The sequence below is a fragment of the Pseudomonas sp. UBA5568 genome (assembly GCF_002425525.1).
Lineage (GTDB): Bacteria > Pseudomonadota > Gammaproteobacteria > Pseudomonadales > Pseudomonadaceae > Aquipseudomonas > Aquipseudomonas fulva.
In genome coordinates this window covers 1-56,837 of sequence record NZ_DIMK01000023.1, presented here as the reverse complement: position 1 = coordinate 56,837, position 56,837 = coordinate 1, and the positions used below count along the sequence as shown (strand labels likewise).

50 protein-coding genes, 4 tRNA genes and 3 pseudogenes (1 of these 57 running past the window's edge) are annotated in these 56,837 nt (G+C 61.3%); 38 read left to right on the top strand and 19 right to left on the bottom strand.

Features of this window, described 5'->3' with window-relative positions:
* The 4 genes in view from ileS to ispH are tightly spaced (at most 14 nt apart) and all read left to right on the top strand, a layout consistent with a single transcriptional unit that may run on beyond the window.
* A protein-coding gene (ileS, locus tag B2S33_RS07590; protein ID WP_280077031.1) for an isoleucine--tRNA ligase crosses the window boundary here: on the top strand, positions 1-22 show its 3' end. 2,810 nt of this gene lie to the left of the window's left edge; only the last 22 of its 2,832 coding nucleotides appear in the window; the start codon falls outside the window, past its left edge; it ends in the stop codon at positions 20-22.
* Positions 15-530, top strand: coding sequence for a signal peptidase II (lspA, locus tag B2S33_RS07585; protein WP_027915691.1), 516 nt, complete (start codon positions 15-17; stop codon positions 528-530). The genes ileS and lspA overlap by 8 nt, the downstream gene beginning before the upstream one ends.
* Complete coding sequence (gene fkpB / locus B2S33_RS07580) at positions 523-960, top strand: FKBP-type peptidyl-prolyl cis-trans isomerase (protein ID WP_027915692.1); 438 nt, start codon at positions 523-525, stop codon at positions 958-960. The genes lspA and fkpB overlap by 8 nt, the downstream gene beginning before the upstream one ends.
* Positions 961-974: 14 nt before the next feature.
* Positions 975-1,922, top strand: a complete 948-nt coding sequence (gene ispH, locus B2S33_RS07575; RefSeq protein WP_288650116.1) for a 4-hydroxy-3-methylbut-2-enyl diphosphate reductase — start codon at positions 975-977, stop codon at positions 1,920-1,922.
* Positions 1,923-1,958: 36 nt separating this feature from the next.
* On the opposite strand, the gene B2S33_RS07570 is transcribed toward ispH, so the two are convergent.
* Positions 1,959-2,456, bottom strand: a complete 498-nt coding sequence (locus B2S33_RS07570; RefSeq protein ID WP_254287243.1) for a GspH/FimT family pseudopilin — start codon at positions 2,454-2,456, stop codon at positions 1,959-1,961.
* 109 nt (positions 2,457-2,565) lie between these two features.
* Here B2S33_RS07570 and B2S33_RS07565 point away from each other — a divergent pair, with 109 nt between their 5' ends.
* Genes B2S33_RS07565 through thiO form a run of 5 tightly spaced genes read left to right on the top strand, consistent with a single transcriptional unit; the run spans position 2,566 to position 5,386 of the window.
* A complete protein-coding gene (locus B2S33_RS07565) occupies positions 2,566-2,748 on the top strand; it encodes a type IV pilus modification PilV family protein (protein WP_110606901.1) in 183 nt (60 codons plus the stop codon).
* Complete coding sequence (locus B2S33_RS07560; RefSeq protein ID WP_254287242.1) at positions 2,745-3,383, top strand: PilW family protein; 639 nt, start codon at positions 2,745-2,747, stop codon at positions 3,381-3,383. The genes B2S33_RS07565 and B2S33_RS07560 overlap by 4 nt, the downstream gene beginning before the upstream one ends.
* Positions 3,380-3,844 (top strand): hypothetical protein, encoded by a 465-nt coding sequence (locus B2S33_RS07555; RefSeq protein WP_027915697.1) that lies wholly within the window; start codon positions 3,380-3,382, stop codon positions 3,842-3,844. Before B2S33_RS07560 ends, B2S33_RS07555 begins: the two co-directional genes overlap by 4 nt.
* A gap of 1 nt (position 3,845) precedes the next feature.
* Complete coding sequence (locus tag B2S33_RS07550) at positions 3,846-4,232, top strand: type IV pilin protein (protein ID WP_027915698.1); 387 nt, start codon at positions 3,846-3,848, stop codon at positions 4,230-4,232.
* 56 nt (positions 4,233-4,288) lie between these two features.
* Positions 4,289-5,386, top strand: a complete 1,098-nt coding sequence (thiO, locus tag B2S33_RS07545; protein ID WP_254287241.1) for a glycine oxidase ThiO — start codon at positions 4,289-4,291, stop codon at positions 5,384-5,386.
* 8 nt (positions 5,387-5,394) lie between these two features.
* Here the strand turns inward: thiO and B2S33_RS07540 are convergent, their stop codons facing one another.
* Together B2S33_RS07540 and B2S33_RS07535 are read right to left on the bottom strand one after the other, a co-directional pair.
* The gene (locus B2S33_RS07540) at positions 5,395-5,625 is read right to left on the bottom strand and encodes a PP0621 family protein (protein ID WP_023533255.1); all 231 of its coding nucleotides are present in this window, start codon (positions 5,623-5,625) and stop codon (positions 5,395-5,397) included.
* Positions 5,626-5,719: 94 nt separating this feature from the next.
* A complete protein-coding gene (locus B2S33_RS07535; RefSeq protein ID WP_027915700.1) occupies positions 5,720-6,739 on the bottom strand; it encodes an outer membrane protein assembly factor BamD in 1,020 nt (339 codons plus the stop codon).
* A 147-nt stretch (positions 6,740-6,886) separates the two neighbouring features.
* On the opposite strand from B2S33_RS07535, the gene rluD reads away from it, so the two are divergent.
* The 7 genes from rluD (at position 6,887) to B2S33_RS07500 (ending at position 13,203) form a co-directional block, all read left to right on the top strand.
* Positions 6,887-7,849, top strand: a complete 963-nt coding sequence (gene rluD, locus B2S33_RS07530; protein ID WP_023533229.1) for a 23S rRNA pseudouridine(1911/1915/1917) synthase RluD — start codon at positions 6,887-6,889, stop codon at positions 7,847-7,849.
* Positions 7,846-8,586: a peptidoglycan editing factor PgeF gene (pgeF, locus tag B2S33_RS07525; protein WP_027915701.1), complete on the top strand. Its 741-nt coding sequence runs from the start codon at positions 7,846-7,848 to the stop codon at positions 8,584-8,586. The genes rluD and pgeF overlap by 4 nt, the downstream gene beginning before the upstream one ends.
* 177 nt (positions 8,587-8,763) lie before the next feature.
* Positions 8,764-11,328 (top strand): ATP-dependent chaperone ClpB, encoded by a 2,565-nt coding sequence (gene clpB / locus B2S33_RS07520; RefSeq protein ID WP_288650115.1) that lies wholly within the window; start codon positions 8,764-8,766, stop codon positions 11,326-11,328.
* 466 nt (positions 11,329-11,794) lie between these two features.
* A tRNA-Asn gene (locus B2S33_RS07515) sits at positions 11,795-11,870 on the top strand.
* Between the two features lie 4 nt (positions 11,871-11,874).
* Positions 11,875-11,951 (top strand) — tRNA-Pro (locus B2S33_RS07510).
* A gap of 6 nt (positions 11,952-11,957) precedes the next feature.
* Positions 11,958-12,033: transfer RNA gene (locus B2S33_RS07505), tRNA-Lys, on the top strand.
* A gap of 24 nt (positions 12,034-12,057) precedes the next feature.
* Positions 12,058-13,203 carry an NAD(P)/FAD-dependent oxidoreductase gene (locus tag B2S33_RS07500; RefSeq protein WP_081728219.1) on the top strand — a complete coding sequence of 382 codons (1,146 nt, stop codon included), beginning with the start codon at positions 12,058-12,060 and terminating at the stop codon, positions 13,201-13,203.
* Between the two features lie 36 nt (positions 13,204-13,239).
* Here the strand turns inward: B2S33_RS07500 and B2S33_RS07495 are convergent, their stop codons facing one another.
* Together B2S33_RS07495 and B2S33_RS07490 are read right to left on the bottom strand one after the other, a co-directional pair.
* Complete coding sequence (locus B2S33_RS07495) at positions 13,240-14,535, bottom strand: NAD(P)/FAD-dependent oxidoreductase (protein ID WP_027915703.1); 1,296 nt, start codon at positions 14,533-14,535, stop codon at positions 13,240-13,242.
* A 349-nt stretch (positions 14,536-14,884) separates the two neighbouring features.
* A complete protein-coding gene (locus B2S33_RS07490) occupies positions 14,885-15,514 on the bottom strand; it encodes a DUF1780 domain-containing protein (protein WP_197874495.1) in 630 nt (209 codons plus the stop codon).
* 146 nt (positions 15,515-15,660) lie between these two features.
* Here B2S33_RS07490 and B2S33_RS07485 point away from each other — a divergent pair, with 146 nt between their 5' ends.
* Positions 15,661-16,344: an energy-coupling factor ABC transporter permease gene (locus tag B2S33_RS07485; protein WP_145280920.1), complete on the top strand. Its 684-nt coding sequence runs from the start codon at positions 15,661-15,663 to the stop codon at positions 16,342-16,344.
* 50 nt (positions 16,345-16,394) lie between these two features.
* Here B2S33_RS07485 and yacG read toward each other — a convergent pair whose 3' ends face one another.
* From yacG to B2S33_RS07465, 4 genes are read right to left on the bottom strand one after another with little or no spacing between them, the layout of a single operon-like run.
* Positions 16,395-16,595 (bottom strand): DNA gyrase inhibitor YacG, encoded by a 201-nt coding sequence (yacG, locus tag B2S33_RS07480; protein ID WP_027915705.1) that lies wholly within the window; start codon positions 16,593-16,595, stop codon positions 16,395-16,397.
* Positions 16,592-17,215 (bottom strand): dephospho-CoA kinase, encoded by a 624-nt coding sequence (gene coaE, locus B2S33_RS07475; protein ID WP_027915706.1) that lies wholly within the window; start codon positions 17,213-17,215, stop codon positions 16,592-16,594. Before coaE ends, yacG begins: the two co-directional genes overlap by 4 nt.
* Complete coding sequence (locus B2S33_RS07470; protein ID WP_145280922.1) at positions 17,212-18,081, bottom strand: prepilin peptidase; 870 nt, start codon at positions 18,079-18,081, stop codon at positions 17,212-17,214. Before B2S33_RS07470 ends, coaE begins: the two co-directional genes overlap by 4 nt.
* Before the next feature lies 1 nt (position 18,082).
* Positions 18,083-19,291: a type II secretion system F family protein gene (locus tag B2S33_RS07465; RefSeq protein WP_145280924.1), complete on the bottom strand. Its 1,209-nt coding sequence runs from the start codon at positions 19,289-19,291 to the stop codon at positions 18,083-18,085.
* 213 nt (positions 19,292-19,504) lie between these two features.
* On the opposite strand from B2S33_RS07465, the gene B2S33_RS07460 reads away from it, so the two are divergent.
* The 5 genes and pseudogenes from B2S33_RS07460 (at position 19,505) to B2S33_RS07440 (ending at position 22,470) form a co-directional block, all read left to right on the top strand.
* Complete coding sequence (locus B2S33_RS07460) at positions 19,505-19,915, top strand: pilin (RefSeq protein ID WP_027915709.1); 411 nt, start codon at positions 19,505-19,507, stop codon at positions 19,913-19,915.
* 70 nt (positions 19,916-19,985) lie between these two features.
* Positions 19,986-20,061, top strand: a tRNA-Thr gene (locus B2S33_RS07455).
* Positions 20,062-20,226: 165 nt separating this feature from the next.
* Positions 20,227-20,400, top strand: a pseudogene (locus tag B2S33_RS07450) (integrase arm-type DNA-binding domain-containing protein); the annotation flags it as partial.
* 287 nt (positions 20,401-20,687) lie between these two features.
* Positions 20,688-22,088 carry a PAAR domain-containing protein gene (locus B2S33_RS07445; RefSeq protein ID WP_145280926.1) on the top strand — a complete coding sequence of 467 codons (1,401 nt, stop codon included), beginning with the start codon at positions 20,688-20,690 and terminating at the stop codon, positions 22,086-22,088.
* Positions 22,081-22,470 carry a hypothetical protein gene (locus B2S33_RS07440; RefSeq protein ID WP_028688067.1) on the top strand — a complete coding sequence of 130 codons (390 nt, stop codon included), beginning with the start codon at positions 22,081-22,083 and terminating at the stop codon, positions 22,468-22,470. Before B2S33_RS07445 ends, B2S33_RS07440 begins: the two co-directional genes overlap by 8 nt.
* A gap of 77 nt (positions 22,471-22,547) precedes the next feature.
* Here B2S33_RS07440 and B2S33_RS07435 read toward each other — a convergent pair whose 3' ends face one another.
* The 3 genes and pseudogenes from B2S33_RS07435 to vapB form a co-directional block, all read right to left on the bottom strand.
* The gene (locus tag B2S33_RS07435; protein WP_145280927.1) at positions 22,548-23,069 is read right to left on the bottom strand and encodes a cysteine hydrolase family protein; all 522 of its coding nucleotides are present in this window, start codon (positions 23,067-23,069) and stop codon (positions 22,548-22,550) included.
* A 256-nt stretch (positions 23,070-23,325) separates the two neighbouring features.
* Positions 23,326-23,727: pseudogene (gene vapC, locus B2S33_RS07430) on the bottom strand (type II toxin-antitoxin system tRNA(fMet)-specific endonuclease VapC).
* On the bottom strand, positions 23,727-23,957 hold the full coding sequence (gene vapB / locus B2S33_RS07425; RefSeq protein WP_028688069.1) for a type II toxin-antitoxin system VapB family antitoxin: 231 nt from the start codon (positions 23,955-23,957) through the stop codon (positions 23,727-23,729). Before vapB ends, vapC begins: the two are co-directional and overlap by 1 nt.
* Positions 23,958-24,422: 465 nt before the next feature.
* Here vapB and B2S33_RS07420 point away from each other — a divergent pair, with 465 nt between their 5' ends.
* Entirely contained in the window at positions 24,423-24,953 is a 531-nt protein-coding gene (locus B2S33_RS07420; protein WP_145280929.1) for an AAA family ATPase, read from the top strand.
* A gap of 18 nt (positions 24,954-24,971) precedes the next feature.
* Here B2S33_RS07420 and B2S33_RS07415 read toward each other — a convergent pair whose 3' ends face one another.
* Positions 24,972-26,930 (bottom strand): ATP-binding protein, encoded by a 1,959-nt coding sequence (locus tag B2S33_RS07415; RefSeq protein ID WP_145280931.1) that lies wholly within the window; start codon positions 26,928-26,930, stop codon positions 24,972-24,974.
* Between the two features lie 211 nt (positions 26,931-27,141).
* Here B2S33_RS07415 and B2S33_RS07410 point away from each other — a divergent pair, with 211 nt between their 5' ends.
* From B2S33_RS07410 to B2S33_RS21560, 3 genes and pseudogenes are all read left to right on the top strand, one after another.
* Positions 27,142-28,917 (top strand): sensor domain-containing phosphodiesterase, encoded by a 1,776-nt coding sequence (locus B2S33_RS07410; RefSeq protein WP_028688071.1) that lies wholly within the window; start codon positions 27,142-27,144, stop codon positions 28,915-28,917.
* Positions 28,890-29,780, top strand: a pseudogene (locus B2S33_RS21565) (PAS domain-containing protein); the annotation flags it as partial. The gene B2S33_RS07410 and the pseudogene B2S33_RS21565, both read left to right, overlap by 28 nt.
* A gap of 48 nt (positions 29,781-29,828) precedes the next feature.
* Positions 29,829-30,332: a methyl-accepting chemotaxis protein gene (locus tag B2S33_RS21560; protein ID WP_236167299.1), complete on the top strand. Its 504-nt coding sequence runs from the start codon at positions 29,829-29,831 to the stop codon at positions 30,330-30,332.
* Positions 30,333-30,407: 75 nt separating this feature from the next.
* Here the strand turns inward: B2S33_RS21560 and B2S33_RS07400 are convergent, their stop codons facing one another.
* Together B2S33_RS07400 and B2S33_RS07395 are read right to left on the bottom strand one after the other, a co-directional pair.
* Complete coding sequence (locus B2S33_RS07400; protein WP_049695413.1) at positions 30,408-31,229, bottom strand: amino acid ABC transporter permease; 822 nt, start codon at positions 31,227-31,229, stop codon at positions 30,408-30,410.
* Positions 31,226-32,047 carry an ABC transporter substrate-binding protein gene (locus B2S33_RS07395; protein WP_145280937.1) on the bottom strand — a complete coding sequence of 274 codons (822 nt, stop codon included), beginning with the start codon at positions 32,045-32,047 and terminating at the stop codon, positions 31,226-31,228. The genes B2S33_RS07400 and B2S33_RS07395 overlap by 4 nt, the downstream gene beginning before the upstream one ends.
* Positions 32,048-32,165: 118 nt before the next feature.
* Here B2S33_RS07395 and B2S33_RS07390 point away from each other — a divergent pair, with 118 nt between their 5' ends.
* Together B2S33_RS07390 and betT are read left to right on the top strand one after the other, a co-directional pair.
* Entirely contained in the window at positions 32,166-33,050 is an 885-nt protein-coding gene (locus tag B2S33_RS07390; protein WP_027915495.1) for a homocysteine S-methyltransferase family protein, read from the top strand.
* A 164-nt stretch (positions 33,051-33,214) separates the two neighbouring features.
* Positions 33,215-35,188 (top strand): choline BCCT transporter BetT, encoded by a 1,974-nt coding sequence (betT, locus tag B2S33_RS07385; RefSeq protein ID WP_145280939.1) that lies wholly within the window; start codon positions 33,215-33,217, stop codon positions 35,186-35,188.
* A gap of 6 nt (positions 35,189-35,194) precedes the next feature.
* On the opposite strand, the gene B2S33_RS07380 is transcribed toward betT, so the two are convergent.
* Positions 35,195-36,151 (bottom strand): arsenic resistance protein, encoded by a 957-nt coding sequence (locus B2S33_RS07380; protein ID WP_288650114.1) that lies wholly within the window; start codon positions 36,149-36,151, stop codon positions 35,195-35,197.
* Positions 36,152-36,298: 147 nt separating this feature from the next.
* Here B2S33_RS07380 and B2S33_RS07375 point away from each other — a divergent pair, with 147 nt between their 5' ends.
* The 9 genes from B2S33_RS07375 (at position 36,299) to B2S33_RS07335 (ending at position 50,088) form a co-directional block, all read left to right on the top strand.
* Positions 36,299-36,844 carry a fimbrial protein gene (locus B2S33_RS07375; RefSeq protein ID WP_288650113.1) on the top strand — a complete coding sequence of 182 codons (546 nt, stop codon included), beginning with the start codon at positions 36,299-36,301 and terminating at the stop codon, positions 36,842-36,844.
* A 73-nt stretch (positions 36,845-36,917) separates the two neighbouring features.
* Complete coding sequence (locus B2S33_RS07370; protein WP_104926537.1) at positions 36,918-37,673, top strand: fimbrial biogenesis chaperone; 756 nt, start codon at positions 36,918-36,920, stop codon at positions 37,671-37,673.
* Positions 37,657-40,245, top strand: coding sequence for a fimbria/pilus outer membrane usher protein (locus B2S33_RS07365; RefSeq protein ID WP_414707699.1), 2,589 nt, complete (start codon positions 37,657-37,659; stop codon positions 40,243-40,245). Before B2S33_RS07370 ends, B2S33_RS07365 begins: the two co-directional genes overlap by 17 nt.
* Complete coding sequence (locus B2S33_RS07360; RefSeq protein WP_145280947.1) at positions 40,242-41,591, top strand: fimbrial protein; 1,350 nt, start codon at positions 40,242-40,244, stop codon at positions 41,589-41,591. Before B2S33_RS07365 ends, B2S33_RS07360 begins: the two co-directional genes overlap by 4 nt.
* Positions 41,581-42,318 carry a fimbrial biogenesis chaperone gene (locus B2S33_RS07355; protein WP_288650112.1) on the top strand — a complete coding sequence of 246 codons (738 nt, stop codon included), beginning with the start codon at positions 41,581-41,583 and terminating at the stop codon, positions 42,316-42,318. Before B2S33_RS07360 ends, B2S33_RS07355 begins: the two co-directional genes overlap by 11 nt.
* 72 nt (positions 42,319-42,390) lie before the next feature.
* Positions 42,391-45,213: an ATP-binding protein gene (locus tag B2S33_RS07350; protein ID WP_280078027.1), complete on the top strand. Its 2,823-nt coding sequence runs from the start codon at positions 42,391-42,393 to the stop codon at positions 45,211-45,213.
* Entirely contained in the window at positions 45,210-46,397 is a 1,188-nt protein-coding gene (locus tag B2S33_RS07345) for an EAL domain-containing response regulator (protein ID WP_097223527.1), read from the top strand. The genes B2S33_RS07350 and B2S33_RS07345 overlap by 4 nt, the downstream gene beginning before the upstream one ends.
* 114 nt (positions 46,398-46,511) lie before the next feature.
* A complete protein-coding gene (locus B2S33_RS07340) occupies positions 46,512-49,412 on the top strand; it encodes an ATP-binding protein (protein WP_288502815.1) in 2,901 nt (966 codons plus the stop codon).
* 28 nt (positions 49,413-49,440) lie between these two features.
* Positions 49,441-50,088, top strand: a complete 648-nt coding sequence (locus tag B2S33_RS07335) for a response regulator (protein ID WP_027915484.1) — start codon at positions 49,441-49,443, stop codon at positions 50,086-50,088.
* A 145-nt stretch (positions 50,089-50,233) separates the two neighbouring features.
* Here the strand turns inward: B2S33_RS07335 and B2S33_RS07330 are convergent, their stop codons facing one another.
* From B2S33_RS07330 to B2S33_RS07320, 3 genes are all read right to left on the bottom strand, one after another.
* Positions 50,234-50,821, bottom strand: a complete 588-nt coding sequence (locus B2S33_RS07330; RefSeq protein WP_242809860.1) for a hypothetical protein — start codon at positions 50,819-50,821, stop codon at positions 50,234-50,236.
* 135 nt (positions 50,822-50,956) lie between these two features.
* The gene (gene glyA / locus B2S33_RS07325) at positions 50,957-52,210 is read right to left on the bottom strand and encodes a serine hydroxymethyltransferase (RefSeq protein ID WP_023533265.1); all 1,254 of its coding nucleotides are present in this window, start codon (positions 52,208-52,210) and stop codon (positions 50,957-50,959) included.
* A gap of 251 nt (positions 52,211-52,461) precedes the next feature.
* A complete protein-coding gene (locus B2S33_RS07320) occupies positions 52,462-56,283 on the bottom strand; it encodes a sensor domain-containing protein (RefSeq protein ID WP_414707698.1) in 3,822 nt (1,273 codons plus the stop codon).
* Between the two features lie 247 nt (positions 56,284-56,530).
* On the opposite strand from B2S33_RS07320, the gene B2S33_RS07315 reads away from it, so the two are divergent.
* Positions 56,531-56,837 (top strand): hypothetical protein (locus B2S33_RS07315; protein WP_288650110.1); only part of this gene is annotated, 307 nt, incomplete at its 3' end.

Genomic DNA, 56,837 nt, shown 5'->3' with positions numbered 1-56,837 from the left:
CGAGGTGCGCCACTATGCCTAACCTTGCAGCGGGGCGCTTCGGGCGCCTCGTATGGCTGTGGCTGAGCTTGCTGGTCCTGGTCGTCGACCAGGCCACCAAGCTGTACTTCAACAACGCCCTGACCATGTACCAGCAAATTGTCGTCATCCCCGACTACTTCAGCTGGACCCTGGCCTACAACACCGGCGCTGCGTTCAGTTTTCTGGCCGATGGCGCAGGCTGGCAGCGCTGGTTGTTCGCCCTGATCGCCGTGGTGGTCAGTGCAGTGCTGGTGGTGTGGCTCAAGCGCCTCGGCCGTCATGAAACCTGGCTGGCCGTAGCGCTGGCCCTGGTGCTGGGCGGGGCCATCGGCAACCTCTACGACCGTATCGTGCTGGGCCATGTGGTCGATTTCATCCTGGTGCACTGGCAGAACCGCCACTACTTCCCGGCCTTCAACGTGGCCGACAGCGCCATTACCGTCGGCGCAATCATGTTGGCGCTGGACATGTTCAAGAGCAAGAAATCCGAGGAGCCGGTCCATGACTGACATTCGTATCGGCCAGAACACCGAAGTTACCCTGCATTTCGCCCTGCGCCTGGAAAACGGTGACACGGTCGACAGCACCTTCGACAAGGCGCCTGCCACCTTCAAGGTGGGCGACGGCAACCTGCTGCCGGGCTTCGAGGCCGCGCTGTTCGGTTTCAAGGCTGGCGACAAACGCACCGTGGAGGTGGCCCCGGAGAACGCCTTCGGCCAGCCTAACCCACAGAATGTGCAGGTTATGCCAAGGTCTCAGTTCGAAGGCATGGAGCTGTCCGATGGCTTGCTGATCATCTTCAAGGACGCCGCCAACGCCGAGCTACCGGGCGTGGTGAAGGCCTTCGACGACGATCAGGTGACCATCGACTTCAATCACCCACTGGCTGGCAAGACCCTGACCTTCGAGGTGGAGATCCTCGAGGTGAAGGCCCTGTAGGCCTGGAGCCGATCATGCAAATCAAACTCGCCAACCCGCGCGGCTTCTGCGCGGGGGTCGACCGGGCGATCGAAATCGTCAACCGCGCGCTGGAAGTGTTCGGCCCGCCCATCTATGTGCGCCACGAAGTGGTACACAACAAGTTCGTCGTCGAGGACCTGCGCAGCCGTGGCGCCATTTTCGTCGAGGAGCTGGACCAGGTGCCTGACGATGTCATCGTCATCTTCAGCGCCCATGGGGTTTCCCAGGCCGTGCGTCAGGAAGCCGGTGGGCGTGGCCTGAAGGTATTCGATGCCACCTGCCCATTGGTCACCAAGGTGCACATCGAGGTGGCCAAGTACAGCCGCGATGGCCGTGAGTGCATCCTGATTGGCCATGCCGGCCACCCGGAAGTCGAAGGCACCATGGGGCAGTATGACGCTAGCAACGGCGGGGCCATCTACCTGGTAGAAGACGAGGACGACGTAGCCAATCTGCAGGTGAGAGACCCTGACCACTTGGCATTCGTGACCCAGACCACCTTGTCGATGGACGACACCAGCCGCGTGATCGACGCGCTGCGTGCGCGCTTTCCGAACATCGGCGGGCCGCGCAAGGACGACATCTGCTACGCCACGCAAAACCGCCAGGATGCCGTTAAGCAACTGGCCGACGAGTGTGATGTGGTCCTGGTGGTCGGCAGCCCTAACAGCTCCAACTCCAACCGCCTGCGTGAGCTTGCCGAGCGAATGGGTACCCCAGCCCATCTGATCGACGGCGCTGAAGACCTGCAGCGGGCCTGGTTCGACCAGGTTGGCCGCATCGGCATCACCGCAGGCGCGTCCGCGCCGGAAGTGCTGGTGCGCGGCGTCATCGAACAGCTCAAGGCCTGGGGCGCTAGGGGCGCCGAGGAGCTGGACGGGCGTGAAGAGAACGTCACCTTCTCGATGCCCAAAGAGCTGCGTGTGCGCTCGTTGATCTGATCGCCTGCGCGGGCCTGAGCGGTTAGCCGCGAACGCTCAGGCCCCTGCACCTTCGCACCCTCGGGTGTCGCGAGTTTCATTCGATACCCTGACTCTGCCGCTGGACGCCATCACCACTTGATGCTGGCTGGTGCCAGCCGACCGCGCGCATACTTCGAAAGTCGCCGCCAGCCAGTTGCCGGCGGGGTTCACTGGCAGGCCCATGGCCGTGAACGTCATCGTCGTACCTAGGTTCGCGGCGATCTGCAGAGGCCGACGCAGGCGGTGTTCATGCAGCACCCGCGAATCCTGCTCCAGCGTCACTCGCCATCCATTGCCCCATGCTTCGTCCAGCGCTTGCACCCGCACGGCCTCACCCAGCAGCATGGCGCGCCCACGCGCGCTCCGCAGCGTTTGCGCCAAGTCTCGCGTGACGGCAGCGCGGTGCACGTCATCGCTGAGCTTGACGTAGGCAGGCGCCCCCAGCTGCGTCAGGACAGCGAGCACCGCCAATGCCGACACCGTTTGTATCAGTGTTACTCCCTGTTGCTTCACCGTGCATTTCTCCTTGGACGTGCTTGGCTTTAGCTTCACGCACGCTGGGTCACCCTTCCAGTGGCAGGCGTACATCGACAATGCATGAAAAGTCGCAGGAGCTGCAGGGATGCAGGTAACGCAACGGGGCATGACGCTCCTGGAAACGCTGTTGGCCATTGTGGTGATTGCGGTGGGCATGTTTGCCGCAGCAGCGCTGCACATGCAGGCTTTGCAGGCCTCGCAAGACGCTCGGCAGCAGGTGCAGGCGGTGCTGGCATCTGCCAGTGCACATGAGCAGGCGCTGCCATGAGGCCCTGGCAAAAAGGGGTCGGATTGCTCGAGCTGCTACTGGCGCTGGCACTCGGGTTGATGCTGTTGGCCGGCGCCAGCCAGTTGTTCACCTCTGCCCACCGAGCGTGGCAGCTGCAAGGGGCAGCGCTGCGCATGCAGGAAGATGCACGGCTGGCCTTGTTGCGCATGGCCCAGGACATCCGCATGGCTGGCATGTTCGGCTGCCTGCGATTGGAGCCCGCGGATCTGCCAGACGGCGACACCTTTACCGCATTTAGCCGACCTCTGGAAGTCGAGGGCTCAAACCTTGAGGTGGTGATGGCCGACCTTCCTGGCCATCCGCTGAAGCCTCAATGGACCCTGCTCACTGACTGCGTGGGGTACGCCAAGGTACATCGAGGGCATGTCCAAGCCGCCGCGCCGCTGATGGCCATCCCCATCACCCGACATCGTTACGCCGTCAGGGGCGCTACCCTGTACTTCACCCGTGGCAGCAGCACCCAGCCCCTGCTTGAGCATGTGCGCCGTCTGCACGTGGTGGCTGCGGCCGATGGCCAGCGCATCGACCTGCACTTGAATCTGTTCGATCCCGTGTTGGCGCTGGAGCAGCAGTACGTTGTCAGTGTGGCCCGTCGCAACGGGGGCGAGCCATGACACGCGAACGTGGGGTGGTGCTGCTGTTGGCATTGGTGCTGAGCCTCTTGCTGGGTGTGCTGACCACCTCGGCGCTACGTGCGGCCGCCGTTGAGACGCAAATGGTGGGCCTGTTCAAAGAAGGGCAGCTGGCCTTCGAGCAGGCCGAAGCCACATTGGACGTTGGCAAGCAGTCGATCATGCAGGTACGGCCACCGCCATGTGAAGTGTGCCCGCCGCCTGAGCAGCCGCATCGCCTGGCCGGGGTCTGGGAAGCCGGGCCAGAAGGCTTTTTTCAGGTGCAGAACCTGGGCACCACGCAACGCGCCGTGGGTGTCCCGGCCGGGCGATCAGTGACAGTGTTCCGGGTAACCGCGGTCAGCCAGCTAAGTCATCCTCGTCAGGTGGTGGAAGCGGTGTATGCCAGCGATGGTAGTGCGCTTGTACGCATGACGTGGCGACAAAGATTCAGAGGAGACTGACATGCAGCAAGGCATCAGCCTGATCGAGCTGTTGATTGTGCTGGCCGTCACCGGCATTCTGGCAGCCATTGCCTACCCCCGTTACAACGACCACCTGCGGCAGGCAGCGCGCCACGAAGTGGTCGCCCTGTTGCAGGATGCTGCATTGCGCCTGGAACGCCATCGCTTGGTTACTGGCCAGTATGCCGAAGGCGACCCGAGCCTGCCTTCGGGCAACCGCTACTACAGCCTGCAAGCGCTGCGCGAAGACCAGACCTTCACCCTGCGCGCCCGACGTTTGCCAAAAGGGCTGATGGCCGAAGACCGCTGTGGCGATTTCGAGCTTGATCAAGCTGGGGTAGGGCGCAACCACGGCGCCATCGACAGCGCGCGCTGCTGGGGAGGCTGAACGGTCACAGGTGCCCGGTGCATCGCGGTTTTTTACTTCAGGTGTTGAATCGACAGATGAGCAAGCAAGTAGTGGTGGTCGGTGGCGGGGTCATTGGCCTGCTGACGGCATTCAACCTGGCGGCGAGCGTCGACCAGGTAGTGATATGCGACCAAGGCGAGGTAGGTCGCGAGTCCTCCTGGGCCGGGGGCGGTATCGTCTCGCCCCTGTATCCCTGGCGCTACAGCCCGGCAGTGACCGCCCTGGCGCATTGGTCGCAGGACTTTTATCCACAGCTGGGTGAGCGCTTGTTCGCCAGCACGGGCCTGGACCCTGAAGTGCATACCACCGGGCTGTACTGGCTTGACCTGGATGATCAAGCCCAGGCCTTGGCATGGGCGGACCGTCAGCAGCGGCCGTTGAGCGCCGTGGACATTTCGGCGGTGTACGACGCAGTCCCTGTGCTCGGGCCAGGCTTTGAGCGAGCCCTCTACATGGAGGGCGTGGCCAATGTGCGCAACCCGCGCCTGGTCAAATCGCTGAAGGCGGCGTTGCTGGCATTGCCCAATGTGAGTGTGCGGGAGCACTGCCAGATCACGGGGTTCGTGCAGCAGGGCGGTCGTATCATTGGGGTGAGCACCGCTGAAGGCGAGCTGGCGGCCGACGAAGTCGTACTCAGCGCCGGTGCCTGGAGCGGCGAACTGCTGCGCTACTTGGGCCTTGAGCTTCCGGTCGAGCCGGTGAAAGGGCAGATGATCCTGTTCAAATGCGCTGAAGACTTTCTGCCAAGCATGGTGCTTGCCAAAGGTCGTTATGCAATTCCGCGCCGGGATGGTCACATTCTGGTGGGCAGTACGCTGGAGCATGCCGGCTACGACAAAACACCCACCGATGAGGCGCTGGCAAGCCTCAAGGCATCGGCAGTGGATCTGCTACCCGGCCTGGAAGGCGCGCATGTGGTTGCCCATTGGGCCGGGCTACGGCCAGGTTCGCCTGAAGGCGTTCCGTTTATCGGGCCGGTGCCCGGTTTCGAGGGCCTATGGCTGAATTGCGGCCATTATCGAAACGGGCTGGTGCTGGCGCCAGCCTCGTGCCAACTGCTGGCCGATTTGCTCAATGGCGCCGAGCCTATCATCGATCCGGCACCCTACGCCCCGCAGGGGCGCCTTGGCTAACCGCCCGATCAGCCCTGTCGGCCAGGCCCCTGCTGCAAGTGTGCCTGGCTGCAATACCAGGTGTTACCCTGCGCCAATGCCTGGTCGGTGGGCAGGTGCACGCCACAATGCGCGCAGCGAACCATTTTCAGCGGCGCGTCGAGCTTGGCCTCTTGGCGCGGTTGCTGGCTGAGTTTGAATTTGCGCCACAGCCAGAACGCGGCGGCGATCAGGACGATCCAGAAAAGTAGGCGAACCATGGTGTTCAGCTTGTCGAATGAAAGAGGATGACAGTCTAGGGCGCAGGCATAAAAAAAGGGAGGTCCCAGACCTCCCTTTCATGCAACGGCTGAATCAGTCGAACAGACCGAAGGTCATGTAGCTGAACCAGGAGCGGTTGCTGTCGGCTTCCTTCGGCCCTGGTGGCTCGATCGGGTCGCCGTTTTCATCCTTGGGCAGCAGCTCCTTGGGCATTTCATCACGCGCATCCTGGAACTGCTTGATCACGTCCTGGTTGGCGCGGGTCTGACCCGGTGGCAGCGGGGTGTCGGTTTCGATCAGGCCCAGCGTGGCTTTGGACAGCCAGCCGCGACCGTCAGACTCGGTCTGCTTGGGCTGGAACTCACCATCGGCCAGGCTTGGGTGGTCCGGGTAGTTGAGCTTCAGGGTTTCCAGGCTGGTGGCAGCCAGGTCGTCCAGGTGCATCTTCTGATACGCCTCGACCATCACCGCCAGGCCGTCGCCAACCGAGGGCGTTTCCTGGAAGTTCTCGACCACGTAGCGGCCACGGTTGGCGGCAGCCACGTATGCCTGACGGCTGAGGTAGTAGTCGGCCACGTGGATTTCATAGGAGGCCAGCAGGTTGCGCAGGTAGATCATGCGCTGCTTGGCGTCTGGGGCGTAACGGCTGTTGGGGAAGCGGCTGGTGAGCTGCGCGAACTCGTTGTACGAGTCGCGGGCCGCGCCCGGGTCGCGCTTGGTCATGTCCAGCGGCAGGAAGCGCGCCAGCAGGCCACGGTCCTGGTCGAAGGAGGTCAGACCCTTGAGGTAGTACGCGTAGTCGACGTTCGGGTGCTGCGGGTGCAGGCGGATGAAGCGCTCGGCGGCAGACTTGGCAGCCTCCGGCTCCGCGTTCTTGTAGTTGGCGTAGATCAGCTCCAGCTGCGCCTGGTCGGCATAGCGGCCGAACGGGTAACGCGACTCCAGGGCCTTGAGCTTGTTCACGGCGCTGGTGTAGCTGGAATTGTCCAGGTCAGCCTGGGCCTGTTGATACAGCTCGGCCTCGCTGAGGTTCTCGTCGATGACTTCCTTATTAGAGGAACAGGCCGCGGTGAGCCCGAGGATGGCGATCAGCAGCAGGTGTTTCACTTGCATGGCGGCTTGCGTCCCTTTGACGGCCGCTGTCTTGGGCGGGGCCGTCCTGTTATGATGAGCGCCCCGGCCAACCCCGGGACAAAAGAAGCCGTATTTAACCACAAGCTCGCAGCTGAAACCAAAGGCTGTGCGCCCACTGAATCGAGCATGTCCGAGATCATTCAACTTAGCGCAGAGGTCCCGTCCGAACTGGGCGGTCAACGCCTCGACCAGGTCGCCGCCCAATTGTTCGACGAGTATTCGCGCTCGCGGCTGACGGCATGGATCAAAGATGGCCGTCTGACGGTCGACGGGGCTGTCCTGCGCCCGCGTGACACCGTGCATGGCGGTGCCGTGCTGGCCCTGGAAGCCGAGCAGGAGGCCCAGGGCGAATGGGAGGCCGAGGACATCGCGCTGGACATCGTCTATGAAGACGACCAGATCCTGGTCATCAACAAGCCTGCGGGCCTGGTGGTGCACCCGGCTGCCGGCCATGCCAGCGGTACCTTGCTCAACGCCTTGCTGCACCACGTGCCCGACATCATCAACGTGCCACGTGCCGGCATCGTCCACCGCCTGGACAAGGACACCACCGGTCTGATGGTCGTGGCCAAGACCTTGCAGGCGCAAACCCACTTGGTCGACCAGCTGCAGAAGCGGTCGGTCAGCCGTATCTACGAATGCATCGTCGTGGGCGTGGTCACCGCCGGTGGCAAGATCGACGCCCCCATCGGTCGTCACGGCGGCATGCGCCAGCGCATGGCCGTCACCGACGGCGGCAAGCCAGCGGTCAGCCACTACCGTGTGCTCAAGCGCTTCCGCTCGCACACCCACGTGCGGGTCAAGCTCGAAACCGGGCGTACCCACCAGATTCGCGTGCACATGGCCCACGTCGGCTTCCCCCTGGTTGGTGACCAGACCTACGGCGGGCGTTTCCGCATCCCGCCTGCGGCCAGCCCGACCATGGTCGAGGCGGTCAAGACCTTCCCGCGGCAGGCCCTGCACGCACGCTTCCTGGCACTGGTGCACCCGGCGACGGGCGAGCGCATGGAGTGGGAATCGCCACTGCCCGACGATTTCGTCTGGCTGCTGTCGCTGCTCAATCAGGATCGCGAGAGCTTCATCGGATGAGTGGCTTGACGCAGTCGCTGCTGACGCCGGACTGGCCTGCGCCAGCCTCGGTTCGCGCCTGCGTCACCACCCGCCAGGGCGGCGTCAGCCTGCCGCCTTTCGATACTTTCAATCTGGGTGACCATGTGGGGGACGACCCTGCGGCCGTTGCCCAGAACCGCCTGCGCCTAAGCGGCGAGTTCGACATCCAGCCCGCCTGGCTCAAGCAGGTGCACGGTCTGGCCGTCGCCGATGCAGACCCTTCCCGCGTGGTCGAAGCCGATGCCAGCTGGACCAACCGGCCAGGCATCGCCTGTACGGTGATGACCGCCGATTGCCTGCCTGTATTGTTTTGTGACCAGGCAGGTACGCAAGTGGCGGCCGCCCATGCAGGCTGGCGCGGGCTTGCCGGCGGTGTGCTCGAAGCCACCCTGGATCGTCTGAACGTACCACCGGCTCAGGTGCTGGTGTGGTTGGGCCCGGCCATTGGGCCGCAGGCATTCGAAGTGGGCCTGGAGGTGCGCGATGCTTTTACTGCGGTGCACCCTGAGGCCGCACGGGCATTCGTCGACGGCGAACGACCCGGCAAGCTGATGGCCGATATCTACGCCCTGGCCCGTATTCGCCTGGCAGCCCGTGGGGTCACGGCTGTTTACGGTGGCGGCTTGTGCACGGTGAGCGACGAGCGGTTCTTCTCCTATCGGCGTACCCCGCAAGGCGGGCGTTTCGCTTCTTTGGTGTGGCTGGCGCCGCGCTAGCGCGCAATAGGCTGTACCTGCCATTACACCTGTGCAAATCCAGCAGCTTGACCTCCGTCAACCGCGCTACGCTTGAATCTTCCAGAATCAGCCTTATCTATAAGACATCTCAGGCAGGTTTCTTCATAAACAGGCGCTGTCCATCGCTCCGACCTGCCCTTTACAGGAAGGTACATCATGCGAATAGACCGTTTGACCAGCAAGCTCCAGCTTGCAATATCCGATGCGCAATCCCTGGCCGTTGGCATGGACCACCCTGCCATCGAGCCTGTCCACTTGCTGCAGGCCCTGCTCGAACAGCAGGGTGGCTCCATCAAGCCACTGCTGATGCAGGTCGGCTTCGACATCAATAGCCTGCGTCAGGCCATGGTCAAGGAGCTCGACCAACTGCCTAAAATCCAGAACCCAACGGGCGACGTGAACATGTCGCAGGATCTGGCGCGCCTGCTCAACCAGGCAGACCGCCTGGCCCAGCAAAAGGGTGACCAGTTCATTTCCAGCGAGTTGGTAGTGCTGGCGGCCATGGATGAGAACAGCAAGCTGGGCAAGTTGCTGCTCAGCCAGGGCGTGAGCAAGAAAGCCCTTGAAAACGCCATCAATAACCTGCGCGGTGGCGCGGCCGTAAACGATGCCAACGCCGAGGAATCACGCCAGGCGCTGGACAAGTACACCGTCGAACTGACCAAGCGTGCCGAAGAAGGCAAGCTTGACCCTGTGATCGGCCGTGACGACGAAATCCGCCGCACCGTCCAGGTGCTGCAACGCCGTACCAAGAACAACCCCGTGCTGATCGGTGAGCCCGGCGTGGGCAAGACCGCCATTGCCGAGGGCCTCGCCCAGCGCATCATCAACGGCGAAGTGCCAGATGGCTTGAAAGGCAAGCGCCTGCTCGCCCTGGACATGGGGGCCCTTATTGCCGGCGCCAAGTACCGGGGTGAATTCGAGGAGCGCCTCAAAGGCCTGCTCAACGAACTGTCGAAGCAAGAAGGGCAGGTGATCCTGTTCATCGACGAATTGCACACCATGGTCGGCGCCGGTAAAGGCGAGGGTGCCATGGACGCAGGCAACATGCTCAAGCCTGCCCTGGCCCGTGGTGAACTGCACTGCGTAGGCGCCACCACCTTGAACGAATACCGCCAGTTCATCGAGAAGGATGCGGCCCTGGAACGTCGCTTCCAGAAGGTACTGGTGGAGGAGCCTAGCGAAGAGGACACCATCGCTATTCTGCGTGGCTTGAAAGAACGTTATGAAGTCCACCACAAGGTGGCCATCACCGACGGCGCTATCATCGCGGCGGCCAAGCTCAGCCACCGCTACATCACCGATCGTCAGTTGCCCGACAAGGCCATCGACCTGATCGACGAGGCAGCCAGCCGTATTCGGATGGAAATCGACTCCAAGCCGGAGGTGCTCGACCGTCTTGACCGCCGTCTGATTCAGCTGAAGGTAGAGTCCCAGGCACTCAAGAAAGAAGAGGATGAGGCTGCCAAGAAGCGCCTGGAGAAACTGACCGAGGAAATCGAGCGCCTGGAGCGCGAATATTCCGACCTCGAAGAGATTTGGGCGTCGGAAAAAGCTGAAGTCCAGGGTTCGGCCCAGATTCAGCAGAAGATCGAACAAGCGCGCCAGGAGCTCGAGGCCGCCCGCCGCAAAGGCGACCTGAGCCGCATGGCTGAGCTGCAGTACGGGGTAATCCCGGACCTGGAACGCAGCCTGCAGATGGTCGACCAGCACGGCAAGACCGATAACCAGTTGCTGCGCAACAAGGTCACCGAGGAAGAAATTGCCGAAGTGGTTTCCAAGTGGACGGGCATCCCAGTGTCCAAGATGCTGGAGGGCGAGCGCGAGAAGCTGCTGAAAATGGAAGCGCTGCTGCACCAGCGCGTCATTGGCCAGAGCGAGGCCGTCACTGCCGTGGCCAATGCGGTGCGCCGGTCCCGGGCAGGTCTGTCCGACCCCAACCGGCCCAGCGGCTCGTTCATGTTCCTCGGCCCGACCGGCGTGGGCAAGACGGAGCTGTGCAAGGCGCTGGCCGAATTCCTGTTCGACACCGAGGAAGCCATGGTGCGTATCGACATGTCCGAGTTCATGGAGAAACACTCCGTGGCGCGGCTGATCGGTGCACCGCCAGGCTATGTGGGGTACGAGGAGGGCGGTTACCTGACCGAGGCCGTGCGCCGCAAGCCGTATTCGGTGGTGCTGCTCGATGAGGTGGAGAAGGCTCACCCCGACGTCTTCAATGTGCTGTTGCAGGTGCTGGAAGACGGACGCCTGACCGACAGCCATGGCCGCACCGTGGACTTCCGCAATACGGTCATCGTGATGACGTCCAACCTGGGCTCGGCGCAGATTCAGGAGTTGGTGGGCGACCGCGAGGCGCAACGTGCCGCTGTAATGGATGCGGTAGGTGCGCACTTCCGTCCCGAGTTCATCAACCGGATCGACGAAGTGGTGGTGTTCGAACCGCTGGGCCGCGAGCAGATCGCCGGCATTACCGAGATCCAGCTGGGACGGCTGCGCAGCCGCCTGATGGAGCGTGAGCTTTCGCTGAGCTTGAGCCCGCAGGCCCTGGACAAGCTGATCGCAGTCGGTTACGACCCGGTGTATGGCGCGCGGCCGCTCAAACGTGCGATTCAGCGCTGGATCGAAAACCCGCTGGCGCAGTTGATCCTGTCGGGCAAGTTCGTGCCAGGTACGGCCATCACTGCCACCGTGGAAGGCGACGAAATCGTGTTTGCGTGATGTTGGTCGCATAGGGTTGTTGGGGCCGTCTCGCGGCCAATGGGCCAGGCAGGCCCCGCGCGGTCAATGTAGGCGCGCCCTTGCCGGGGCGCCGGACCGGCCGTGATGGGACGCAACGCGGCCCCAACAACCTCTATGCTGTCTTCAAGGAGACCAGCTAACCCCTGTAAATCCGGGCCTTTGTACCCATCCAAGATAACTCGCTGAAATTTTTGAAATTTATGCTTGCATGATCAATCGAGTGGCCCTAATATACGCCGCGTTGTCAGGCACTAAGCGAATCACCAGCAACAACGGTGACCGCAAAACAACTTAGAAATCAGTAAGTTGAATGAAAAAAGTGGTTGACAAGCAAAACGAAGAATGTAGAATAGCCGGCCTCAGCAGCGATAACGCGAAAGCGGATAGCCAAAGAGACCGAAGTTAACACAAGCTTCGAAGATGTAAGGTTGTACCGAAGTTCAGTTCCGCGATAGCTCAGTCGGTAGAGCAAATGACTGTTAATCATTGGGTCCCTGGTTCGAGTCCAGGTCGCGGAGCCAATCTCGGGGTGTAGCGCAGTCCGGTAGCGCGCCTGCTTTGGGAGCAGGATGTCAGGAGTTCGAATCCCCTCACCCCGACCATTTTCCGGGTCGTTAGCTCAGTTGGTAGAGCAGTTGGCTTTTAACCAATTGGTCGTAGGTTCGAATCCTACACGACCCACCATGTAAGAAGGGCATCTCGAATGAGATGCCCTTTTTCTTTTGTCTCGGTTTTTCCAAAGCCCTGTATTTTCCCGCAAATCCGCTATTCTGCCCTGTGTCTTTGGCAGTCTGGGGACCTATTGGCATGGGAGCCAACACATCAAGTGTCGTGGTCGTGGGTGGAGGCATCATGGGTGCTTCCATTGCGTGGCACCTTGCAAGGCTCGGTGCCCGGGTCACTGTTCTGGAGCAAGGGTCCCGCGCCGCCAGTGGCGTTACCCGTTGGTCCTATGGCTGGGTAGGCACCGCCAGCGCCAGTGCATCGGACAACCCGGCGGCATTTTCCTCCACGTTGCAGGCTATTGCCGATTTCAAACGGCTGGCGCTTGACCTCGGGCCTTTGCCGATTGCCGCACGTGGCGCCATGGTGTGGTTGGAAAACGATGCACAAACGTCCGCCCTCATCAATCAGCAACGTTCTGCCGGCGTAAACCTTCAACCCCTGAATGCCCAGCAGATAAGCGCCCTTGAGCCTTGCATGATCACGCCACCGGCCCTGGCGGCGTGGGCGCCGGACGATTTTGCCGTGGAGCCTGTTGCCTTGGCGAAGATGCTGTTGAGCGGCGCTGAGCAAGCCGGGGCAGAGATTCTCTACGGCCGGCGGGTCGATGGCATAGACACGCATAACGGACGCGTGACGGCCGCCAGGTGCGCAGCGCAAACCTACGCCGCCGATACCGTGGTGCTGGCCAATGCCGGTGCCGCTATCGGCCTTGCAGCGGGTGTCGGTCTGCCCTTGCCCTTGCTTACCCGGCCTGCCGTACTGATGCGCTTCGCGGCGCCTGCCGGTGTAGTGCGGCACCTGGTCTACGGTAATGGTTTGGAGTTACGCCCGGCATTGGAAGGGGGCGTGGCCTGCGCCGAAGAAGCGCCTGCCGAGGGTGAGGCAGGGTTGCCAGCCTTGGTCGAGCTTACGACCAAGGCCATCCGGCAGATGTTCATCGGCGCCACGGCGCTTTCGCTGCGCGCGGTCAGTATCGGGCACCGACCGATGACCCCGGAAGGCAAGCCTGTGATGGGTTACCTTCCTGGTGTCGAGGGGTTGTATACCTTGGTGGCACACCCTGGGATCGTGCTTGCGCCCCACCTCGGCCGTCTGGCAGCCGAGGAAATCGTACGAACGCGAAGCTAGCCGGGCGCCTGCGAACGCACCCGGTCAGCAGCCAGGTCAGTGCAACTTCAGCCTTGGTTCGGTGCCGCGGCCAATCTTGCTGCCCAGCATCATCAGGGCCGTGCGGAAGAATCCGTACAACGCCATCTGGTGCATGCGATACAGCGACACGTAGAACATCCTTGCCAGCCAGCCTTCGAGCTTCACACTGCCCATCAAGTTACCCATCAGGTTACCCACTGCCGAGAATCGCGAGAGCGACACCAGCGAGCCATAATCCTTGTACTGGTAGGTCGGCAGCGGCTTGTTCTCCAGGCGTGCCTTGATGCTCTGTGCCAGCATTGAAGCCTGCTGGTGAGCTGCCTGCGCCCGGGGCGGCACGTTGCGATCGCTGTCTGGCTGCGGGCAGGCGGCGCAGTCACCGAAGGCGAAAATATCGTCATCACGGGTGGTTTGCAGGGTAGGACGTACGACCAGTTGGTTGATGCGGTTGGTCTCCAGGCCATCGATCTCCTTCAAGAAGCCCGGCGCCCGGATGCCCGCTGCCCAGACCTTCAGGCTGGCCTGGATCACTTCGCCGTCCTTGGTCTTGAGACCTTCAGCCGTCACTTCGCTGACAGCCGCGTTGGTCATTACTTTCACCCCAAGCTTCTCAAGGGTCTGATGCACGGGCACGCTGATGCGCTCCGGCAGTGCCGGCAGCACGCGTGGGCCCGCCTCGATCAGGGTGATGTGCATGTCCTTGGGTTGGATGCGATCCAGGCCGTAGGCCGCCAGCTCATGCGCCGCGTGGTGCAGCTCGGCAGCCAGCTCCACGCCCGTGGCACCCGCACCGACGATGGCCACGCTGATCTTTTCGCTGGCCACATCGCCTGCATGGGCGCGCAGGTAATGGTTAAGCAGTTGCTGATGAAAGCGCTCTGCCTGTTTGCGCGTGTCCAGGAACAGGCAATGCTGCGCCGCACCCAAGGTGCCAAAGTCGTTGGTGTTGGAACCGACGGCGATGACCAGGGTGTCGTAGGCAAGGGTGCGCGCGGGCAGCAACTCGCGACCATCTTCATCCAGCGTGGCAGCCAGCTGGATCCGCTTGCTCTCACGCTCCAGGCCACTCATGCGCCCCAGTTGGAAGTTGAAGTGGTTCCACTTGGCTTGCGCTACGTAGTTCAGTTCGTCTTCGGAGGAGTTCAACGAGCCGGCGGCCACTTCGTGCAGCAGCGGTTTCCAGATATGGGTGAGGTTGGTGTCCACCAGGGTGATGTCAGCCTGCTTGCGCTTGCCCAGGGTCTTGCCCAGGCGGGTCGCCAGTTCCAGGCCGCCGGCGCCGCCGCCGACAATCACGATGCGATGAGTCATGGGAATATCTCATAAGGTTTACGGAATTCTTGGCCCAACGGGCCGGTCGCACGGGGCATGAGGGGAGGGCGAGCGCAAGGCAGCTCATAGCTCCGGTCCACTCAACAGGTGCCTGACCCAAGACGACGGGGGTAGCGAGGTACTCGACACAGCGTCCCAAGGGCTTGCAGGTCATCATCGACACTGGCTGACACGCAGGGTTCAGGCGATGGGTCATGCTCGGCCTCTAGGCATAGACGTTCGCGCATCGACAAACGCTACAGCGCTCGCGCACGCGGCTGTGACAAATGATAATCCTTTCTATCGGCGCCGCCGAGTGTACGTCATCGCAAGCGATCACTGCATAGGATCAAAGACTGATCCCCACATCGAAGACGAGGCTGCGCCCCAGGTTACTGCGTAGGAAATCCGGCGCATCTGGGTGGGCGAACAACACCCGGGCAAAGGTTGGCCCGACCAGCGACAGTGAGCGCCAGCCCTGGCGCAAGTACTCGGTGGGCGGCGGGAAGTGGGTGTTGAGGTCCAGCACCTCGCGTTTGAGACTGGCGAAGGCAATGATGTCCAGCTCGTTCAGGTCTAACCCGCGTTCACGGTAGTTGTGCGCTTTCTTGCGCAGGGTGGGCGCCAGCCTGCCCAGCAACTCGGTCGCACTGATGCGGCGAGGGCGTGCTTCGCGTCGCACCAGTTGCGCCAGTGAAAAGGCGCTGCGCCTGCGTTGCAGCTCTTCTCGCCATTCATCGTTAAGTCGGCGACCCTCGTCCAGCACGAAGAACACCTCGAAGGCCGCATCGCGGAACAGTACGTCAGGCGGCTCCTGGCCGGCGGGCGTGAAGTCGTCGTTGCGATAGGCGATATTCAAGCCTTGGAGCAGGCGCTGGCAGACCCAACGCTCGCGCTCCCATTTGCGGGCATTGGACAAGAAGGCGTTGGCTTGTTCGGCCTGGATGGTAAGCAGGCGCAGGTAATCGGAGTCATCCATGAAGCAAGCTTAGCTGTAATTTGATGACGATCAGGAGTTGATCGCGCCTTGAATCAATGAATTACCTGCCCTTTGGGCCAAAAGCACGCTGATGGCAATCCGTGTAGACTCGCATTTATCCATGCATTCATTGAGGTTATTCCTACATGATCAGCGCGCAGGTGCTGTCGGCAACAACGCTGACCGTTGGCTGGCTAGGCTACGTGCCACTGCTCGCGTGGGCCGCCAGTCAAGCCCGCTGGGTCGAGCTGGTCACGGACCGGCGGCGCCAGCACTTGCTGTTCGGCACTGTGGTTGGGTTGTTCGCGCTGTGGTTGGTTCGGCGCGATTTCGACACGGGCGTGTCCTACCACTTCATTGGCATGACCGCCGTCACCCTGCTGCTGGACTGGCCGCTGGCGGTACTGGGTGGCTTCATGGCGCAACTGGGCCTGCTACTGCTCGGGCGTCAGGAGTTGGCTGGGTTAGGGGTCAACGGTCTGCTGCTGGTCGGCCTGCCGGTCCTGGTCACCGAAGCCTGTGCCATCGCGGTGGAACGAGCGCAGCCGCGAAATCTTTTCGTGTACATCTTTTGCTCAGGGTTTTTCCCGGCGGCACTGACGGTGGTCGTGTGCCTCACCGCCGCGCTGGGGCTGCTCTGGCTCGATGGCCTGTTCGCCATGCCAGAGTGGCTAAGTGATTTTGTGGGCTACCTGTGGCTGATGATGTTTCCCGAAGCGTTCATCAACGGAACCGTGATCAGCGCACTGGTGGTCTTTTGCCCTGAATGGCTGGAGACGTTCAACCACACTCGATACCTGCAGGCTCCCTGGAAAGAAGGGGGTGACTGAAAGCCATGCCCCCCCTGCACAGCGTCTACGGGGTGTATTTCTCCAAAGAATCAGTGACGAGGCTCTAGATCCCCCGAATACAATTCGTCTTCCGAGTCCTCGGCCCCGGGAATCTTGTGCTCCTCGGACGCCCAGGCGCCCAGGTCGATCAGTTTGCAACGGTCGGAGCAGAACGGCCGGAAGGTATTCTTATCGTTCCATTCCACAGGTGCGCCGCAGGTCGGGCAATCGACGGTCAATGGCTGGCTCATGGCTGGCCTCCTCGTAAAGTCAGGTAAAAGTTGTGCAATCGGTCGATCTGCGCATGCAAATGGCCCAGGTCGCCGTCATTGACCACCACGTCATCGGCATGGTGCAGGCGTTCTTCACGCGGCAGCTGGGCCTGAAGAATGGCCTGCACCTGTTCGGCGCTGGTGTGGTCACGGGCAAGGGTGCGTGCTACCTGCAGTGTTTGCGGTACGTCGATGACCAGTACGCGCTGAGTTTTTCGATACTGCCCCGATTCGATCAGCAGGGGCGAGACATACACCGCATAGGGCGATTGCCCTTTGGCCAGGTAACTGAAAATCTCCTGGCCGATCAGCGGGTGCAGCAATTGCTCCAGCCATTTGCGCTGCGCCGGGTCGGTGAAGATCAACTGGCGCAGCGCGGCACGGTCAAGCTGCCCATCGGCCTGCAGCACGGCGGGGCCGAAGTGCTCGACGATGCTCGCCAGAGCCGGGCGTCCGGGCTCGACCACCCAGCGCGCCGCCTGGTCAGCATCGACCAGGTGCACGCCAAGCTCGACAAAGCGCTCGGCTGCGGCGCTCTTGCCGCTGCCGATGCCGCCGGTAAGGCCCAGAATCCAGGGTGTTGTGGCCGCTGTGGTCATTGGGATCCAAGCAGTTGCATGTAGGAGGGGGATATTTCATCATCCCAGAGCACGGCAATCCACCCTGCAATGGCCAGATAAGGCCCAAAGGGCATTGCCGCCCCCATGGCATGCCGACGCAACGCGATCAGGCACAGCCCTATGAATGCGCCTGCTACCGAAGACAGCAAAAGGGTTAGCGGCAATGCCTGCCAGCCACCCCAGGCACCGATGAGCGCCATCAACTTGAAGTCACCGTACCCAAGGCCTTCCTTGCCGGTCAGCAGCTTGAATGTCCAGTAGACGGCCCACAGGCTCAGATACCCCAGCACGGCACCCCACAGCGCATCGCCAAGTGGCGCGAACCCATCGCCAGCATTGACGATCAGCCCCAGCCACACTGCCGGCAGCACCAGTACGTCGGGCAACAGCTGGTGATCCGCATCGATCAGGCTCAGCGTCAGCAGGCACCAGGTCAGCAGCAGCGCGTAGAGCGCTTGCTCCGACGGGCCGAAGCGCCAGGCAATCGCCACCGACAACACAGTACAGGCCACCTCGACCAACGGATAGCGCACGCTGATTTGGCCCTTGCACCCCCGGCAACGGCCATTGAGTGCCAGGTAACTGAGCACAGGGATGTTCTGCCACGCACGGATGACGTGCTTGCACAGAGGGCAATGCGAGCCGGGCAACCATAGATCGAACCGCGCAGACGTACTCAAAGGTAACTTCAGCACCTCTTGCGCAGTGCGTCGCCATTGCCGCTTGAGCATGATCGGCAAACGATACGCCACGACATTGATGAAGCTGCCTGCCAGCAGACCGAGCAGCGCGGCCCAGGCGATGAAGTGCGCAGGTTCCATGCCCTGCAGTGTCCATACCGTCATATCAGATCAGGCTACCCAGTTGGAAAATCGGCAGATACATCGCCACCACCAGTCCACCGACCAGTACCCCCAGCACCAGCACGATGGCCGGCTCCAGCATACTGGCCAGCTGGTCCAAAGCCTGGCTGACCTGGTCCTCATAGTGGCTCGCAGCCTTGTCCAACATCTGGTCCAAGGTCCCGCTGGCCTCGCCGATCGCCGTCATTTGCACCAGCAAGGGAGGAAACACGCGTTCCTCGGCCATCGCCTGATTGAGCACCCGACCGTTTTCCATTGCCTGCCGCAACCGCATCACCGCCTGCTCGTGAAGCTCACTACCGCACGCGCTGGCCACTGTGCCCAGCGCGTCCAGCAACGGTACCCCAGCCGCATAACTGGTCGCCAGGCTGCGGGCGAACCGTGCCAGCGCGGCCTGCCCCAATAGCGCCCCGAACACCGGCATTCTCAGCAGTTGCTGTGCGCACCATAGGCGTGTCGGTGCATGCTGGCGATACCGCTGGCGCCCACCGACGCCCAGCAGCACCCCCACAAGCGCCATCCAGGGCGCCACCTGCCCGAACCCCGCAGACAGGTCTATCACCCACTGGGTGAGGGCGGGCAATGCCGTACCCATGCCAGCGAACATCGACTCGAACTGCGGAATCACTTCCAGCAACAGGATGGTCGAAACCCCCAACCCGGTCAGTAACAGCAGGATGGGATAGGCCATCGCCTTTCGGACTTTCTTCTCAAGGGTGCGCCGCTGCTCCAGCATGCACGCCAACTGCTCGAGTTGCCGATCCAGCGTCCCCGACTGCTCACCTACCCGCACCAGGTTGCAGTACAACCTATCGAACCAGTGAGGATGGCGCTGCAAGGCATCCGCCAGCCCCAACCCTGCGCCCAAGTCTTTTTTCAGCGCCAGCAGCACCGCCGCCTGCCCTTCGGGGCAGCCGCTACGGCTCATCACCTCGAACGCCTGCAACAAAGGCACCCCCGCTCGCAGCAAGGTCGCCAGCTGCCGACTGAAGCCCGCAGTGTCCGGCCTGGCCTGCCAACGCGGCCAGCTCAGTGCCAGCCCACCCGCTGGCCGTACCCGCGCCACCGTGATGCCCTGGCGAATCAGCGCAGCCCGTACATAGGCCGGGCTGCGCCCCGTGGTCTTGCCGCTGACGTGGGCGCCGCTGGCGTCCGTCCCCTGCCAGGTGTAGAGATGCGTAGATGACGTCATTCACATGTCCTTTTCGTCCCTGCGACAAGCCTGGAAACAGCTTGCCCCGTCCTTGGAAAGGCACGCCTTTCCGATGGTCACTAGAGTAGTGCAGCGAGGGCAAAGCCCAAGCGGGCAGGGGTGACAAAAGGTGTCTGTTCAGGCCTACTGCGCCGCTGCCGGTCGAGGCAAGCCTGACCTCACTGAGTCTGCGTATCGAAAAGGAAATTGTTCATGAAAGGGCAACGCGGCATCACCCTGATCGAACTGATGATCGTCGTCGCGATCATCGGCATTCTGGCGACCATCGCCTTACCGATGTACACCAACCACCAAGCCCGCTCCAAGGCCGCCGCCGGCCTGCTGGAAATCAGCGCCCTGAAAACCGCGATGGACCTGCGCCTGAACGAAGGCCGCGACGTCACCGACGTCGCCAGCCTCGGCGGCCAGCCCAGCACCGCCCACTGCGCGATCACCGCCACCGGCAAGGCCACAGATGCCAGTGGCCGTATCGTCTGCACCCTGGTCGACGCCCCCGCGACCGTGTTGGGCAAGGCCCTGACCCTGACCCGCTCAGCGACTGGTTGGGCCTGCACCACCGACATCGAAACCGACCTCGCACCCAAAGGCTGCGCCGCGCCGTGAGGGTGGCGGAATAAACGAGCGGAAACAGGGGTTTGCGTAACGGGTGCAGCAGTGGTACGTTGCGCTACACGCCGGTGTAGCTCAGTCGGTAGAGCAGCGCACTCGTAACGCGAAGGTCGCAGGTTCGATTCCTGTCTCCGGCACCACATCCAGCTCCACTGCATTCCGCTGAATGCTTCGGAAGCCCTCTAAACCGGCCTTCTGGCCGGTTTTTCTTTTCCACGACCCTCCGTCGGAAACCAACAAAATCCCCCAATAAACGGGGGTATTTTTGGGGTACAGCGTCTTTCCTGAATGGAGAACGTATCCCTATGCCACGCCTAGCCATTCCGCTCAGCGACCTAAAATGCCGTACGGCCAAACCGCGTGATCGTGCATACAAACTGTTCGACGACGGGCGTATCTACCTGTAAGTCGCGCCCAGTGGCTTGAAGACTTGGCGGCTGGGGTATTTCAAACCCAGCGGCAAGGAGGGCACGCTGATCGCTGCAAGATGCCAGCCCCGCGAAAACTGGGCGCTCACGTCCAACAACCGTTCTTCTGTTTCCGCCCCAGTATCACTTGACCTATAGCGATGTCTCGCTAGCTGGTATCAATAGGAGCCCGCCTCATGCGGGTTTTTTTGTTGTGCGTAGCTCCCAAACCGCCAAGTCGTGCCCTAGTCCTAAATCCGCGTTACTCGTAGGAATCGTCTCGTTAGCTGCTTGAGGCCTCATTTGCCCCTTCTTAGCTGTTAGGTTCTCTCGATCCTACAATTCGCAAGGGACTCTAAATGCGCGTCAGTCTGGATGGGCTTGGCCAAGCAGTAGATGGTGATATGACCACCACGGGTGCGATTTGCATCGCCACCGGGGAAGATTACCTCGACAAGGGGCGAATGGTCCTGAGGCTGGGGGATCCCACCACACCTTGTCCACTGTGCGGGCTGGAAGGAAAGGTCGTCGAAGGGGTATGGCACTTCATCTCGGATGGCCAGCCAGTCGCGATGGATGGCGCGTTAGTCGATTGCGGTTGCCCAGAGGGTAGCAACCGGGTGGTGGCGCCTTTAGGGGAGATGCCCTCGCCGCGGCTACCGGTTGCCGTCCGCACTAGCGTCAAGCCCGCTGGCCTTGGCAGCTCTAGCGCTTTAGCAGGGGCCTCGCCCGCCATGGTTGGCGGGTTGCCTGGGCAAATGCAGCCGGGATTCTATGTGGTGCCCCGGAGCATGTCGTTCCCGCAGATTCTGTTGGAGCTGGCTAGACATGATTCGACCTTGCCCATTTCGTACCTTCAACGCCTGAACCCGACTTTCGAGCAGGGGTTCAAGGCAGGGGAAATCTTCGTCATCGGCGATCCGGATAACGGTTATGCCTGCACCCAGGAGGAGGGCCAACTCATGGCAGCCGCTGAGCACGCGCGACGTTCCTTGGCTGTACTCGATTTTGCCGAGTCAGATTTCATGATGGAGTATCAGGCTGAAATTGCCGGACTGCTTAGTGACGCTAGTCTCGCCATGGGTGTGGGTAAGGACATGATGGATCACGGCCTTCGGCAGCTTCGCAGCACACTTGGCAATATCGAGCGTTTGCATCAGCAAGAATTTCTGCGCCATGGCCATCTGAATAGCCCATCGTTTTTCGCCGAGCGACGACTGTTATTGGAGCAGCTAAATGGTCAGCTGAAGGCGACTTTTCTTAATAAACATCTGAATCTTGGGGCTTACGAGAAGCTGAAGAAAAGCTTGAATATTTCCACCAGGAGCCTTGTGCATCATTGGTCGAAAGCCGGTGGGCCAGGGCATATTCCTGGATACGCCACATACTTGGACAAAGTGGCAAAACTTAGTAAGTACCTCAGGTATGGTGGGTATGTCGGAATTGGCTTAGGTGGGACATCGTCCTATCTGAAAGTCCAGGAGGCCTGCCGTGCAGGGGAAACAAAGGCCTGTAAAAAAATTCGTTTGTCTGAGGCAGGAGCTTTCACTGGGGGGCTAGTGGGAGGCACCGCGGGTGGCAAGATTGCTGGGATCACTGCGCTCGCTGTATGTGGGGTGTTCTCTGCGGGTACCGCGGGTCTCGGAGCTCCAGTGTGTGGCATTGCGCTGGTCGGGGGAGGGTCTTTAGCTGGGAGCATCGCCGGTGCGCAGGGCGGTGAGCAAGTGGGCGAGCTGATCTACGAATCACATTATGACTGAGTTCGAGAATTGGCCCGTGTGGCTGAAGTGGATAATGCTGGCATGTCCGTTCGTGATCTCGTCGGCCGGTTGTGCAATCAGTGCATTCATCGCGGGTACAAGACATTTCACTGTTGCAACCTCGGCTATCCAAAGTAATCCCGGCCTGGAACAGATGAAACTGTTTTTGGGCACGCGGCGCTTTCGCGCTCGGTGGCTGCTGATAACATTTCTTTGTGGAATACTCATTTGGCCTGGCATACACATGCGCAGGGGGCATCTGGACATTGAAGAATTCGAAAACTTTCCTGCAAAAATTAAGTTGGCTCTACAAATATCCTCGTGGCTGACGGCCTTCGGCTTCGCTTGGATGTGGGTGACCTACGCATTCATCAAGGCATGAACGTTGATGCCACGGCGGTCGTCGCTCTCGCGCAATGCGATTTTTAACCTCCGCCTAAGCAGGCATCACCGTACCAATCACTTAAAAGCCCAATCTCGCCCTAACACCACCTCACAAAACGCCCCCTCAAGCGTCGCATTGTGATGCGCAACAATCTGCTCAGCCCGCATCTGCGCTGTATCCGTACAACTGTGCCCATCCGCAACCAGCACCGCCTCGAACCCGAGATCCCGAGCAGCCCTGCAGGTACTGTCCACACAGTACTGAGTCTTCATACCGCCAATCACCACCCCAGTCACCCCGAGTGCCCGCAAATCCTCAGCGAGCGCCGTCCGTGTAAACGCATTGGGCCGGTGCTTCTCGAACACCACCTCGCCACCCGCAAGCCTCAGTTCCGGCGCAAGTTGCGTCAACACACTGTCAGGCGCAATCGGCGAGCCAGCGGGGCCTACATGACGGGCGAGAAAGATCGGCGCGCCAGCATTGCGCGCCTTGTCCATCAGTTCGTTGACGGTTGCCAACAATGCTTCGCAACGCCAGGGCTTTTCCTGGCCATGCACCAACCCAACTTGAACATCCAGAATCAATAGCGCGTACATTCGTGCGTTTCCTTGCATGAGGCCATTGAGGCAAGGGCACAAAAAAGGCCCTGTCCATCGCTGGCGGGCCTTTGAAGTCTGTTCGCTATCTGCTCACGACACCTCGCACGCTCCGCCATGGGCGGTCGTGGTGGTGGTTGCGGTGGTCGAATGGTAGATGATCATTGCCCGACACTAGCAACACGGCGCTGCGCTGACAAGCGTGGTCGGATTCAGCATCACTGCCCCATGAGATCCTTGCCACGGTCATCGATCATTATCGGATAACCCAGTCTTCGCTCCGCAGTCCAGGTACTCGCTCATACTCACGACGGTTATTAGTGACAATAATCAGACCTTGTGAGCGAGCGTGACCAGCGATCATTTGATCGAAAGGGCCAATAGGCGTGCCCAAACGTGCCAATTCAGCACGGAGCTGTTCAGTGTGGGCGGCAGCGTTTCTATCATATGTAAGAACTTCCAAGCGCGCTGCCAGGTCTTCAACCGCTGCTAGATTACGCTCGGGATTCGAGGATTTCTCAGCACCATAAATCAACTCCAAAGTGACGGTGCTTATGCACATCTAGTCATGATGCCGCTTGAAGGCATCGCGTACTTAGATAGGACGGTTTTTGATAGTGAAAATACATATAGTTGTGTCGAGCATGAATTTGAGCATCAAAAACGCTCGCGCTCTTGATCAGCCGGCTGATCACGCTCTGTCATGAAATCTTCTGTAGGGGCTAAGTCGTCGAACCAGCTATCCCACGCTTCCCCGGCAGGTGTGATGATGCGTGTGCGCCCAATCGCGACGACGTCAACGCGCTTGACGTCTTCCGAAAATGCTGCAGCTTTGGGCAGTCTTATAGCTTGGCTACGATTACTCAAAAAAACGGCACCATGTTCCATACCTACCTCCAGAACATGGGGGAAGAAGTCATATGGGATGATAACGTGAGTAAGGGACATGGCAATGGGATATGGCAGATACTTACCCATCATTCCCAAGCGTCGAAGGATCAACCACCGCTCACGGCCTATCCTCGCTCGCGTTTTCCACAGCACAAGTTCTGATCATACTGCGCCCCGTCGCAGCGCACCGGTTCAGTTCCGTGGGAGGTACGCACCGTACCCTGGCACAGCGCTGAGCCTAGTGCTCGGCGGGGTAGCATGCCGCGCCGTGGGCGCTTCAAGCCATCCGAGCTCCATCAGGAGCCGGATGGCTTACCCGTATTCAGCATGTGCTGGCGTTGGCCTGCATGCACTCGACGGTGCGTCCCGGCTCTGAACCGTTCCATCCATTGCCTGCCAGCGCAACGCGGCTTTACAACACTGACCTGACGTTCAAAATGGCGGGCTGAAAAGGAGCCCCCAATGAAACGCGTCATGATCGTTGGTCAGCCAGGCGCCGGCAAAAGTACGCTTGCTCGCCAGCTGGGCGAGCGAACCGGCTTGCCGGTCGTGCATATCGACACCATTCACTGGCTACCCGGCTGGGTCGAGCGCAGTCGGGACGAAAAGACCCGCCTGTGCCATGAAGTGGAGGCGCGCGAGCGGTGGATATTCGAGGGCGGGCATTCGGCAACCTGGGAGAACCGCCTTGCCAGGGCCGACCTGTTGATCTGGATTGACCGTTCCCTGACGGTCCGACTGTGGCGTGTCCTGGTCAGGACCTTGACCCAGTTGGGCCGCACACGTCCGGACTTGCCAGATGAATGCCCCGAGTCGCTACGCAACTTGCCTGGCTTCATCCGGTTCATCTGGTCCACGCGGCATTCTTCACAGGACAAGATCAAGCACCTGATGGCGACGGCACCTCCCGGGTGTCAGGTAGTGCACCTGCGCTCCAACCGGCAGACGCGTCAGTTTCTGGCATCGCTCGATTCGCCGTCCCCTGGCATGTAGCGCGCGTCGACCATGGCGCTAGCGTCGTGTGGCCTGGTCCCGCAATGGAGGCGCATCCTGCGGGTCAGCGAGCATCCCTTCGACACACGCCTTGAACTGGCCGAGCGTGAAGGGCTTGGGCAGCAAGCGCGTATGCGGCTGCTGCTCGGCAAGGCTGGCCGGCGCCTCGATCAACCCAGAAATGAACAGCACCCGCACCGCTGGCACGAGCGCCTGCACCCCTTGGGCGATGTTGTCTCCCGTCAAGCCGCCGGGCAGGACCAGGTCGGTTACCACAAGCTGCAGGTTCTGGCACTGTTCGATCAGGTGCAGCGCATCGGCAGGATGAGTGACTTCGATTACGTCGAAACCCAGCTCCTGCAAGGCTTCGCTGACCAGCTCCCGGATCGCGCCCTCGTCTTCGATCACCAGTGCACTGCCGCGGTGGTCGGTGCGGGCCGCCAGGGTGGCGTGCGTGATCGCTGTGACACTGGACGAAACGGACTCAAGGTGGACGGGCAGCAACAGGCTGACTGTGGTGCCGCTGCCCATCACCGACTCGATCACTGCGGTGCCGCCCGCCTGGCGAGCGAAGTCCCTGACCATCGACAGCCCCAGACCCGTGCCCGACCCCAGCGGCTTGGTGGTGAAGAACGGTTCGAAGGCCCGCTCGGCAATGCTGGCCGGCATCCCCAGACCCGTATCGGTGACGCTCACCTGAATGTATTCGCCAGCGCGTAGCCCAAGCTGCTCCAACTCAGCCGTGCCGCTCGTCACCTTGCTGACCCGCACCTGCAAACGGCCCCCTTGGGGCATGGCGTCACGTGCGTTGATGCACAGGTTCAGCAGCGCATTTTCCAGTTGATGGGGATCGCAGTAGCACAAGGCTGGCGACGGATGCGGGCTGAGCTGAAACTCGATCTTGGGTGTAAGGGTTCTGGCCAGCAGCTCTTTCATGTCGTCCACCAGCAGCACCACATCGACCGTGGCGCTGGCCAGCGGTTGTCGTCTGGCGAAGGTCAGCAGGCGGTGGGTGAGGGTGCTGGCTTTGCGAGTGGCAGTTCTGGCCAACGACAGGTAACGACCCAGCTCGTCGTGCCGGCCTTGCGCCAGGCGTTGTTCGATCATGTCCTGCGTGCCGGTGATCACGGTCAGCAGGTTGTTGAAGTCATGGGCCAGGCCGCCGGTGAGCTGGCCGAGCGCTTCCATCTTCTGGCTTTGCTGCAGTTGCTGGCTGACCTGCTCGAACGCCTGCTGCCGCTCGCGGTACTGGGTGACGTCCCGCGCCACGGCGAAGTAACGGCCCTCGAACCTGGCTATGCGCCAGTTGAGCAGCAAGGGTTGGCCATCGCTGCGCACGCTCTGGGTGTCGAGCTCGACGATGGGCTTGTGGTTGAGCTCACGTAACGCGTTCGCCAATTGCGCGGGGGAGATGAAACTGTAGAACGTCCCAGCCTTGAGTTGCTCTTCAGTGAAGCCCGTTTCTACCTGCCATGCCGGGTTCACCGACAGCACCTGACCGTTTTCGGACAACGTGCAGATCAGGTCGGGGGACACGTTCCACAGGCTGTCGCGCTCACCCGTTCGGTGTTGCACTTGCTGCTCGAGCGTTTCATTGAGCCGTTCTACGGCGCTCAGGTTACGCCTGAGCGAAGCACACACCACTGCCATGGCGAAGGTGACCACGCCAAAACTCAGGCTGTTGGCCCACGTGGTCCAGTCAGCATCGAAACCCAGCAGCCCGATGAAGAAATACTGGGCGATCAGCACCGCCATGATGCAGCCCAGCAGGGACGGGCCTGCGCCGAACCAGAACCCGATCAGCATCAGGCCAGGAATGAAAAACAGGTACGGGAGCGCGGCAGGCGACATCTGCGCGCGCGCCAGGGAGCACGCAGCGATGATCAACGCGGCGCCCACGTAGCGGCTGGCCGTGCTCGGCTCGGCACGTCGCAGGCGTTGCAGGATGGCGGTAATCCTTTCTTTGAACCAGGCCAAGGCTGACTCCGTAACAGGCTGAGCATCATCTATGCAATCTGCCGTGCCAAGCGCGGCTGACAGCCTTTTAGGCTAGCTGACCGCAGGCGTCCAATAGATTTTTTGGCCGACCACCGGTGGGGGCGCTCAATTGTCGAGAGAAACCGATCACAGCTAAGCTGGCAATGTGCCTTATGGGCTAGAATTTGCTGTTACCGCGACCGGAGTTTTCATGGACAACTTGACGACCCTTCGAGACGAGCGCTTGCGCCTGGTTGAAGTGGACCGCCTTACATCGGACCTGGCAAATGGAGAGGATCCGGTGCTCAACGGCGTCGTCAACATGCTCTGTGCGCACTTCGACGTCCCGACCGCGCTGGTCAGCATCGTCGACCGCGATTACCAGGTATTCAAGGCCAAGATCGGCATGGCCGACGACCGCACGCCGCGCGAAATGTCCATCTGCGCCCACGGCCTGCGCCAGGAAACGCTGCTGGAGATCTGCGACACGCTGCAGGATCCCCGCACGGTGGATAACCCCCTTGTGCAATCGGCCCCCCACATTCGCTATTACGCCGGCGCGCCGCTGATCGTTCGGCCAGGCGTCAGCCTGGGTGGGCTGTGCATCATCGACCATGCCACGCGCGAAGCCTTGTCGGAGCGCGACCGTAACCTGCTGACCAACGCCGCCAACGTGGTGGTGGCCCGGCTGCAATCGATCCACCGGCAGAACTTCTACGATCCGATGACCGGGCTGCCCAATCGGCGGCGCTTCGAGACGGACTTCAAGGAAGGTGCCGTGACGGCCGGGCAGGTGGCTGTTTTCATCGAGCCGGTGTCGGCTGCGGGTATGGACCGGCTGTTCAAGGCGCTGGGCATCGAGTTCTTTACCGATTTCATGCTGGCAGTCAAAGAAGTGCTGCTCACGGCACTTGTGCCCGGTTGCCGCCTTTATCGGGCCAGCACCCTGGGCTTCATGACGGTCATCGATGCGTGCGATACCCGCTTTCTCGCCGGTTGGCTTCAGACGCTGGTGGCTTCGCTCAGTGGGCCGCTGCGCAGCGGTCACATACCGGTTACGCCGGATGTTGGCATCAGCGTCCTGACGCTGGGTGTGGACGCCAGCGCCTCGTCGGACATCCTGCGGCTGATGGCCAGCATGACCGACACCGCTCGCAAGAGCGAGCAGCGCTGGTTGGCGTACGACCCGGTGGTGGACGCGAACCTGCGTCGCAACACCGCCATACTCAACGCCCTGGAAGCCGCACTGCTGGCACCGGACCAGTTGAGCCTGGCCTACCAGCCCAGGATCGACCTTGGCAGCAACCGCTGCGTGGCGGTCGAGGCGCTCTTGCGCTGGACGCACCCGCAACTGGGTGTGATCAGCCCGGCCGAGTTCATTCCGCTGGCAGAAACCACCGCTTCCATCCGCGGCATCACGCGCTGGGTCGTGGAGCAGGTGTGTCGTCAGATCGCCCAGTGGCAGGCCAGCAACGTGGTGTTGCAGGTCTCGCTGAACATCTCGGCCCTCGACCTGGGTGATGGCCAGTTGTACGAAGATGTGACCCGAGCGCTGGCCCGACACCAGGTCCACCCGAGCCTGGTGGAACTTGAGTTCACCGAAAGCGCCCTGGTGGCCGATTTCGATGCCGTGCAGGAACAGCTCCAGCGCTTCCGCGCCCTGGGTATCTCGATTGGCATCGACGATTTTGGCAGCGGCTACAGTAACTGGATCTACCTGCGCAAAATCCCCGCCACCAGCGTGAAGCTCGACCGCTCCCTGCTGGCCGAACTGCAGCCTGGCGGTAACGACTGGCACATCGTGCGCGGGTTGGTCAGCCTGCTGCGTGACCTGCGCCTGACGGTAGTGGCCGAGGGCGTGGAGACGGACCTGCACCATCATGTGCTACGGGGATGGGGCTGTGATCAAGGGCAAGGCTATTATTACGCAAGGCCCCTCTCGGCAGATGACCTGGCGACATGGTTGTGTCAGCCGCGGCAAGCCTGACGTTGTGTGAAGCAGCACTCGGTGGGCGCTGCCTGACAGCGCCTGTTCATTCCCAACAGTTGTCATCCGCAATGACGAGGATCGCCATGTTCAACAAAGCGCTTAGGGATGAGGTCGAGGCACTCAAACGGGAGCTTCATGGGCTCAGGGCCGCGCAGCAGAGCAGGTCCGACGAGATGCTTGAAATCACCGTGGACCGTGACCTGCTGATCACGGCCGTCAATCCGCGGTTTTCCAGCTTCGTAGGTATCGACGCTTCGAAGCTTGTCGGTACATCGATGGGCACGCTCACGCCTGACTATGTGAGGGACTTGCCATGCTACAAGGATTTTCAGACCGCGATGAGCCAGGGCACTGGGGTGAGCGACGACTACCGCTACATCGCGGCCGATGGGCGCCTGGTCTGGATGCGCGCGGCGTGGTGCCCGGTCAAGACCCCCAGCGGCGAGGTGACCCACATGACGGCTTACGGCACCGAGGTCACCGCTGCCATCGACAAGGCCCGGGAAAACGACGAGTTGATCAAGGCGCTTTCCCGCTCCACGGCGGTGATCGAGTTCGGGCTGGACGGCACCATACTCACCGCCAACCAGAACTTCCTGAATACGGTGAACTACACGCTCCCGGAAATCGTCGGCAAGCACCACAGTATTTTCTGCGATCCGGCCTACACGAAGTCGCCGGACTATCAGCGACTCTGGGCCAGCCTCAACGATGGTCGCTTCGTCGCCGAACGTTTTCAGCGGTTCGACAAGGGCGGCCGCGAGCTGTGGCTCGAAGCTTCCTACAACCCCGTGCGCGATACCCGGGGGCGGCTGTACAAGGTCGTGAAATTTGCGGTGGATATCACCGCTCAGGTCGAAAGCGAGAAACAGGTCAGCTCAGCGGCGGACGTTGCCTACGAGATCTCCATGAAGACCGACAGCTCCGCCCAGCGCGGCGCTGAGGCGGTCAGGGACACGGTAGAAACCATGAACCGCATCGTCGAGCAGGTCTCGAACGTATCCAGCGGCGTCGAGGCGCTGGGGCATCAGTCGCACCTGATCACTTCCATCGTGTCGACCATCGGCGGCATCGCCCAACAGACCAACTTGTTGGCCCTGAACGCGGCCATCGAAGCTGCGCGTGCAGGTGACCAAGGGCGGGGCTTTGCCGTGGTGGCGGACGAGGTGCGCAAGTTGGCCGGCCGAACCAGTGCCGCGACCCAGGAAATCGTCGAGGTGGTGCAGAAGAATAACGCCTTGGTGGAGGAGGCAGTACACAGCATGGGCGAGAGCAGGAAGCAGGCTGAGCTGGGCCTGAGCCTGGCCCAGCAGGCAGGTACCGTGATCACTGAAATACAATCAGGTGCGCAGGAGGTGGTCACTGCCGTGGGCCAGTTTTCCTCGAAACTGGTGGCAGAGGCGGGACGTTAGCCCCATCGGCGCCTGACTGGCGATTGATTGCTACGCCCGCCCCTGCGCAGTGGCCGGGGCAGGCGCTACGCACCTTCAGCGCTGATAGGCTTTGCCGTAGTGCCGCTCAAGGCGCGCCTGCACCAACTCCAGCGCGATCGACAGCACCCAGTAGATCACGGCAGCGGTGGTCAGCATTTCCAGGTAGCGGTAGCTCGACCGTCCGTAGGACTGGGCCAGGAACATGATTTCCCACACCCCCATCACCGAGATCAACGACGAATCCTTGAGCATGGAGATGAACTGGTTGGCGGTTGGCGGGATGATCACCCGCATGGCCTGCGGCAGTACGATGTGGCAAAAAATCTGCGGCGGGCGCATGCCCAGCGCCAGCGCCGCTTCGCGTTGGCCTTGGGCAACACCCAGGATGCCTGCGCGAAAGATCTCACTGAGATAGGCGCCGTAGTTCAGCGACAGGGCGATGATACCGGCACTGATCGCGCCGGGCACCAGGCCTATCTGGGGCAACCCCAGGTAAATGAGCAGAATCTGGATCAGCAGCGGTGTACCACGGAAAAAAGACGTGTAGAAACTGGCAACACCCACCAGCACCGCGCTGCCGGACAAGCGTGCCAGCGCGGCGGCAAAGCCCAGCGCCACCGACACCACCATCGAGCACATGCACAGGAACAGCGTCAGCGCTGCGCCCTGCAGAAAACCATTGGGTCCCAGTTTGAAACCGGCCAGGTTAGGAAACTTCTCCAGGATGATCGAGAACTTGAGGTCGAAGCTCAGGAAGAACCCGACGAACAGGGCGAACATCACCAGCCAGGTGAGCATCAACCGTGTGCGAAAACCCAGCAGGCGTGTGCCCGTGGTATTGGCCACGGGCTTGGGGGAGGGCGTAAAGGTGCTCATTTGCTGATATCGGCGCCGATCCACTTCTGCGACAGCTTGCTCAGGGTGCCGTCCGCCTTGAGTTCGGCGAACACCTGGCGAACTTTGGCATCCCACTCCGGGTCGCCCTTCTCGATGGCGACCGAGTTGGGTTCTTCATACAGCGGCGCACCGGCGAGCTTGAAGCGTTTGTCCTGGTCCAGGCGCGGCTTGGCCGTGACCAGGTTGGTCAGGATCGCATCCAGGCGCACGCCCGCGCCCAGCCCAAGGTCCTGGAACGCCACATTGTCGGTGTCATACGGGGCGATCTGCACGAAATCGAAGGGGTAGTCGAGGGCGCGTTCTTCGTCACCCTCGATGACCAGGTTCTTGTTCAGGTAGCTTTCATAGCTCGACGCGCTGGTCAGGCCGACCTTGCGCCCGTCCAGGTCCTTTGCACCGTGGATGCGCTCATCCTTGGCATTGACCACGATGACGGCCGGGGAGGCGTAGTACTCCACCGGGAAGTCGAACACCTGGGCGCGGGCCTTGCTGGGGGTCATCGAGCAGATGCAGATGTCGTAGCGCCCACTCCAGCGACCGGCGGCGATTACATCCCAGGAAGGGGTCTCCAGGCGCAGCTTCACGCCCAGTTTATCCGCCACCGCCTTGGCAACATCCACGTCAAAGCCGTCGAGCTGGTTCTGGTCATTGAGGAACGAGAACGGGGGATAGCTCTCCATCAGCACATTGACCAGTTCCTTGCGTGATTCGACCCGCTCCAGCGTGGCGCCGGCAAGAGCCTGAGTGGCGGTCGCAAGCAGCGCAAGGCCTGCACCGAGCAATGTGGAAAAACGCATGTTCATACCTGAAGTGTTGGCCAAATGAGTATTAGGGTATTAAATAGTTATATATCCAACCCACATAATGAATTTTATTCATAAGCACCTTCAGAGTAGTTATATGACAGAGCGAGCGATGGTGATTCTCGACGGTGGCATGGGCCGCGAACTGCAGCGCAGCGGTGCGCCGTTCCGCCAGCCAGAGTGGTCCGCACTGGCGTTGACCGAGGCCCCGGAAGCGGTGGTGGGGGTGCATGCGGCGTTCATTGCCGCAGGTGCCCAGGTCATCACCAGTAACAGCTATGCGGTCGTCCCCTTCCACATTGGTGAAGCGCGCTTTGCCGAAGAGGGCCGGCAGTTGGCCAATGTCGCCGGTCAACTGGCCCGCCACGCGGCCGACACCGGCCCGCACCCAGTGAGGGTGGCCGGTTCGCTGCCGCCGTTGTTCGGGTCCTATCGTCCCGACCTGTTCCAGCCTGAGCGCGTCGAGGAAGTCCTGCGGCCGCTGCTAGAGGGCCTGGCGCCACACGTTGACCTGTGGCTTGCCGAAACCCAGAGCGCGATCGCTGAAGTGCGCGCCATACGTGCCCACCTGCCCGAAGACGGCCGCCCGTTCTGGGTGTCCTTCACCTTGCAGGACGAAGACGTCGATACGGTGCCGCGCCTGCGCTCCGGTGAGCCGGTGGCCGAGGCGGTGCAAGCGGTGATCGAGCTCGGCGCGGCAGCGGTGCTGTTCAACTGCAGCCAGCCAGAAGTGATCGGCGCGGCCATCGATGTCGCCCGTTCGGTCATCGATCAGCAGGGTGGAGAAGTCGCCATCGGTGCCTATGCCAATGCCTTCCCGCCCCAGCCCAAGGAAGCCACCGCCAACGACGGGCTGGACGAACTGCGCGAAGACCTGGACCCACCGGGCTACCTGGCCTGGGCCAAGGACTGGCGCGCACGCGGCGCCAGCCTGGTAGGTGGCTGCTGCGGCATTGGCCCCGAGCACATTGCCGAGCTCAAATTAAGCCTCGGCTGACGGGTTCCAGAGCATCTGCAAGGCAAACGAAGCGTTTAAGTTTGGGAAACGCTGGAACTGACGGTAAGGTTTCAGCATCTTCCATTCATCATGCGCCACGGGCAGTCGTGTTCTGACTGCCCAACCATGGAGCGCAGCGCTGAACGTCAGAAGGAGCAATGCCTATGCCTGAAGAACAACAACGCACGAGCACCATCAACCCGCCTGTCTTTTTCACCAGTGCCGTACTGGTGCTGTTGCTGGTTTTATACGCCACGCTTTTCCAGGAGCATGCCCAAAGCGTCTTCGAGCATGTTCAGCAATGGATCGTCACCAATGCGGCCTGGTTCTACATTCTTACCGTCGCGTTGGTGCTGATCAGCGTCGTCTTCCTGGCCGTCAGCCGCTACGGCGATATCAAGCTGGGCCCGGACCACAGCGAGCCCGATTACCCCAACAAGAGCTGGTTCGCCATGCTGTTCTCGGCGGGCATGGGCATCGGCCTGATGTTCTTCGGCGTGGCCGAACCTGTGATGCACTTCATCAACCCGCCTGTGGGTGACCCCAATACGGTGGCTGCGGCCCGCGAAGCGATGAACATCACGTTCTTCCACTGGGGCCTGCATGCCTGGGCGATCTACGCCATCGTGGCGCTGATCCTGGCCTACTTCAGTTTTCGCAACGGGTTACCGCTTACGCTGCGCTCGGCGCTGTACCCCCTGATCGGGGAACGTATCTACGGGCCCATTGGTCATGCGGTAGATATCTTCGCCATCCTGGGCACCGTCTTTGGCGTGGCGACCTCACTCGGTTACGGTGTGCTGCAGATCAACAGCGGCCTGCACCAGCTGTTCGGCCTCCCCATCAGCACCACGATCCAGGTCATCCTGATCGCCGTCACCTGTGCGCTGGCCACGCTGTCGGTGGCCAGCGGCCTGGACAAGGGCATCCGGATCCTTTCGGAGCTCAACCTGGGCCTTGCTGTAGTGCTGATGCTCTTCGTCCTGGCAGTCGGGCCTACGGTCTTCCTGCTTCAGGCCTATGTGCAAAACACAGGTGCGTACCTGTCCGATATCGTCAACAAAACGTTCAACCTGTTCGCTTATGAACCCACTGACTGGATTGGTGGCTGGACCTTGCTCTACTGGGGCTGGTGGCTCTCCTGGTCGCCCTTCGTCGGGTTGTTCATTGCACGTATCTCCCGTGGCCGCACCATTCGCGAGTTCGTCTGTGGCGTGTTGTTCGTACCGGCAGGCTTTACCTTGCTGTGGATGACCGTATTTGGCGATTCGGCCATTCACATGATTCTGCACGGCGGTATCAGAGACTTGGCCACGGTGGTCGACCAGGACAGCTCGTTAGCCTTGTTCGCATTTCTCGAGCACTTCCCCTGGTCTACGGCCATTTCGATGCTGGCCGTGCTGATGGTCGTCGTGTTCTTCGTCACGTCAGCCGACTCAGGCGCCTTGGTGGTGGACATGCTGGCTTCGTCCGGCAGGGGACATTCGCCGCTCTGGCAACGTGTGTTCTGGTCGGTCAGCATGGGTGCAGTGGCCATTGCCCTGCTGTTGGCCAACGGTTTGAAGGCCTTGCAGGCTGCCACCATCGCCAGCGCCTTGCCGTTCGCGATCATCCTGCTGTTTTCCATCTGGGGGCTGTTCAAGGCACTGGGGCTGGACGCCACACGGCGTGGTCTGCGAACTCAGGCGTTGCCGGGCCAGCGGCAGGGCCGTCAAAACCACGGCGGCTGGCAGCGTCGGTTGCGCAACATCGCGATGATGCCGCGCAGGGCCCATGTCACCCGCTTTATCGGGGAAGTGGTCAAGCCCGCGTGCGAGGAAGTGGCACAGGAGCTGCGCAAACAAGGCTACGAGGTGACGGTAGATGAGCGCGAAGACGGCCGCATCGCGCTTGAGCTTTCCCATGCTGGTGAGGGCCGCTTCAAGTACGAGGTTCGCCCTCGCGCCTTCAATACACCAAGCTTCGTCATGCGCGATGCCGATGACAACAGCGATGCCCGCAAGTACTTCCGTGCAGAGGTGTACCTGCGCGAAGGCGGGCAGGACTACGACGTCATGGGCTGGAGCCGTGAGGATGTGATCGGCGACATCCTCGACCAGTACGAGCGCCACCTGCACTACCTGCACGTGGTCAGCTGAAGCCGCCTACGTGCGGGCGATCACTGGAATCGCCCGCACGTACACCAACTCGCAGATCAGCTCGACCAATGTCTGCGTGATCACCGCCGCTGCTGCCAGCGTTCGTATCTGCTCTGGCAAGGCGAGCGCCAACGGCAACACTACCAACGAATTGCGCGTCGAAGCACTGAACATCACGGCGCGCTTTTGTTGTACAGGCAAGCCCATCAACCTTGCCGTCGCCCAGCCAATGACCGGTGCCAAAAGCGCAAAGCCCAGGTACACCGGCACCACCGGCAGCAATTGGTCCAGCCTGTGCAATACCATGCCGATCTGCGAAGCGATCACCACGAACAGCACGAGTGCCATCCCCGGCACGGGCATCCACGCCCAGGCGTCGTTCCAGCGACTGACCCGCTCTGATTTGGCCACCTGTGCACTGGTCAGCACCGCCAAGGCCAATGGCACGGCGATCATCAGCAAGAACGCCTGCACGAAAGGCCCGACCGTCAGGCTTATCGCATGGTCGTCTTCGATCATGAGCGTCAGGTAAAGCGGCAGAAGCACCAGTTGCAGCAGCAACAGCACGGGTGTTGCGGCCAGCATGAGCCGTGCATCGCCCTTGCCCATGTGCGTGAACACCACCACGTAGTCGATGCAGGGTGCCAGCAGGACCAGCAGGGCGCCGATGAGCAAGGCCGGGTGGCCTGTCAGCCCACGGGTCAACGCCCAAGCCAGGACGGGCACCAGCACAAAATTGGCCAGGAGCAAGGCCGTCATGAACCGCCGATTGGCCAGGCTTGCGCGCAGGTGCAGAAAGGGGATTTGCAGGAACATGGCGTACATCAGCACGGCGATGGCTGGTGTGATCAGTGCTTCCAGAACAGCGCTAGTGGTATCGGCTACAAGGCCGAAGGCGATGGCTGCCAGCACGGTGGCGAAATACACCGGTGTCTGCCGGGTTTCGAGTTGGTCTTTGGTCAAGAGCGTACCTGCTTGGAAAAAGGCGCAGCGCTGCAGGGGGATGCGGCAATCGAGCGCGTGTGGCCGTTTTAAGACTCGTCTGAGTTATCCAACAGCGCCAGGGCTGCATTCTATGCGCAGCCCACATGACAACCACAGGACGCTGTAATGAATATTCGCGCTATCGCTTTTGCTGCAGCTGCAACCATGGCCGTGCCTGGCCTGGCGAACGCGGCCAACACCATCACGTTCAGCGGCGAGGTCACCGACCAGACCTGCTCGGCTGTCGTCGATGGCAACACCGAGCCAACCGTTGTCATGCAAAGCGTGCCAGCCAGTGCGCTGAACGGCAGCATCGGCAAAAACACCGGGGAAACCCAATTCACCCTGCGCCTGACCGGCTGCGCCGCGCCGACCGACGCCAACGAGCAATTCACCACGCTGTTCCAGGCTACCAACCCGACATCGCTGGGCAACCTGACCAACACCGCCACCAATGGCGCGACCGGCGTTGCATTGCAGTTGCTCGACGCACCCGGCGGCAGCCCGGTGGACCTGGCAGGTGGTGCAGCCGTCACCGCCGGAAAAATCATCTTGAGTTCCGGCCAGACCTCCACAAGCCACGACTATGCCGTGCGTTACGTGTCCGAGGCCGCCACCGTTACGGCAGGCCCTGTCCTTGGCGCCGTTACTTACACCCTGCGTTACGAGTGATTGGCGCACGCCACTTTTTCCGACTGCCGCCATGGGGCTCGTATCCAGAGCGGCAGGCCTTCGAGGTATCTGCATGAGAACTTTGCCAGTGGGCCGGCTCAGGCTGGTCGCCATTGCGCTTGCCTTCGTGCTCGGCATGACGGGCGCCACCCTCGTCCAGGCCAGCGTGGTAGTGACGGGGACGCGGGTCATTTATCCCGGAAATGCGAAGGAAAAAACCCTGCAGCTCACCAACCAGGACCCCTTCGCCAATGTTGTGCAGGCCTGGGTGGACGTCGATGACCCCGCCTCCACACCTGAAACCGCCAAGGCTCCGTTCATGGTCAATCCGGCCGTGTCACGCGTGGCTCCGGGCAGCGGACAATCCCTGAGGCTCATATATACCGGCGCCGCGCTCCCCCAGGACCGGGAGTCGGTGTTCTATCTGAACGTGCTCCAGATCCCCCCGCGCAACGCTGCACAGGCCGACAGAAGCCAGATGCTGCTGATCCTGCGCAATCGCCTGAAGCTGTTCTACCGGCCTGCTGGCATCGCAGGCGCGGTCGAGCAGTTGCCTGAAAAACTACGCTTCAGGCTGGTCGAAAACGGCGCCAGCTGGCAAGTGCTCGTCGATAATCCGACGGGCTTCTATGCCTCGTTCGGGGCTGCGACGATCACTGTCGGCAACAGACAGGTGAAACTCCATGCTGCCATGGTGCCGCCCTACGGCTCGGTGCACTGGACGCCAGAGGCTACCGGAGCGCTCACAGGTACAGCGCCGCAGCTCACGGCGCAGTTGATCAACGACTATGGTGCACGTGTGGGCATCACTCATGCCTTGCAGCGCTAATGTGCGGCGCACCTCGGTCCTGCTGGGCAGCATTGCCTGGATGATGGCCCGGCTGGCCCACGGCGAAGGCGACTACCGTTTCGACGACAGCCTGTTGCTGGGCTCGGGGCTGGCCGGTGGCAGCCTGGAGCGCTTCAATCGGGTGCAGCAGATCGACCCGGGTACTTACCTGGTCGATGTGTACGTGAACACGCACTACGTGAACCGAAGCGAAGTGAGTTTTCGACTGCAAGACGATGCTGTCGAACCTTGTTTTTCCGAACGGTTTTTGCATCGACACATGAACGCCCGCAAGCTTGAAACCCCTACCGCCGACGCGGGCCAGTGCCTGGCGCTGAGCACGCGGCTACCAGGGTCAACGTTCCAATATGACTCAGCCCGCTTGCGCCTGGACCTCTCCGTGCCCCAGGCATTGCTCGACATCAAGCCGCGCGGCTACGTCGATCCGCAGGACTGGGACGCAGGCGGTATGATGGGCTTCGTCAACTACGACGCAAGCCTGTACAACTCGCGCTACGAAGCCTCAGCAAGCGAGGCGGCCAATTACGGTTACCTGGGCCTGAACACGGGGGTGAACGTTGGGCTCTGGCGTTTGCGGCATCAGTCCAACTACAGCTACTCAAGCTTCGGCGGCGCCGCGGTCAGCCGCTGGAACAGCATTCGCACCTATGCTCAGCGTGCCATTGCCCCTTGGCAGAGCGAACTGACGGTGGGTGACAGTTTTACCGAGGGCAACCTGTTCGGTAGCATCGGCTTTCGAGGCGTGCGGCTGGCCAGCGACGATCGCATGCTGCCCGACTCTCAGCGTCAATATGCCCCACAAGTGCGCGGCACGGCGGTGAGCAATGCGCGCGTGGTAATCAGCCAGAACGGCCGCAAGGTGCATGAAACCACAGTGGCGGCGGGTCCCTTTGTCATCGACGATCTGTACGGTACGGCCTACAACGGTGACTTGGACGTGCAGGTAATCGAGGCCGACGGCAGCGTCACACGCTTCACTGTCCCCTATGCGGCGGTGCCCGACTCCATCCGTCCGGGTATCTCTCGCTACAGCGCCACGCTCGGTGAGGTACGCCAGACGGGCGCGAACCAAGGGGCTTTTGCCGAGGCCACTTATCAACGGGGCCTTAGCAATGCACTTTCCGCCAACCTGGGCGCTCGGGTAGCGCAGGATTATCTCGCCGTGCTGGGCGGTGGCGTACTGGCAACGCCCTATGGTGCCTTCGGGGTCAACAGCACGTTTTCCAGCGCCACCGTTGAAAACCAACAGCGCAAGCAAGGCTGGCGCATGGGGCTTAGCTACAGCCGTACCTTCCAGCCAACCAACACCACTCTCAACCTTGCCGGCTATCGATACTCAACCCAAGGGTACCGGGATCTGGCCGATGCGCTGGGTGCGCGGCAGGCCTCCGAGCGCGGTGACAGTTGGGACTCGACCAGTTTCAAGCAGCGTAACCAGCTGACCTTGCTGGTCAACCAAGGGCTAGGGGGGTACGGAAACCTGTACCTGTCTGGCTCGAGCAGCGACTATTACGACGGCAAAAGCCGTGATACGCAGGTGCAGTTCGGTTATTCCAACACCTGGCGGCAACTCAATTACAGCCTGGCCTATTCACGCCAGCGCACGACGTGGTACCGGGACACGGTAACCAGTGCCGTGCCCGATTTTGCAAACCTGGCAGACCAGCGCGACACCAGCAATCGCACCAACACCCTGACGCTGACGTTCTCCATGCCCCTGGGCAACTCGACCCGGGCACCGAGCATCAGCTCGATGCTGACGCAGCGCTCAGGTGATACCCGGGGCAGCAGTCTCCAGACGGGGATCAACGGCACCCTGGGCGCCCAGCGCGACATGAGCTACGCAATCGCAGCCAGTCGTGACAGCGCCGGACGCGGGACGAACTGGACTGGCAATCTCCAGGCACAGAGCGCCGTTGCCACCTTTAACGGTGGCTACTCGCAAAGCGCCGATTACCGGCAAATCAATGGCGGCATTCGCGGCGCAGCTGTCTTGCATGAAGGCGGTCTGACCTTGGGGCCTTATGTGGGCGACACCTTCGCGCTGGTGCGGGCCAAAGGCGCAGGTGGCGCGACCATCCGGGGCGGGCAGGGGGCTCGTGTGAACGCTGATGGCTATGCGCTGGTGCCTTCGTTGTCGCCCTACCGGTACAACCCGGTAGGGCTCGACCCCAGCGGCATGGGTGATCAAGCCGAGCTGATCGAAACGGAGCGAAAGGTCGCGCCCTACGCCGGTGCTGCGGTGGTGGTGGATTTCAAGACGTTGATCGGCCATGCCTTGCTGATCCAGGCCAGCTTGCCGGGCGGTGGGGCTATCGCGCTGGGCGCCGATGTGCTGGATGAGCAGGGCACCATCATTGGCATGGTGGGGCAGGGAGGGCAGGTGTATGCACGCGCCCAGGCTGATAGCGGGCACCTGCAGGTTCGCTGGGGCGTAGGCCCTGACCAGGCATGCCTGTTGCCCTTCGACGTCAACAGCAGCAACGCCCATGACAGCCAGGGCTTCATTCATCTGAAAAGTATATGCACGCCTAACGAGGAACCCACATGACGCTCAGGGCCTGGCTATTGGCAGCCGTTCTGTTTGCAACTGCTCCGCACGCCTGGGCGACCTGCTACAAGGTCACTTACGTGGGCGCCGCCACTACCACGGCTAACGATGCCATCCGGCCCGGGGAGGGCACTGCCGGTGCGTGGGCCGGTGGCTGTGATACGTGCAATGGATCCTTGGGCTTACCCAGCGTGATCAACGTCAGCGACCCCAGCTTTCAGCCCTACGGCTCATTGATTGCCAGCTCGGTGGCACCCTTCACCCAATATGGCGCCACGGCCGGATACAACCCGGAGTATGTGTTTTTTCGCTGCGCGGCCCAGGATGCGGTTTACGAGATGTTTTCCACCAATGGTGACGACGTCTACAGCGGCTGGTTCCAAGGGGGCGACAGCGTCGGCAACACCCTGGGTTTGCGCAGCGCCTACCGCACGGCCTGGACGAATGTACTGTTGCGCCTGACTCACCTGGAAACCGGCCAACTGTTCACCGACATCTGGCAGGAGCGACGGCTCACGGGGCTGGACGTCGATTCGCGGGGTTATCAGCTGGTCAAGGCCAAGAACCTCAGTGCCGTACGCGCGGAGCTGTTCAGTGCACCGAAAGACCCCAGCTACAACTACTACAGCGAAACCGTCCCATCGCAGCTCTACGCCTACGCACAGGCGGCGGCCTATATCGCTATCAAGGGGCCAGGGCTGGCCTATCCAACAGTGGGTCAAACGCACTATGGAAACTGGAGTGGCTGGTACGGAAACTGGCCAGGAGCGTTGGGCTTGTACAACAAGGTCACGCTCAAGCGTTACCCCACCTGCAGCGTCACCAGTGTCACCCCCTATGTGGTGTTTCCCTCGATCAGCGTGAGCGAGATCAACGCGGGCGGGCGCCGCGAAATGCCCTTTCAGATCAACTTTCGCTGCCAGAGCAACATCGTCAACAGCACCAGCGCCAACGGCACGGCCATTGGCATCAAGGTTTCATCCGGTGCCCTGGCTGCGTCGTCTTCCCTGGGTTTGGTCAATGCCCAGGGCGGCCTTACCTACCTGCTGGCGGACCGTTATGGCCAGGCAGGTGTGGCGCAGGGAGTAGGCATACAGTTGCTGCGCGACGGTGCGCCCATCAATTTGCTGGCCAATGAGGATTCTGCCAATGGCAGCGGCGCGGCTGGCCGGGGTTGGTACCCGGTGATCAGCAGCGCTGCCAACCTGACCGGTACCGTCAATGGCATCGGTCAGTACACCGAGACATTCCGAGCGCGTCTGGAGAAACTCTCCACCGGCACCATGCCTACCGTAAGGCCCGGCCGGGTCGAGGCCACAGCGCAGGTGGTGATACGTGTTCAATAGCTGCGGGCAGCGTCTGCTGCTGCTGGTCGCCGTGCTGATCAGCACCCCCGCCAACGCTGGGGTCACTGCCGAGCGCACGAGGGTCATCGTGCATGAGGGCCAGCGCGAAACCTCACTGGCGCTGGTCAATCAAAACGCCTATCCGGTCGTGGTCCAGACCTGGATCGACAATGGGGATCTGGCTGTTACCCCGGACACCGCAAGTGCACCGATCATGCCGCTTCCCCCGATGTTCAGGCTTGAACCCCAACAGCAGCGAAGCGTGCGCCTCGTGACGACCGGGCAGGTGCTTGCCCAGGATCGAGAGTCGCTGTACTGGCTTAATGTGTACGAGATTCCACCTCGGCCAAACGAGGTGCTGGAGGAGGGCGCGACGCGTCTGACGATCACGCTGCGCACTCAGCTGAAAGTCATCTACCGGCCCCAGGGTCTGTCGAACAAGGCCGAGCTAGCGCCTTCGCACCTGGTTGTCAGGGTCCAGGGTCGCCGTGTGCAGTTGCGTAATCCGACGCCGTTCTACATCTCCCTCTCCCACGCACAGATCGGCGGAGGCGAGCGTTCGATCATTCTGGATGCGCCCATGCTGGCACCGTTCAGTACGCAGCATCAGACGGCACCGGCCACCGCGCCGAGCGACGCGACGTTTCGCTTTTCATGGCTGGATGATGAGGGTAATGCGCAGCGCGGTGAGCGGCCCATCACGCACGCGGTGTCCATCAGCCCGTAAGGCCACATACCGTCTCGCCAGATTGAGATTCGTCCTATTCAGGTCTGTCGGTGCCGCCCCTAGGCTGGCTGGATGAAGCTAGCCAACCTGTTACCTGCCGCCCAGTGGAACCTGTCGACGCCTATTGCAGCGCGTAATCTCTTACGCCTGTTTGCGATCACCCTCGTAGCGGGTGTCTATGTCGGCGCCTACGGTTACATGCGCATGACCCTGAACGAGGAGATTTCGTCCCGGCGCAGGTACATGAACGAGGCCATCTTCAACGCTCAGGATTTCTTTGTCAGCCGTCAGACCCTGCTCAAATCGCTGGGGCTCTCGACGGTCAAGCACGCCGCTGCTGCGGGCGATAGCGAGACCTACATTCCAGGCGAGGAAGTCCACATTTTCCTCCGTCAGCCCGGGGGTACCTGGAGCTTGTGGCTGACGCCACGCATGCTGGATTTTCTACGCGCCAAGCAGACCAACCTGGTCTACGTGCCGCACGCCCTGGATGCCTCGGTGCAGTGGCTCTACAGCCGGCCTGAGGTCCCACCCCTGGTCCCCAACGCCGTGCTGCAACGTCTGCGTGGATCGACCGGCGAACCTGGGGACGAGCAAATCTGGCTGGCGGAGCCTGGAGACGATAAACCGCCTTCGCTCTACATTTTCACTGCCATGGATGAGCGCGACCGCGCTTCAGGTTGGCTGGGGCTCGAAGTAGAGGGCCCGCAGTTGGTCGCAGCGTTGCGCCATGAGCAGGCTGGTGACTTCCAACTGGTCGACAGCGCAAGCCAGATCATCGCCAGCAAGGACCGCGAGCAGCAATTGACTTCCCAGCGCCATACGGCAACGCGCGTGGATGATGGTTTCGGTTGGGAGGGCGGCTATTGGCTCCCGGACCGCCTGACCATTCGCAAACAGCTCGACCATTCGGACTGGCAGATCATCTACAGCGCACCCTTGGCCTCTATCATTCCGGCGCTGATTCTGCCGTTCGGGCTGGCAGTGCTGATCAGCGTTGCCGTCACACTGTTGATGCTGTGGCTGGTCCGCCGGGTCGACGTGCGACTCATCCGCCCGGCAGCTGCTCGAATCGAGGCATTGGTCGAGAGCGAAGCGTTCAGCAGTGCCGTCATCCGCACCGCCCCGGTTGCGCTGTGCGTGTTGCGCCGCAGTGACGGTGCAGTGGTGCTGGCCAATCGGCTGAGCGAGCAGTGGCTTGTAATGGGCGATGAGCGAACCCGAGCCTGTCAGGACTGGATTACCCGTGCGTTCGGCAAGCCTGCGCAGACCAGTTGCACACAAGAGCTGCAAATGGCCGATGGCCGTCACCTGTGCCTGAGTTACGCACCTACCCGCTATCGACGTGAAGATGTTCTGATCTGCGCCTTCAGCGACATCACCGAACGAAAAACCGCCGAGCTGTCGCTGCAACAGGCCAGGGCACTGGCCGATGCTGCCAATGAAGCAAAAACGCTGTTTCTCGCCACCATGAGCCATGAAATCCGCACGCCGCTCTACGGCATGCTGGCAACGCTGGAACTGCTTTCACGCACCCACCTCGATAGCCAGCAAAGGGGGTACCTCAATGCCATCGAAGGTTCATCGGCTACCTTGCTGCAACTGATCTGCGATGTGCTGGATGTGTCCAAGATCGAGGCTGGTCAGCTGGCGCTGGAGGTCAGTGCGTTCTCACCCGTAGAGCTGACTCAGGACGTCATGCAAGGCTATATGGGGGCCGCACACACCAAAGGGTTGCAGTTGCTGAGTTGCATGGACCCGCAGCTTCCTGAACAGGTAGTGGGTGACACGACGCGTACGCGCCAGATCCTTGGCAATCTGCTTAGCAACGCGGTCAAGTTCACTCGCAGTGGCCGAATCATGGTCAGGCTTCACCTGGTTGGGGTCGAAGGTGATCGCATGATGCTGCGCTGGCAGGTAGTGGACACGGGGCAGGGCATCCCTGAGCAAGACCAGCAACACTTGTTCGAACCGTTCTTCCAGAGCGGTCCCAGTACCAACACGGTGGCAGGGACCGGCCTTGGCCTGTCCATTTGCAAGCGGCTGGTCGAGTTGATGAACGGGTCGATTCGTGTGTTCAGCGAGCCGGGTCTGGGCAGCAGCTTCTCGTTCACGCTGCCACTGGGGCAATTGGCGCTCGATGAGGACCAGAGCTGGGCCCAGCCTTTGCTCAACCAGGGCGTCATGGTTTATTCACCTGTGCCCGAACTGGCCGATCATGCCGCTGGCTGGCTACGTCGCTGGGGCGCCCGGGCGCAAGTGATTGCCGTGCCGGACGTCCGTCATGAACCGGGCATCGTGCTGGTCGAGTTATGTCCAGGGCCTGCCAGCTCGGCTGTCATCAGGCAATGGCCTGGCCCATTGGTACTGGCCTGCGCCGATGAGCACGCGCTTTCGCGCCCTTCGGCTCAATATTGGCAGGTGGGGCTGAACAATCTTCAGTGCCTTAACCAGGCGGTGAGCCAGGCCCAGGGCATCGAGGCACGACACAGCGCAACGGCCCGTCAGGCAATGATCGAAACCAAACTGTGCATTCATGTGCTGGTGGCGGAGGACAATGTCATCAACCAGTTGATACTGCGGGATCAACTGGAGAAGCTCGGCTGCACGGTCACCCTTGCCAACGATGGCGAGCAAGCGCTGGCCCTGTGTCAGAAGGAGGTCTTCGACCTGGTGCTGACCGATGTGAACATGCCCAGACTCAACGGGTATCAGTTGGCGCAGAACTTGCGCCAACAGGGCCATGCCCTACCCATCATCGGCGCAACTGCCAACGCCATGCTCGATGAGGCAGAGCGTTGCCTGGGCGCCGGAATGGATCAGTTTCTGGTCAAGCCCTTCACTCTGCACGCGCTCTATCAGTGCCTGCTGCCGTATCGCAAGGGCTCGGCCTGATGATCCACCGCGTCTTGATCGTCGAGGATCATCCCTTTCAACACCAGTACCTGGCTCAGCTGTTCCGGTCCGTCGGTGGGTTCGACGTCGAGCTGCAAGCCGATGCCAACCTGGCGATCGAGCAGTTGCGCAATCAAGCCTTCCACCTTGTCGTCACTGACCTGATGATGCCGCAACTGGACGGGGTACAGTTCATCCAGAGAATGAGCCTGCTACCGTCGCCTCCGGCGCTGGGGCTGATGACCGCTGCCTCTGCGCGCGTGCTCGCAGGCGTTGGCAAGGTCGCCGAAAACCTCGGTATCCGCCTGGCCGGCATGATCAGCAAGCCCGTGCAGGGTCATCATGTCGCTGCACTGCGTCGCTACATGGATAGCACCTGCGATCAAGGCCATCTGCAACCTCGATCCTGTTCCGGTGGCCATTCGGTCAGTGCGCTTACCCGTGCACTGCAGGCGGGCGAGATCCAGGCGTGGTTTCAACCCAAGAAATCCATGCTCGACGGCAGGATCGTCGGTGCCGAGGCCCTGGCCAGGTGGCTGCATCCGGTCGAAGGTCTTTTGTTGCCGCGGGCATTTCTGGCCGATTTGGAATCTGCAAGGCTCGATTTGCCGTTGCTGTACAACATGCTTGAGCAAACGCTCACCGCTCAATCACGCTGGGCCGCAGCAGGATACAGGCTGCCGGTCTCGATCAATCTGCCTACACACCTGCTGGACCGTCCTGATCTGGTCGACACGTTGTACCGAACGGTCCGAGAGCGAGGTGCCGACCCCAGGACCATCACCTTCGAGCTGACCGAAACGTCGACCACCCGACGGTCCAGTGATTACTTTGCAGGGACGTGCCGGCTGCGCATGATGGGCTTCGGCCTGGCCCAGGATGATTTCGGCAAGGGGTACAGTTCCTATTCCAACCTGGTATCCACGCCCTTCACCGAAATGAAGATTGATCGCTCTCTGGTCAGTGGTTGTGCGAGCAATCCTGACATGGCCATCGCTTTGGCCAGTGCCGTCCACCTCGGCCGCGCACTGGGGCTTGTGACAGTAGCAGAAGGCGTTGAAACGCGTGATGAGCTGGAAGTTGTCCGCAAGGCTCAGTGTCATCAGGTGCAGGGGTTCATCATCTCCCCGGCTGTGGATCGAGACGGCATGCTCCCATTGCTCAACGGACAGCTCTCCGAGTGAGGGGTGAGTTGGCGAAGAAACGTTTCAGCATCTGCAATGTGCCGTCATATGGCATGAATTTTGTGTCTGTTTGAGCACTCTCATCTTCATAATGTGATGTCGACGATCAACACCATGAAAAATGCCAGCCTGCGCATGGATAAACTTGCGCGCAGCTCTCAGCGCCTGAACAAAGCCATCTTGCTGCTCAGCGGGCTCATGCTGCTGTTGTCCAGTACCTGTTATTGGGCAGTATCGCGCCTTCTGGAATCGGAACAGCAGCGGTTGGAGCTCCATTTTGCCCGGGTGATCGAAATCATTCATGAGCATGAGATCTTCCTACGCAATCTCGCCAACAGCATGCCAGCCGGTCGCGCGCTTCCTGCGCCGGTGGAGCAGGGCGTCATGATGCTCGATTCGACGAGCGTCGATGGCAAGACACTGGTCAAGGCAAAAGGATTCGAACTCTCCTTACCCTTCACCCTGGCCTACACCGGCGACTTTCGAGCTCAGGAGATACGCGGTGCCTTGGGGTTGGGGTTGCGTCTGACCGACTACTACGGTGGGTTCTGGGCCCGCTCGTTCTACGCATCGCCGCAGCTGTTCGTGCTCGAACGGGGAACCGGCGCGAGCATTGCCGTCCCCGCGGCTGGCGACCAACGTCAACATCAGCCGCTGTTGCCTCACCATTATGTGACCGTGGTTGATCGCTTGGTGCACTTACTGGCTCAACCCGACCTGCTACCCGATCAGCATGTCCACTGGGTGCGAGCGCCAGCACGCCTTTACAATGACAACCTGCGCATGGTGGCGCTTCTGAAGTTGGGGGCTGAGCACACCCTCAAGCCGAGTACGACGGGCGACCGGACAATGGTCTTGGCTGCCGTAATGGATACGGAGCAGATCGACGAATTCGAGCGTGTGCTCAGGTTATCGGTCTACAACCAGTTCACCCTGATTTCCCCGGATGGCAAGGTCTTGATGGGAGAGCGCAGCAAGGGCGATCTGGCGCCGCTTGGCCTGAGCTTCAACCGTAGCGGCTTGCGTTTCAAGATGATGTCGTCGTCGGGAGACGCGTGGACTGGGCTGTATGCCATCAGTTACGGGGACTTTCTGCGCTACGCCAAATGGCCGCTGCTTGGCCTGGCGTTGACAATCATCGCTGCGATCCTGCTAGGGCTCTGGGTCAATCACTGGTACAAGTCGCGCATTGTTCGGCCCGCCCAACGAGCACAAGTCCGGCTTGCAGAAAGCGAGGCCTTCAGCCGCATCATCCTACACAACGTGCCGGTCGGGCTGTGCGTCGTGAGGCGCCACGATCACCGGGTGTTGTTGGAAAACGAATGCGCGGTACGCCTAGGCGTTACCGCAGCGGTGCTGCAACTGCTGCGTGATAACCACGGTGACCAGGCGCCGGGCGAACTGTGCCTGCTGGTGGATGGGCGTTACGTCCAGGTGGTGGCGGTCGCTACCCGTTATGACGGAGAAGACGTGTTTCTATGCGGCTGCAACGACATCACCCGCCACGTTGGCGAGCAATTGCAGCTCAATCAGGCCCACCAGCGTGCAACGGCTGCCAATGAAGCCAAGACCGTTTTCCTGGCCACCATGAGCCATGAGATAAGAACCCCGCTCTATGGTGTGCTGGGCAACCTTGAGCTGCTGTCGCTGACCGAACTCAGCGAACGCCAGAGGCATTACCTGCAAATCATCGAAACCTCGTCGACAGTCCTGTTCCAGCTGATCAGTAATGTTCTGGATGTGACCAAGATCGAGTCTGGGCAGATGGCCTTCGAGCATGCCGCATTCGATCCGCGTCAGCTGGTCGACGATGCGCATGCCAGTTTCGAGGCCACAGCGCAAAGTAAAGGGCTGCAACTTGAGGCTGAAATCGACGCACAAGTGCCTGCACGGGTGGAAGGAGATGCCGGGCGAATCAGGCAGATCCTGCACAACTTGCTGGGCAACGCGATCAAGTTCACCCCCTCCGGACGCGTACGTCTGCGCCTGATCGTTCAAGAGCGAAGCGACCAGGATGTGTTGTTGCAATGGCAAGTGACGGACACCGGAAAAGGTATCCCTGAAAAAGCCCTGGAGCATCTGTTCAAACCGTTCTATCAGGTGTCCGCAGGGCAGGAAGGTGGGGGTGCAGGGCTCGGGCTTTCCATCTGTTCACGCTTGAGTGAGTCGATGGGCGGTACCATGCGCGTGGTCAGTGAGCCCGGTCTGGGGAGCAGCTTTTCCCTGTTCATACGCTTGCCCATTGTGGCCTCCTCGCCGGCCTTGGTGCCTGTGCCGAAAGAGGGTTCGCAGGCGCCGTCTGCGCCGTTGAAATTGAGCGTGTTGGTGGCAGAGGATAACCCAGTCAGCCAGGCGGTCATGCGTGAGCAGCTCGAAGCCATCGGGGCTTACCCAACCGTCGCGGCTGACGGCCACCAGGCACTTCAACTTTGGCAATCCAAGCGTTTCGACATGGTCATCACCGACATCAACATGCCCAGGATGAACGGCTACGAGCTGACCCGCGCGCTGCGAGAGGCAGGTGTCGAAGCACCTATCATCGGCATCACCGCCAATGCACTGCGCGAAGAAGGTGAGCGCTGCCTGCAAGCGGGTATGACCGCGTGGATAGTCAAGCCTCTGAGCCTTGGTACCCTTCGGCAGGTACTGATGAACCACTGCCCTGGAACGATTGACACTCACGTTGCACCCGACCTGGGCAGGGATGATTTTTCAGGCTGGATTCAACTGTCCCAGCCCATGCGCCAATTGCTTGCCCAGACGTTGGCCAGCGATATCGAGCAGTTGGAGAAGGGGGTGATCGAGCACGATGCGGTTCTGGTCGAGCAACGGTTGCACAGCTTGAGCGGTGCACTGGCCAGCATCAATGCCACGGCGTTGTACGGCGCATGTCAACGGCTGGAAAACATGTTGCAGGAGCTGCCGCTCGACGCACGCCTGGGCGGGCAAGTCCGTGCTCTGTGCAGGCGGCTTGCCAAGGTCGCGCAGCGCTTGTCAGACGAGATTCCCGGATGAGCCTTGTCCCCTAATGGAGTAATTCTGCATGCCTCATCACAAGGTTGTCATCGCTGACGATCATCCCATCGTCCTGCTGGGAGTGCGTGAAGTCGTTCAACGCATCGGGCGCTATAAAGTCGTCGGTCAAGCCACCAACTCATCGGAATTGATCGATCAACTGCGCCTGCACAACCCCCGCACCCTGATCACCGACTTCAATATGCCGGGGGATTGTACCTACGGAGATGGCTTCAAGCTCATCGAGTACATTCTGCGTCACTTCCCGGACACTCAGGTCCTCATTCTGACCATGATTTCCAATGGGTTGATTCTTTCCCGGCTTCAGGAACTGGGTGTGGCAGGGGTCATTCAAAAAAACCACCTGCATGATGAAATCGAAAAAGCGCTGAGTGCCATCCGCAAGCGGCGTCGGTACCGAAGCCCGTTGCCGCCACCTACATCCGTGGTGCGCGAAGCAGTGAAGGTCGAGGCCCGCTTCAATCAGCTGTCCCCCAGGGAGCTCGAAGTCGTCCGGCTCTTTGTCACTGGCATGACCGTAGGTGATATCGCGCGGCAACTGTCGCGCAGCAACAAGACAGTCAGCGCCCAGAAGGTGTCGGCGATGCGCAAGCTCAACGTCGACAGTGACCAGGACTTGCTGACTTACTGTATCGAATCCAGGCAGTTTCAGTAACGAGGTTCTGTGCCTGGCGAGGCGTTGCCCAGCCGGTGCGTGGCCCTGATGACACGCGTACAGACGATTGGACCCGCAGCGCAAAAAGCCCAGCTACTCGCTGGGCATCCTATAGGTCTTCAGCCGACGATCATCATTCAAAGCGCTACGCTGGCTTGAGCCAATCTACATTCCGCTCCTGAATGACCAATTTGAGCGAGCGGCCAACTGCATTGGGGTGGCATACCGCATAGTCGCCAACAGGATATAGCCCGTGACGTCCCCACGGCCCTGCCTTGCTTTCCAATTTGATGTCGATCTGGTCACCTTCGATGACTGTCAGATCAAACGCTTTACCGCTCGACGCTTCAGTGATTTTCCAAGCTGTAGGGTCTTGCTGCTCGATGCGCATGGCTTCCACCAGACCATGCGTTGTCGCGAAAACCCCCTTGCCGGAATGTGCTCCGCTGCGCACATAGAGGCGGTAGCCGGCTTCACTGTGCCGGAAGTAGAGCAACAGGGGTAGGGGAGCAGACGATTTCTCGAAAGTGACCAGGCCCATTTCTTGACCGTGGTGCCAATCGTCTTCGGAACAATTCAGTGCACCCAGCGTAGCGGCGCCGTCCACGGCATATCCGGGCGTGGTCAGGGGGCTTGCCAGTACCACATTGTCGTTCGTCATGCTGTCGAAGGTGTTCAACGGGCAATCAGCTGCATGCAGTGTCGCGAGAAAAGAGTGCGCTTTGTGATTCATCGTATACCTCCAGTGTTCATGAATGCACTCAGGAGGCTATGCCGACACGCGCGAGGGGACTAACCGGAACGGGTTCCAGACGCAGGATGCAAAAAGCCCGGCACTTGGCCGGGCTTTCCAGTGGGCGATCAGCGATCAGTTGCCGTAGACCGGCAGCTTCTTGCAGATGGCTTTGACCTTCTCGCGCACGGCGTCGATCACCGCTTCGTTGTTCAGGTCGGCAAGGATGTCGCAGATCCAGCCAGCCAGCTCACGGCACTCGGCTTCCTTGAAACCGCGGGTGGTCACGGCCGGGGTGCCGAAACGCAGGCCCGAGGTGACGAACGGAGAGCGCGGGTCGTTAGGAACCGAGTTCTTGTTGACGGTGATGAACGCCTTGCCCAGCGCCGCGTCAGCGTCTTTGCCCGAGATGTCCTGCTTGATCAGCGACAGCAGGAACAGGTGGTTTTCGGTGCCACCGGAAACCACGTCGAAACCGCGCTCGATGAAGACGCTGGCCATGGCCTGGGCGTTTTTCACCACTTGCTGCTGGTAAGCCTTGAACTCCGGCTGCAGGGCTTCCTTGAAGCAGATGGCCTTGGCCGCGATCACGTGCTCCAGTGGGCCGCCCTGGGCGCCTGGGAAGACAGCGGAATTGAGCTTCTTCTCGATCTCTTCGTTCTTGCGAGCCAGGATCAGGCCGCCGCGCGGACCGCGCAGGGTCTTGTGCGTGGTGGTGGTGACGACGTCGGCGAAAGGAACCGGGTTAGGGTAGACACCGGCAGCGACCAGGCCAGCCACGTGCGCCATGTCGACGAACAGGTAGGCACCCACCTTGTCGGCGATGGCGCGGAAGCGGGCGAAGTCCAGCACCTGCGAGTAGGCCGAGAAACCGGCGACGATCATTTTCGGCTTGTGCTCGACCGCCAGGCGCTCGACTTCGTCGTAATCGATCAGGCCATTGCCATCGATGCCGTACTGCACGGCGTTGTACAGCTTGCCCGACGAGCTGACGGAAGCACCGTGGGTCAGGTGACCACCATGGGCCAGGCTCATGCCCAGGATGGTGTCACCGGCCGACAGCAGGGCCAGGTAGACAGCGGCGTTGGCCTGGGAGCCGGCGTGCGGCTGGACGTTGGCGTAGTCGGCACCGAACAGTTGCTTGGCGCGGTCGATGGCCAGCTGCTCGACGACGTCCACGTATTCGCAGCCACCATAGTAGCGCTTGCCTGGATAGCCTTCGGCGTACTTGTTGGTCAGTACCGAACCCTGGGCTTCCATGACGGCCGGGCTGGTGTAGTTTTCCGAGGCGATCAGCTCGATATGCTCTTCCTGGCGCAGAGCTTCTTGCTGCATGGCTTCGAAGAGCTCGGCGTCGTACTTGGCAATGGTCAAATCACGGCTGAACATGGCGGTCCTCAAGGATCGGGGGTGAAGTGGGTGGGCATTCTACCCCATTGATCCGCCGCTGGCATATGAAGTGGCATCAAGTCGCGGACCAGCGGGGTTCATGTTGCATCCCGCGCCGTTGCTGGGCTGGGCGGGCATGCGAGTTGACTTTCAGGTCCGGTTTCTGGCGTTGCCTGTGCGTGGTGGCGGGCCGGGCGTAATGGGCCCCGCTGGCGTTTCGGCAGCCGCGTGAGGGCAGGGTCAGGGGCGACTCAATTGAACATGAACAACGTCTCATTGGCGAATTGCGCCTCGAACTGATGCGCCGGCATCGGTCGCCCGAACAGGTAGCCCTGTACTTCGTCGCACCCGTGTTCACGCAGAAACTCAAGTTGTTCATGGGTCTCGACGCCTTCGGCGATGACCGCCAGGTTCAGGCTGTGGGCCATGGCGATGATCGCCCTGGCGATCTGCGCATCCTGCTCACCTTCGGGCAGGCCGTCGACGAAGGTGCGGTCGATCTTCAACACATCGATCGGGAACTGCTTGAGGTAGTTGAGCGAGGAATAGCCGGTCCCGAAATCGTCCACCGCGATGCTCAGGCCCAGGTTCTTGAGGCTGGCCAGAATCTGCAGCGCTTCGTTTACTTCGCGCATCAGGATGCTTTCGGTCAGCTCAAGCTCAAGACACGCCGGTGGCAGGCCGCTTTCTTCCAGGATGTTGGCGATCCGCGTGCCCAGTTGACCATCGGAGAACTGGCGCGCGGAAATGTTGACCGACACTTTCGGCACACGCACCTTGGCCTTGTGCCAGGCCTTCAATTGTCGGCTGGCTTCGCGCAGTACCCAGTCACCCACGTCCACCACCAGGCCCAGCTCTTCGATGACGGGAATGAAGTCCCCCGGTGGCACCAGGCCGCGGGTAGGATGCCGCCAGCGTAGCAGTGCCTCGGCGCCGGTCAGGCGCTTGCCGTCGCCGCTGAATTGCGGCTGGTAATACAGAATGAATTCGTTCTGCTCCATGGCATGGCGCAGATCGCTTTCCAGTTCCAGGCGCTCCAGGGCACTGGCGTTCATTTCAGCCTGGTAGAACTGGAAGTTGTTCTTGCCGCGCTCTTTGGCGTGGTACATGGCGGTGTCGGCGTTCTTCATCAATTGGCTCAACTCGCCGCCATCCTGCGGGCTGAGTGCGATGCCGATGCTGGCCGTGACGAAGAACTCGCGGTTCTCCAGCACGAACGGCTTGACCAAGCTGCCCAGGATGTTTTCGGCCACGTGAATGGCGCGGTTCAATGCCAGCTCGCGAGTAGGCCGAGGCTGGAGCAGCAGCGTGAATTCATCGCCGCCCATGCGCGCGACCGTATCGTCCTCGTCCACGCAGGCCAGCAAGCGCAGGGCCATGTCCTTGAGCATGCGATCGCCCGCGGCATGGCCCAGGGAGTCGTTGATGGGCTTGAAACGGTCCAGGTCCAGGAACATCAACACCACCCAGGCCTTCTGCCGCTCGGCCTGCTGCAAGGCGTTGTACAGCCGGTCCTGGAACAACGTACGGTTGGGCAAGTGGGTCAGGGCGTCGTAGTAGGCCAGGCGGTGAATGCGCTGTTCGCTGGCCTTGCGTTCGCTGATGTCGGTAAAGAAGCACACGTAGCTGGCCAGGTCGCCTTCATCGTCCAGCACGGCAGTGATGCCTACCCAGGCCGGGTAGTGATCGCCATCACGGCGCTTGAGCCACACCTCGCCCTCCCAGCTGCCACGCTGGTTGAGCTGCTTGAGAATATAGCGCAGGTGCGCCTGCTGCTGGTCGTTCATCACCAGCATGCTCGGCAGTTGGTCCAGCACCTCGCTGACTGCGTAGCCGCTGACCCGGCTGAAGGCCTCGTTGGCCTGCACGATGTAGCCGGCAGGGTCGGTGATCAGAATGGCCGAAGTCGAGTGCTCGAAAACCGTCGCGGCCATGCGCAGGTCTTTCTCCGCCCGGCGCTGCTGGCTGATGTCGCGACCTACCCCCAGTACGCCCTCGAAACGCTGATCGTCATCCCAGACCAGTACCAGGCGCAACTCGATGGGGATCTTGCGGCCGTCGGCGCGCAGGCAGTCGAACAGGAACAGCTGGGTCGGCAACTGGCCACGCAGTTCGGCCAGTTGAGCCGGATCGTCCATCGCCTTGCTTACCCGCTCCATCAACCCGTAGATGCCAGTGAGCTGGGCGGGGTTGGCGATGATCGAATGCCACCCGTTGGCGAAGATCCAGTCGGCGTGATAGCCCAGCACGCTTTGCACCGAGGGGCTTACGTAGTCGAGCTTGAGCTGGCTGTCGGTGGAGAAGATCACGTCACTGATGCTTTCGGCCAGCATCCGGTAGCGCTGTTCGCTGTCGCGCAGCGACTGGCTCGCCTCGATCTGCACGGTCACGTCCTTGCCCACGCCGATGATGCGCGTCACCCGGCCGTCGGCGTCACGCGCCAGCACCTGCTCGCGTATGTCGTAGCAGCGCCAGTTGCCATCGCGGTGCCGGAAACGCAGCTGGCAATGCAGCGGCAAGTCATGGCCGTTGTCGAGCTGCTGTTGGCGCAGGTCCTGGTAATGCGCAGCGTCTTCGGGGTGCAGCAGCAGCTCCCAGAAGCGGTCGCCCATGCGGGCCAGTTCCGTGCGGTCATACCCCAGCGTCTGGCCCAGGTGACGGTTGCTGAAGATCATCCGCTGGCTGTGGATATCCTGGACGTAGAGCTGATCCGGCACGGTACGCACCACGTCCGACCAGAACCGCTCGCGTTCGAGCAGCGAGAGCTCCACTTTCTTGCGGCTGGTGATGTCGCTGATGCTGAGGATCACGGCCTGGTAATTGCGGCGCAATTGCGGCAGGCGCGCTGTCAGCCACAGGTGCAGCTCGCCGCCATGCGCAGCAGGCAGGCGCACCTCGAGCTCCAGGGACGGGCGTTGGTCGATCAAGGCGTCGAGCAACTGCATACCGACACTGTCCTGGCCGTCGCCGCTGTCGTCGATCAGGCGCTGCCAGGCTTGCTGGTGATCTTCGATATGAAGCAGCTGGCGCGCCACCTGGTTGATTTCGGTGATCTTCAGTTGCGCCAGGAGCGAGCGGCGCAGTTGAGGGTCCAGCATCAGGCTGTGCTTGAGTGCGGCGCGGTTGCGCAGGTGATAGCGGTCCAGTTGGCCGGGCAAGCTGGACAGGTCGAGCACGCACAGGGCCACACCTGTGCCTTCGAAGATCTCTTGATAGCGTCGGCGATCTTCCTGCAAGGCCCGCTGGCGGCGGCGCATGTTGACCAGGGCCAGGACCGGGAGCAGGGCGCAGAACAGCACCAGCAGGCATTTGCCTATCAAGGCAGGCAGCAGGTCGTTGCGCGCCTGTTCAGCATCGAACAGGCCGCGCAGTTGCCAGGCACTATTGTCGATGAACGCCAGCATGACGCTCTGCAAGGGCGCGTCGGGGCGCTCGGAGGCCAGGTAGCGTTGCAGCACCTCGCCCGTACGGCTGTTTTCCAGCAGCCACAACAGCTGATCGGCCTCATGCAGATGGCCAGTAAGCGCGCGGTAGTAATCAGGTGACAAGCGCAGCAGCCAATGGCCTTGGCCTGGCGACTGGCTCAGCAACAGGTACACGCTGGCGTTGCTGGGCGCATTGGTAAAGAAATAGGGCCGCTCCTGGTTGAGCCTCAGCACCTCACCGACGACTGCGTGATCGTCGCTGGCAGGTGCACTGTCGGCAACGATTTGCCCGGCTCCGTCTATCCAGACCACGCTGCGCAGCGCGGGCATTCGTTCGCGCAGCGTATCCACCAAGCCGCCAGCTGTCGGTGCCGCCACGGTGGGATAGGGCTGGAGCAGGTTGATGGCTTGCTGCGCCTTGAGCGCCATGTTCAAACCCAGGTGGTCCGCCAGTTCGGTCGTGTCTTCCAAACGCTTGTCGCGCAGCTCGGCCTGGGTAAGGCTGAACTGCGCGAACAGCTGCCACAGCAGCAACCCGAGCAGAATCAGGGCGAGCAGTGCCAGCGCACCCTTGATCGACCCGCGCAGACTGGCAGCGGGCGCCTTGGACGCGCTACGCGATGACGGCGGTGGAGTGAGTTTGGTCAAGCGTCGATCCTGCGATGGGCCTGGCGATGGCAGGGAGGGGTCGGGCATGGCGTATGCTTTTTTTATGAGGTAACCGATGCGCGGTGGCGCACTATAAGCCGACCACTCGAAACCGGCTAGCATGCCTCGCATTATGGCAAAGTGCCAGTGCCATTCATGCTTCCGACCGCTCGTATTCGGCAAGCACGTGCCTGCTGTGCGAGAATGCCGCCCGCTTTACATGACACTGCTTGGGAGATGTTCGGTTTTGGTTACTCATTTTTCCATCAATGGCCTCGATTCCGCCTGTGGGCGCAGCAGTCAGACCCTTGTCAGCTCTGCCGTGACCGAGGACGTATCCTGCAAATCGTGCCAACGCTCGCTGGCCAAGCCCGAGGCGGCCACGTCAACCAAGCGCAAGGCGCCATCGCTGGCCGAGCTGCGCACGTCTGCCAAGGCACCCGTCCCAGCTGCGGTCGTTGCCGACGCACCGCGCCCGGCGGCGGCATCGGTCACGTCCGGCACCTCTGTCAATCGTGTCGCCGCTGCGCAACCTGCGCGCCCGGACGGGTTCT

Coding starts and splice junctions, on each gene's coding strand:
- lspA (WP_027915691.1), top strand. CDS start 15: ATGCCTAACCTTGCAGCGGGGCGCTTCGGGCGCCTCGTATGGCTGTGG.
- fkpB (WP_027915692.1), top strand. CDS start 523: ATGACTGACATTCGTATCGGCCAGAACACCGAAGTTACCCTGCATTTC.
- ispH (WP_288650116.1), top strand. CDS start 975: ATGCAAATCAAACTCGCCAACCCGCGCGGCTTCTGCGCGGGGGTCGAC.
- B2S33_RS07565 (WP_110606901.1), top strand. CDS start 2,566: ATGCAGGTAACGCAACGGGGCATGACGCTCCTGGAAACGCTGTTGGCC.
- B2S33_RS07560 (WP_254287242.1), top strand. CDS start 2,745: ATGAGGCCCTGGCAAAAAGGGGTCGGATTGCTCGAGCTGCTACTGGCG.
- B2S33_RS07555 (WP_027915697.1), top strand. CDS start 3,380: ATGACACGCGAACGTGGGGTGGTGCTGCTGTTGGCATTGGTGCTGAGC.
- B2S33_RS07550 (WP_027915698.1), top strand. CDS start 3,846: ATGCAGCAAGGCATCAGCCTGATCGAGCTGTTGATTGTGCTGGCCGTC.
- thiO (WP_254287241.1), top strand. CDS start 4,289: ATGAGCAAGCAAGTAGTGGTGGTCGGTGGCGGGGTCATTGGCCTGCTG.
- B2S33_RS07540 (WP_023533255.1), bottom strand. CDS start 5,625: ATGGTTCGCCTACTTTTCTGGATCGTCCTGATCGCCGCCGCGTTCTGG.
- B2S33_RS07535 (WP_027915700.1), bottom strand. CDS start 6,739: ATGCAAGTGAAACACCTGCTGCTGATCGCCATCCTCGGGCTCACCGCG.
- rluD (WP_023533229.1), top strand. CDS start 6,887: ATGTCCGAGATCATTCAACTTAGCGCAGAGGTCCCGTCCGAACTGGGC.
- pgeF (WP_027915701.1), top strand. CDS start 7,846: ATGAGTGGCTTGACGCAGTCGCTGCTGACGCCGGACTGGCCTGCGCCA.
- clpB (WP_288650115.1), top strand. CDS start 8,764: ATGCGAATAGACCGTTTGACCAGCAAGCTCCAGCTTGCAATATCCGAT.
- B2S33_RS07500 (WP_081728219.1), top strand. CDS start 12,058: ATGCCCTTTTTCTTTTGTCTCGGTTTTTCCAAAGCCCTGTATTTTCCC.
- B2S33_RS07495 (WP_027915703.1), bottom strand. CDS start 14,535: ATGACTCATCGCATCGTGATTGTCGGCGGCGGCGCCGGCGGCCTGGAA.
- B2S33_RS07490 (WP_197874495.1), bottom strand. CDS start 15,514: ATGGATGACTCCGATTACCTGCGCCTGCTTACCATCCAGGCCGAACAA.
- B2S33_RS07485 (WP_145280920.1), top strand. CDS start 15,661: ATGATCAGCGCGCAGGTGCTGTCGGCAACAACGCTGACCGTTGGCTGG.
- yacG (WP_027915705.1), bottom strand. CDS start 16,595: ATGAGCCAGCCATTGACCGTCGATTGCCCGACCTGCGGCGCACCTGTG.
- coaE (WP_027915706.1), bottom strand. CDS start 17,215: ATGACCACAGCGGCCACAACACCCTGGATTCTGGGCCTTACCGGCGGC.
- B2S33_RS07470 (WP_145280922.1), bottom strand. CDS start 18,081: ATGACGGTATGGACACTGCAGGGCATGGAACCTGCGCACTTCATCGCC.
- B2S33_RS07465 (WP_145280924.1), bottom strand. CDS start 19,291: ATGACGTCATCTACGCATCTCTACACCTGGCAGGGGACGGACGCCAGC.
- B2S33_RS07460 (WP_027915709.1), top strand. CDS start 19,505: ATGAAAGGGCAACGCGGCATCACCCTGATCGAACTGATGATCGTCGTC.
- B2S33_RS07445 (WP_145280926.1), top strand. CDS start 20,688: ATGCGCGTCAGTCTGGATGGGCTTGGCCAAGCAGTAGATGGTGATATG.
- B2S33_RS07440 (WP_028688067.1), top strand. CDS start 22,081: ATGACTGAGTTCGAGAATTGGCCCGTGTGGCTGAAGTGGATAATGCTG.
- B2S33_RS07435 (WP_145280927.1), bottom strand. CDS start 23,069: ATGTACGCGCTATTGATTCTGGATGTTCAAGTTGGGTTGGTGCATGGC.
- vapB (WP_028688069.1), bottom strand. CDS start 23,957: ATGGAACATGGTGCCGTTTTTTTGAGTAATCGTAGCCAAGCTATAAGA.
- B2S33_RS07420 (WP_145280929.1), top strand. CDS start 24,423: ATGAAACGCGTCATGATCGTTGGTCAGCCAGGCGCCGGCAAAAGTACG.
- B2S33_RS07410 (WP_028688071.1), top strand. CDS start 27,142: ATGGACAACTTGACGACCCTTCGAGACGAGCGCTTGCGCCTGGTTGAA.
- B2S33_RS21560 (WP_236167299.1), top strand. CDS start 29,829: ATGAAGACCGACAGCTCCGCCCAGCGCGGCGCTGAGGCGGTCAGGGAC.
- B2S33_RS07400 (WP_049695413.1), bottom strand. CDS start 31,229: ATGAGCACCTTTACGCCCTCCCCCAAGCCCGTGGCCAATACCACGGGC.
- B2S33_RS07395 (WP_145280937.1), bottom strand. CDS start 32,047: ATGCGTTTTTCCACATTGCTCGGTGCAGGCCTTGCGCTGCTTGCGACC.
- B2S33_RS07390 (WP_027915495.1), top strand. CDS start 32,166: ATGGTGATTCTCGACGGTGGCATGGGCCGCGAACTGCAGCGCAGCGGT.
- betT (WP_145280939.1), top strand. CDS start 33,215: ATGCCTGAAGAACAACAACGCACGAGCACCATCAACCCGCCTGTCTTT.
- B2S33_RS07375 (WP_288650113.1), top strand. CDS start 36,299: ATGAATATTCGCGCTATCGCTTTTGCTGCAGCTGCAACCATGGCCGTG.
- B2S33_RS07370 (WP_104926537.1), top strand. CDS start 36,918: ATGAGAACTTTGCCAGTGGGCCGGCTCAGGCTGGTCGCCATTGCGCTT.
- B2S33_RS07365 (WP_414707699.1), top strand. CDS start 37,657: ATGCCTTGCAGCGCTAATGTGCGGCGCACCTCGGTCCTGCTGGGCAGC.
- B2S33_RS07360 (WP_145280947.1), top strand. CDS start 40,242: ATGACGCTCAGGGCCTGGCTATTGGCAGCCGTTCTGTTTGCAACTGCT.
- B2S33_RS07350 (WP_280078027.1), top strand. CDS start 42,391: ATGAAGCTAGCCAACCTGTTACCTGCCGCCCAGTGGAACCTGTCGACG.
- B2S33_RS07340 (WP_288502815.1), top strand. CDS start 46,512: ATGAAAAATGCCAGCCTGCGCATGGATAAACTTGCGCGCAGCTCTCAG.
- B2S33_RS07335 (WP_027915484.1), top strand. CDS start 49,441: ATGCCTCATCACAAGGTTGTCATCGCTGACGATCATCCCATCGTCCTG.
- B2S33_RS07330 (WP_242809860.1), bottom strand. CDS start 50,821: ATGAATCACAAAGCGCACTCTTTTCTCGCGACACTGCATGCAGCTGAT.
- glyA (WP_023533265.1), bottom strand. CDS start 52,210: ATGTTCAGCCGTGATTTGACCATTGCCAAGTACGACGCCGAGCTCTTC.